Genomic DNA, 57,542 nt, shown 5'->3' on the forward strand with positions numbered 1-57,542 from the left:
TAATATCGGCTTCGTTATATTGCTTGGTTCTGGCGCCATCATCGTTATCAAGAGCGAAGTTGACTGAGTTTATGCGATCCTTGTAGCGGTCAGATTCAACAATTGCATGTGATTTTCCGACAGAATACGAAGATTTTGTAGCAAACTCGTTTTCCAATGGCTTGATAAAGGTAGAGAAAATATCAATTTTAAGTGTGTCACATGTATTCAATATTTGGCGAATTTCATCATTAACAATGGTGTCGATCAGAATGGGTCTTAAACCGTCGTTGACCCCGGCAGCAGTAATGCTTTGTACTGCCTCCAGCGCTTTTTCTTGAGTGTTGATATAAGGGAGTGTGATTTTTTCGAATTCGATCTCTTCAAACTGTGCAAGAAGGCTATCGCCTAATGCTTCTGCTGTAATGCCTGTTCCATCAGAAATAAAAAATACAGTACGTTTCATGAGACTCTCTGCGTGAATTAGTAAACCACTATAGCAAATATGTTTTTTCTCTACAGCTAGAAATGTTTACCTATGAAATTTGAGTAACTCTTCTCTTGTTAAAAGCGCAGTGATAGTGCCGTTGGTAATTATGATATTATTTGCTGGTTTGTAGTTAGCAATGTAAAAGGTAGTGTTTTACATGTGATTAGTCTTCTTTTTGTCGTTAGTTAAACCGCAGGTTGTCCATATATTAATGCATATAATTTTACTGACACATGAACGAGAACTGCTTAAAAAGACTAATACAGGACGCCTAGTAGAAGCGCTTGATGGGTTGAATGTGACGCGTATTACATGGCAAAGAACATGCCCAGATGCCTCGTTACTAGAATGGATAAAAGAAGGTGAAGTTGGCTTGCTATACCCTGACAAAGGGTCAGATAACAAAAATTGTAATACAGGTGAGTTGGCAGGCTCTGATGAAGAGGCTAAGCCAGCTTTACCGTTAAATAAGCAGAAAGTGGCCCTTCTTTCAAAATTTATATTGATAGATAGTACTTGGCAAGAGGCTCGAAAAATTTTTAATCGAAGCCCTTATCTTAAATTGTTGCCAAGGGTTTCGTTGGATCTAGTCGATGATTCTAAGTTTATATTACGTAGAAACCAGATTGATGGGGGGCTATGTACTGCGGAAAGTGTGATAGCTTTATTGCGGATGAATAAACAGAACCTGCTTGCAAATAAATTAGAAACGGATTTTCATGCATTCATTGGTCATGTTAATAATTCACCTAAATAGAATCATTTGAGCGTAGGTTAGGGTTTTCATTTTTTTCTGAAATTAACGTATGCTGTGCTGACGTGGTGCTGAACAATAATACAGATAAACAGTGTGTCGGCCGAATAGCAGGAGAGAAAAGCTTTGCATAATTACGTATTACGTCTTGATCAGGCGGGTATGGGCGATGTTGAAATAGTAGGTGGTAAAAACGCTTCATTAGGGGAGATGATAAGCCAGTTAAGCTCTGTCGGGGTAAATGTCCCTGGAGGATTTGCAACCACAGCAGATGCATTTCGTGAATTTTTAGTTTTTAGTGGTTTAAAAGATAAAATAAACAAAGCTTTACAGCGGTTAGATACCAATGATGTAGTTGCTCTTGCCTCTGTTGGAAGCGAAATCCGTCAATGGATTTTTGATGCTGAGTTACAACCCGAACTAGATAACGCTATAGAGTCCTCCTACGCTGAGCTATGTGCGGGTAATGCGGATATGGCTGTAGCTGTTCGCTCCTCAGCAACCGCCGAAGATCTACCTGATGCATCTTTTGCTGGCCAACAAGAAACCTTTTTAAATATTCGTGGGGTTGACCAGGTCAAGCAAGCGATCAAAGAGGTATTTGCTTCTCTTTATAATGATCGTGCTATTTCTTATCGCACACACCATAACTTTGAACACCATGATGTTGCTTTATCTGCGGGTGTTCAGCGTATGGTGCGTAGTGAAACGGGCTCATCGGGTGTTATGTTTTCGATGGACACAGAGTCTGGTTTTAATCATGTTGTTTTTATTACCGCGTCTTATGGCTTAGGTGAAACGATTGTTCAGGGGGCGGTTAACCCAGATGAGTTTTATGTATACAAGCCGACGTTAAAGCAAAAAATCCCCGCTATTTTAAGACGTACCTTAGGCCCAAAAGCTATCAAAATGGTCTATGCTGGCGATGGCTCCACAGCTAAGTCTGTGGCTACCGTTAATGTAGAGATGAGTGATCGAAATCGTTTTTGTATTAATGATGATGATACCCATGCATTAGCCGAAATTGCCGTCACCATCGAAAAACATTATGACAGGCCGATGGATATTGAATGGGCTAAAGATGGAGATGACGGGCAGATTTACGTGGTTCAGGCACGCCCTGAGACAGTGCGTAGCAAAGATAACGGTAACGTCATTGAGCGATATTTGTTAAAAGAGAAAGGTAGCGTGCTAGTAGAAGGGCGCTCCATTGGTCATCGTATTGGCTCTGGGCCTGTTCGACTAGTGTCAGATATCTCGCAAATGTCAAAAGTACAGCCCGGTGAAGTGCTTGTTACTGATATGACGGATCCTGACTGGGAGCCTGTCATGAAGCGAGCGGCGGGTATTGTTACCAACCGTGGTGGGCGTACATGTCATGCTGCGATTATTGCGCGTGAGTTAGGTATCCCAGCTATTGTTGGTTGTGGTGATGCGACCGACAGGTTGCGTGATGGACAAGTCGTCACTGTATCGTGTGCAGAAGGGGATACCGGTCGTGCTTATGAAGGCCGTTTAAGTTTCGAACATCAAACAAACAGTGTTGAATCTATGCCTGTGTTGCCATTTGATGTGATGATGAATGTAGGTAACCCTGATCGTGCATTTGATTTTCAGTCACTTCCCAATGCGGGTGTTGGGTTGGCGCGACTTGAATTTATTATTAACCGTATGATTGGAGTTCACCCTAAAGCATTGCTTAATATGGATGAGCAGCCGTATGAAGTGCGCCAGGTAATTGAAAGACGTATTGCTGGGTATGATGATCCGATTGATTTTTATATCAGTAAGCTCGTAGAAGGTATCGCGACCCTAGGGGCTGCTTTTTACCCTAAAAAAGTCATTGTTAGGATGTCCGACTTTAAATCTAATGAGTATGGACATCTGATAGGAGGCGATCAATATGAGCCGAGTGAAGAAAACCCAATGCTTGGTTTTAGAGGCGCAGCTCGATATATATCTGACTCTTTCCGTGATTGTTTTGAGCTTGAATGTCGGGCCTTGAAAAAGGTGCGCGATGAAATGCGCCTGACAAATATTGAGATAATGATTCCTTTTGTACGTACCGTAGGTGAAGCGAAACAGGTTGTGGAGCTGCTGGCTGAAAATGGTTTAAGGCGTGGGGAAAATGGATTACGCCTGATTATGATGTGTGAGATTCCTTCAAACGCTTTGTTAGCGGATGAGTTTTTAGAGTACTTTGATGGTTTTTCCATTGGCTCTAATGATCTGACGCAGCTTACATTAGGGCTGGATAGGGATTCGGGTGTTATAGCCCATCTTTTTGATGAGCGTAATGATGCCGTTAAAAAGCTTTTAAGTATGGCAATCGATGCCTGTAAAGCTAAGGGTAAATACATTGGAATCTGTGGGCAAGGGCCGTCAGATCATCCTGATCTGGCTAAGTGGTTGATGGAGCAAGGCATTACGAGTGTTTCGCTTAATCCAGATTCAGTCTTGGATACATGGTTTTTCTTGGCTAATCGCCCGCATTAATCCCGCTTATGTTTTATCAAATAAAGGGGCTTAGGCCCCTTTATTACGTTAGAGGAAATGATGAACCAGCTTGAAATATGGCAGTATATTTTTATTGGACTTTTGTTTGTTTGGAGTGGTTTTGTTCGCTCGGGTTTAGGTTTTGGTGGTGCCGTGTTGACGCTTCCATTTCTTTTACTGGTACATAATGCTCCGTTGGTGTTTTTGCCGATTATTGCTGTTCATCTATTAGTCTTTTCGAGTTTTATCGCAATAACGAGTCACCAAAAAAGTCTCAAAAATAATCATTTAGTACCTCATCAATCCAGTATCGATTGGGCATATTTAAAGTCCTCATTAAAAGTCATGACCATTCCAAAGCTTATCGGCGTGTTTGGTTTATTGACGCTTCCAGCCGAGCTCATGAGTAGCATTATTTTTACGATAGTTATGGTGTATGCAGTTGGGTATGTGCTTAACAAGCCGTTTACTAGCAATAGCAAAACGCTGGATGCTGGCTTTCTTATATTAGGTGGGTATATCAGTGGTACTTCGTTGATTGGTGCTCCTTTGATTGTGGCTGTTTATGCTTCTCATGTCGCTAAACACCAATTAAGAGATACGCTGTTTGTTCTATGGTTTATTTTGGTATTGATCAAGTGTTTCGCGTTCATTTGGGCGGGTATTGATTTTCAGCTGGTTCATCATTTGTGGCTACTTCCGTGTGCTGCTCTTGGGCATGTGATTGGTATGCACTTTCACGAAAAAATTGTTAATGCAGAGACGCCAGTATTTTTTCGCCTAGTAGGTGCTGCCCTTATTGTGATTAGCCTAATGGGGCTTTGGAAAGCATGGAGTTAAGTGAATGTTCTGTAAAGGATAAAATATAGACTTAGCTGTATATGTGAAAAACGGTTAAATCTTGCTAAATACAAGCAATCAAAGGTGCTTCTCTATTTGTTAAGTTGCGACTCAGTGTCTACATTATATGCATGGATGTGATGTTTAAGCATTACTCTACCCAGATAATGGCTAAGCTATGAGAAGGACTAAATGAATGAGTTTTGTTAGTAATGCAGGGGTTGTCATACTCACGCTCAGTTGTTTAAGTTCAGCAATTGGCGCCGTGAATAGCAGTGCTAATGACGTTGCTGCTTATTTTGAAGATGCTAACAAGCTGTATTATCAAGATGAACTGACATCAGCTGTATTGCAGCTAAAAAATGCATTGCAGGTTGATGCTCGCCATCTGCCTTCTTTGGTGCTTTCTGGCGAAATATATTTACAGCAAGGTGATGCCAAAGCCGCTGAGCATGTTTTACGCCAAGCGCTTCTATTTGGTGCTGATTCATCATTGGTTGTGTTGAATCTTGCAAAGGCTTATTTGCAGCTAGGTGATTATCAAAGAATTATTACTGACTTACCTATTGATGGTTTAGCTTCACGCATACAGGTTGACCTCTTGGGTTACCGGGCTGAAGCTTACACTCTGTTAGGGCAATTAAAAGATGCCCGCTATGCAATAGACTTTGCGCTTAATATCGATAGTGGAGCGCTATTACCTCGTTTAGCCAATGTTATTTTGCAAATCCGGGAAGGCGCTTATGACGGGGCTTTAGAAAGTGCGCAGCAATTAATAGTGGACTGGCCCAATGATGCTCGTTCTTGGAATAGTCATGCTTCTGTTGTGCATGCACTAGGTAACTTAGAAGCGGCGATAAGCAGCTATGATAAAGCACTTGTCATACAGCCCAACCATGTTGATGCGAGGGTTGCTAAAGTTGGCGCATTAATTGATTTGGATCGCTTAGATGAAGCTGATGTTGACCTTGCTTTTTTAGAGAACGAATCACCATACGAGCCACGTGCTGCTTACTTTAGAGGGTTGTTGTTATCAAAGTCCGGTAAGGCTGAAGAAGCGCGCTTAGAGTATGTGAAATGCACTGAGGTTGTTGCTGTACTTCCTAAAGCAAAAGTAGCTTCTGATCCACAATTATTAATGGCTGCAGCGCTAGCGCATCATGCATTAAAGCAATGGGAGTCGGTGCGCACTTATCTTGAAATGTATCTTAAGAAAATCCCTACGGATGTTGGCGCTCATAAGCTTTTAGCTGATGTACTACTTGGGCAAGGCGAGCCAGAAAAAGCGATTAAGTTATTAAATAACGCTCGTGTACTGGCTGAAACAGACGCTGGTCTGCTTGCGATGCTTGCAGCAGCGTACAGCCAAACAGGCAGGCACGACAGGGCGACTAATCTGCTGGAAGAAGCCGTTAGTAAAGGTGACAGCCTCTATATTGAGACGCAGCTTGCTAAGAGCTTGCTAAAGTCTGGTGATGTTGATCGAGGAATGCTAACACTTGAAAAAGTCTTTTCTAAGAAGCCTACACAGCAAACGGCTTTTCTATTAACGGTTTCATATATTCAGCAAAAGCTATTTACTAAAGCCAAAGATGCGGCGCGTTGGCTGGTTGAGTTTTCGCCTGATAATGTCACTTATAGGAATTTGCTGGGTATAGCTCTCTTCTCTAAAGGAGAAATGACTGAGGCTAGAGAGCAGTTCGCGATTATTTTGGAGAAAGATCCTAGTTTTTCTGCTTCAAAACTAAATCTCGTTAAAATAGAAATAGCTGAGAAAAATTTGCAAACAGCTAGAGCTTTAGCTGATGAGTTGATAGCTGAGTTCCCTGAGAATACCAAGGTTATGCTTGAAATGTCGCGCTTGGAATCGGCGTTAGGGAATTCTAATGGGTCTCTTAAGTGGGCTGAAAAAGCAGCTGCCTTAGATGGGCTCTCATTAGAGCCTGCTCTTTACCTCGCGGGTTTATATACTGAGTTAGGAAAGCTGGAACTCGCTGAGAGTGTCGCTATAAAAGGTGTTCGAAACCATGCAGAAGATCTGTCTATACTTTCAGCGTTAGGACAAATACAAATATTGAAAAACGAGCCTAAAGCAGCACAAGTCACCTTTAAAAAGATGGTTAAAATTGCGGGTTATGATGCCGAGGCTCTATATAAAATAGCACTACTGCAATTGCGTGTTAATGAGATTTCAGACGCACGTTATTCACTGACAAAAGTCTTACAAGCTCAGCCGGATTACTATCCTGCTGAAGTGTTGCAAGTTGAGTTGAGCACAAAGCTAGGGATGCTTGATAATGCAGCAAGAGCCGCGCAGCAGCTGCAGGAAAAATATCCAAACAACCCTGTAGGTTCTCAGCTACTAGGAGATGTTTTTATGGCGCGTGAGCAATATAAGAAAGCGGATACCCAATATTTGCAGGGGCTTATGCTTAAACCTGTCAGTGCTTTGGTGAGTAGTCGTTATAAGGCGTTGCAAGCCCAAGAGAAAAAAACGGAATCCGGTAGAGTTTTAGCGCAATGGCTACAATCCAACCCTCAAGATTCAAGCATCAAGCTGGCATATTCTGAATACTTAATCGCTTCTCAAGACTATAAGCAAGCGGCTATCTCTCTGGTGCAGTTGCTAGATAGTTTCCCCGAAGATGCCTTGCTGTTAAATAATATGGCATATGTGCTTTACAAGTTGGATCAGCCTGAAGCGTTGAGTTATGCCAAGCGCGCTTATGAAAAGGCCGCTAATGTTCCGCAAATTGCAGACACGCTAGGTTGGTTGCTAGTGGAGTCTGGAAGCGCAGAAGAAGGTTTGAAGTTTCTCAGAGAGGCAAGTTCACGTGAGTCTAACTCCCCCGAAATTCTTTATCATTTATCGGTAGCGCTTAATGTCATTGGTAGAGATAAAGAGGCTGCCATATACCTAGATAGAGCTTTGTTGTTAGGTGAGGAGTTTGAAGGAAAGGATAGGGCAGTATTGCTAAAACAAGAAATAAAAATGAACACTAAATAAATTAATGTTTGAAATCTTATAAAAAACGAGCGTTTTGATTCATTAACCTGTTGATATTTAAATATAAAAACATTTATCAAAATAATTACCTTGTTTAAATAATTCTATAGGAATAATATGTCTGTTATAGGCAACAGTAACCATGCAGGTGGCTTTATGAACCTTACAAATATTATGATTGGATTATGTGCGACATTGGCGCTCGGTAGTTTGAATGCCAATGCATCGGTAAGCTGGAACTTTAAAACCGCAAGTTCGGGTGATTACAGGGTGTCGAGTACAACGTCGGGGTCTTATGAGTTTGTGGGGAGTGGAGCTGGCGCAGTTACAACTTTATCTGCGTGGTCTGCACCAGTATCAGGATCTAGCCAAATCAGTAATGTTAACAGCCTGTTGGCACATAACGAGTATGGACTAGTTATTGATCAAGATGGTTACGGTGCTGACGGTTCTGGTTACGGCAACTCAGGCGGAGATAGTCACGCAATTGATAATGGCGGAAAATATGAATTTGTCATGTTTGATTTTGGCGATAAAAACTTTTCTTTAGATGCTTTTGATATTGGCTGGTATAGCGGTGATTCTGATGTGACAGTCATGGCTTATCATGGTGGCACGCCTGGTTCACAGCCAGCAGAGCATATTAATGGTGTGAACTTATCGGGGCTAGCTGCAAACGGCTGGAGCGTTATCAGTCATCATTCAAACCCTGGGACTGGTTCTGAATCAGTAAACAGCAACTTAGCGCCTGTGTACTCAAGTTATTGGATTATTGGTGCTTATATGTCTGCTGTTGGGGCCGGATCTGGCGATACGATTACTGATAGCAATTGGGACGGTATAAAGTTAGCCGGCATTACCGGAACTATAAGCTCTCCACCACCAACAAACTCTGTTCCAGAACCAAGCACATTACTTATGATGGCGTTGGGTTTAGCTGTGATCTCCCGTAAGACAATATTAGATAAAATCAAGAGAACCTGATTTCAAGCATATTGTTGTGGTTGTAAAAAAACCGAAGCATTTATGCTTCGGTTTTTGCTATTTAGGGCTTAAAGCTTAGTTTGTGGATCGGCTTTTTATTGGCCTTTGTACTGGCCCGGGCGCTTTTCAACGAAAGCGCTAACCGCCTCTAAATGATCTTCTGTGTTGTGGCACATGCCTTGAAAAACCGCGCACAAATCTAAGAAGTCAGCGAGTTCTTGGCGTTGTGCTGCTTTCATTAGGCGTTTAGTCAAACGTGTTGCTTGAGGAGGTTTAGCTGCTATTTGTTTAGCGAGCTTCATTGCACTAGGCATTAGCTCTTCAGGGTTAACAACATCCAGAAGTAGGCCCATTGTTTTCGCTTCATCAGCTTTGACTAGCCGGCCAGTAAAGGTCATATCGGCTGCTTTTTGGTAGCCGATAAGTCGTTGTAAGAACCACGCTCCTCCATCTCCTGGGATGATGCCGAGGTTAACAAAAGTCTCGCCGAGCAATGCCTCTGTGGATCCTATACGCATGTCACACATACAAGTAAGGTCGAATCCTGCACCAATCGCTGCACCGTTAATCGCAGCAATCACAGGCACTTCGCAGTTATATACAGCCAGCGGGATTTTTTGAATGCCGCGCCTATACTTGTCTTGTACCTCATAAACGTTACCGCTAAAGGCTCCATCACAATGCTCACCATCGCGCTCTAGCATCTCTTTTATATTACCACCTGCCGAGAATGCTTTACCGGCACCGGTAATAACGAGTACTGAGACATCATCGCTTTCATTGACCCATTGAATAGCTTTCAGTATGTCATCGATCAAGTGAGTCCCTGTTAACGCGTTTCGAACATCGTCACGATTTAATGTAAGAAGTGCGATACGGTTTTCGAGTTGTAATGTTGCATCTAAAAGCTGAGGAGTTTGCTTGGACATAATAAAGCCTCTATTTTTTATGTAAGAATACTTGAATAGAGCTTAAAAATTAAGGGATTTCCTTTATCTTTATTTATCGTCTCAAACAATCGTTTGATTGTTAAGTGCCATCATTTCACACATAATTATCATTATAAAAATAATAAGGCGTTGGTTATGAACGATACAATGAAAGGTATTTCAATACTGTCTGTAACCGCTATCGCTATTTTTGGAGTGTTGAATCAGGATAATCAAGGCTTTGATATTGCTTTCTTGGCAGGTATTGGAGCTGAGACTGAGCAGTCCGCTTCGTTACAACTGCAGCAATCTATTCTCGCGGGTGTTGACCCCACAGAAATTCAGGAACCTTCAGCCGCAGGCGTGACTGAGAGAGCGAGAGGTGTTGACTGTTATCGTGGTTGGATCTCTATTGATGACGATAATATGGCCCTTGATCAACAGGCTTACATCAGTGCAGCCAATGAAAAAACGATGTATGTACGTATAGTTGACAGAAAACTTATTATCGAAATTCCTAATAACAATAAAACGCTGGCCCGAAGAGCTGATAATGTTCCTGTAGAAATTGCAGTGGAGTTGGCTGATGTCGCTGTTATTAATAAACAGTGCACACGTAAAGATTTAATAATAACCGCATGGAAATGAAACGGGCGTTCAGAGAAGCTCCGCCCAAGCCAAACCGTTTTATTTCGACACTTTCCAGGCATCTAAATAGCGTATGATTTCTTCCTTTTAGGCAGGCTTAAATAGTAAAAACGAAGAGGTGTATCAACCTTTTGCAGTGCTGATTAACCAACAATTGACCCAAATAATGAGCCTCTTTACCTTTCAATAAGGAAATAAAGGGCTAAGTTATTGATCTTTAAAACTAACAAACTATGATTCTAAAATAGGGATTGAATGTATTGGGCAAAGGATTGACTCTTTTTTATAAAAATCACGTCTGTCTTAATCATCCCATCTCTTTGAATTACAATGAATTATTGATGTATTGGCCTATTTGCTGAGAGGCTTATGTTTGCCTTTCTTTTAAGGAAGAGGGCAGCGAGTTATAAAGCCCCGGCCTTTATCGTTAACTGTTAGCCAGTGAGTACGGATAAAAGGAACTATAAGTATGAGCGACTCTATTCATAATGTGATTTTTGATGGCGATATAGATCGAGTTAGGTCTATTTTGAATACCGGTATCAATATTGAGACGAATAAGAGTGATGGTGATACACCATTCCTAACTTGTTGTACTTAAGTGGCGAACCTTCTTCACCTTGTTTTCAGGTTCCCGAAACCTGTATCGTTAGCTCATTATTTGCAGGGTGTGGCTGTATGATAGCTCCAATGGTGCTTTGCCGCGTTTTTGTATGTGTCTTTTTACGCTGTAGGGTGATGAGAGCCGCTTGATTTTTTTGCATGCTGTTATTTTTTATTGGTCGTGTAAACGCTAGATCAATAAGGAATGTCAGCAGTGTATAAAGTGTGGTGCTAGGGAGAGGGTTTTAGTGGTTTATAATTTTGCGTTGTGGGTTGAAAACAACGCATAGGCTGATTAAATAACCCACCCACTACACATATCTAAGCATATGTATTAAATAGAAATATAAAAAATAAAATACAAATAGATATTTTCTCACATCATGGGTGCTTTCTAACCCAGTTTCTTAAGATGTTCACCTGCTTAGGCTTTAATAATCAATTAGTTATTTATTGGCACGTTTTTCGCGATACATTAAGTAATTAAGTTGAGATTTTATGTCAACTTAAAAAGCCTAATTAAGGCATAAGAGTATATTTAGTGTGAAAAAAGATGAAAAAAGTGGGTAGTAAGCCATTTAGATTATAAAGTACTTATAGGGTTTTATGATAGTAATTAATGAAGAATATCTCTCATTAAATATTATTAGATTATAAAAGAGGTGTCTAATGAAAACAAAAAAAATAATGATATATATTAAAATTATATTTTTTTCACTATTTATAAGTATGAGCTTCTCGAGCTCGGTTCAGGCTACACCGATTGTAGTAGCAGTCGATGATCAAGCTCAGAGTAGCCCTCTACTTGAATTCCTTAAAGAAATAATAGCTGATGATCCAAGTCCTTTTACGAATAATCTAGTATCTAAAGCATTAGAGGATATTTTAAAATCATTCGAATTTTTATCTAAATTTATAGATAATGCAGCAGCTAATGCAGAAGAAAAATTAAAAAACGAGGTTGAAGCAGAAACAAAAAAAATAGAAGAGGAGTTGGAAGAAGCAATTGATAAAATGATTGATGATGCTATTGAGGAGGCTTTAAAAGATGACCCTGAAATAGTAGATGATCTAGAAGTTGAGGTTGATATAGATTTTTCTATCCCTGATCCATTAGGTTTGCTAAACCAAATTTCCATAGGTTCATTCCCCCAAAAACTCTCTTTACTAACACCATTAGCATTAAGTAATGATACTTCAAATGATGTTGAATTTTCTCTTATAAATACGGTTACTTTAGGAGATAGCCGGAATGTTGATGTTCTCAGATTGAACAGCTCTAATATAAGGATATCTCAGATTCCTAACCCACCAATTATTCTATTATTCCTAGTTGGTTTCTTTGCGTATCTTGGGATGCGTATTAAGCAGTAATATGCACAATCTAGTGCATCACTTGACGCTTTATGCGTCAAGTGATGCAGATGTTATGTCTTTGCCTAGTTATTTAGCCTTCCGAAGCAAAGCTCTATTCCCAGTACACAGTATTCACTTTTAACTACTGGAGTGTTATCGGAGAGGGGTGCGATGCCGCCGTTATTGGTAATGATATAGATAAGCTCATTGCTCATTCGTAGTGCTTCAATATGCTATATTTTGGTATGCCCCGTTCCCATTTTGAAGACATTTTAGGGTTAACTTTTATAGTGCTGATAAGCTCAGATATACTGTGTTAATCATGATTGTGCTATATCAAATGAGTTTGTTGTATCGATTACGGTTAGCGCCTTAGATACGCCAATTTAGTGATGCTATTAGCGGCTACATCAAAAATTAAAATGAGATATTTACAATGCCTTTTATGCCGCTGCTGTTAGCAGAGTTACCAGTGAATCAGGTAACAGAGGTAATCCCATATACACGTACGGTCGATATTAAATCACCCGGTACGGGTGGTGTTGATGCTCACAGTGGGTCTGCTTACAGCCCTAATACTCAGAAGTTTATTGCGTTGTACGGGTCTGATTCACATAATGCAGCTAGAGCTGATAACGGCTACTTTGCTATTGATTTTAATCAATCACTGGCTTCGCTAGCCGCTCAAGATGTGAGTGAATGGAGCCCTCGTCCTGCTCAAACATGGGGCGATAACTCTCATTATCCAGTGGCAGTTTTTGAGGCAAGCACCAACGCTTTTAGATCTTATGCTGATGCAGGAAATGATAACCCTACTGATAAAACTATAGGGCCGTATAACCCACCCAGCCACTCATACCACTTGGATGAGCAGGTTATCCAAAACAACGTGGGGCAGGATGTTTTAATATCCACTTATAAGACAACAGCTCACATGTATCTGCCAATAAACAAGAGCTATGCTCCTCAGCCTAGTAACCGTTTTGATCCTGCTAACCTAGGTTATCGGGTTTTAATTGAGAATGGGGCGGCTAATAGACCTCAGATCCCAGTGATTAACTTGCATGATTATAGTGAAAGCTCTGCTATTGATGGTGCTCCGGGGATGCACGTGAATGCCAAGAACTACTTTGGCTCTAGAAGTTGGGCATGGATCAATGGCCGTGAGTTTTACGCTGTTGAAGCTAATAACGGTATGGTCTATAAGCTATCGTCAACATTGGTCGGTAATGATTTTACGATTACTGATAAATCCACAAATTTAACAATATTCAGTAAATGGCCATACCATGTTCACCAGAAGCTCATACTAGTAGGGGAGTATTTAACAGCTTTCTATGAAACTGCGTTCCAATTACATATAGCCCACACGGCAGATATGAAGGAGGAAGCACGCAACCTTACGATCAGCAAGGAGGCCTTGAATGCGAATGCTCCGGTCCTGTCAAAAGATGGCGTGACTTCTTTATGGGATATAGCGCCTAAAGCAAATTTCCCCGTTACTAAACTAAGCGATAGTGTAATCGGTATGATCATACACGATAAAAATGCACCCGCTGGGGAGCAAGGTCGGCTCATACTGTGGCGGGTACCAAATTTTGATGGCGCCACTTGGGATGGTATTGGTGATTTGGTAGATACCGGCTTAACCTTTGATTCACGTGGGAAAGGCTATAACTTTAACGTAGCGGCAATACGTGAGTATTCTGATGAAGGGAGCGTATTTCTCAACTATGTAAATCTTCACTCGAACAGCTGGAACCTACAGGTCGCTAAACTGAACTCGAATTTAGATTCTTACTTTCTGCCAGCTGATACGCTAGTGCCTGTCATTGCACCAAAAGGAGCTACACGGTGACGTTTGAAAAAATTACGGCGAGCAAAAAATGAGAAAATTTAATTACTTTATAATTTTGGCAACAATCCCTCTATTGTTTGGGTGTTCCGATAAGGTTAATTCCTTAGAGGTCACCGCTACAGCGTATACTTCAAGCCCCCAAGAAACAGACTCCACGCCTTCGCTTGCGGCATGGGGAAATACTCTTAAGTCTGGAATGAAATCAATCGCGGTTTCAAGAGACCTAATTAAAATGGGGCTCACCCATGGTGTTGAGGTTTCAATTGATGGGATGGCAGGAAAATATAAGGTACTTGATAAAATGAATAAGAGATGGAAACGAAAAATAGATATTTATATGGGTAAAGATATCAAAAAAGCTAAAGAGTGGGAAAAAGAAAGGTGACTATTCATTGGGTGAGCGAACCATTATAACAGGGTCCACTCACTCAGGCCGCTAATACTGCTGTGAGAGCTAAGCTTTTGCAGGCACCAGACGTTTCCAAAGTCGTCCATCAATGGCAGACAAGCCAAGTGCAATCAACCCCATTCCCACAAAATGAACAATGTCCAAAACTTCGTTAAGATATAGGGCCCCCAGTAAAATAGCTGAGACAGGGACTAAAAGTGTAACCAGTAGCAAGTTAGTAGCACCTGCTGACTCCAGTAATTTGAAGTAGATGACGTAAGCGACGGCCGTTGATAATACAGCAAGCGCAATGATCGACATCCAAGCTTCTGCACTTGGCCCAGCAATATCGAGAGGCCCGTCTATTGTCAGCGCAATAGGCGCTAACACAAGCGCTGATGCTGTTACTTGTCCTGCTGCCGTTACAATGGGGCTTACGGCCATTTTCTTAAATCGGCGTCCATAGACACCCGCAAAGGCGTAAGATAGCGCAGCTGCCATGATGGCTACTTGCGCAAGTGTGTTGTCACCTTCACTTATAGCGGGCATCCCGATCATCACAACCACACCCATAAAGCCGATCGCCACACCCGCAAGCTTCAAGGGTGTGGCACGCTCATCAGTCAGCAGCATACCCGCAACAACAACGGTGAATAAGGGGGTCGTAGCATTAAGAATGGATGCTAACCCAGATGCTATTTGAGTTTGACCCCAAACGATAAGAACAAAGGGAATAACATTATTTAATAACCCCATTCCTAAAAAGGCTGCCCAAACACCTATGCTTTTGGGTGGGCGTTGCCCTATGATCAATGCGATGCTCCATAACGCGATGGCTGCTATCCCGACTCTTAACGTTACAATCGTTAGCGTAGGCAGGTCTGCAACCGCAACACCAACGAAGAAAAACGATCCTCCCCATAGTATAGACAATGCGATAAGCATTACCCATTCGCGAGTGCCCATTGAGGTGTTTATAGATGATTCCATAGTGAGTTCCACACTTGTGCCTAAATGTTTTGAGTTAGCTTAGTGGGGTTCCTAAGTACAAACAATCTGATTCTTGCGGACTCACTCATCCGTGCAAATATAGCTTTTTGAAAATATTAATAAGGTAAGCTATTTATTAGCAAACCACTGCTCAAGAAATTCTATGCATTGGACAAGTTTTGAGGGTACAAAGTGTCGTGCAGGATATAAAGCGTAGAGCGTTAAATTAGGTTTTTTTGAATGCTCCAATACTTCAATAATTTCTCCCTTTTCAAGTGCCTCACGGCAAACAAAGTCTGGAATCAATCCAATACCTTGATTGCGTTTAATGGCTTCCATCATAAAAATCGTACTGTTAACCCGCAGTGTCCCGTTAATGGTGATACCGTCTTCAATGGGCCAAACATTCTTCCCTTGAAAATAGCTGTAAACAAAACAATTATGTTCTTTAAGGTCTCGTGGCAAGTGAATAGCAGGGTGGTTATTCAAATACTCAGGCCCTACACATACTCGATACTTGAAGCAGGTGAGAGGGCGGCCAACGTAATTTGTATCGATTGGCCGGCTGGATGCTCGAAAGCCTAAATCAAAACCCTGTTCAACCAGATCAACACTTTCATCCCCTAGGTGAATGTCTAGTTCAATGTCTGGGTAAGCCTGCATAAAATCTGCAAACAATGTTGATAGGTCGATGATGCCTAGCGCCATCGGAGCATTGATTTTTAATTTTCCACGTGGGTTCAGTTGAAGGTCTTGAACAAAATTGTCTGCTTCATCCAGTTTTTCTAGTATTTCCCTTGCTCGTTGCAAATACCCCACACCCACATGGGTCAGCTGAACATTACGTGTTGAGCGATGCAGTAAGCGAGCGCCCAATGCATCTTCAAGGCGGCTGATCTCCTTGCTGATCATGGATTTAGATGTGTTGGTTTGTTCGGCTACTCGAGTAAAACTTCCTAAGTCGGCCAGACGCACAAATAGTTGAAGCGCTCGTAGTTTATCCATAGAAGAGTTTTATCCAAGAAAAAAAATAAAGATAAGTCAAAAAACTGTTTCTACATAGGAAACGGTTGGTTCTCATTATAGCTATATATGTAGATAAACAAAAAGACCAAACTCTCCATGTCGTCGTTAGTTATCTTTCAAACGGCACACACTTAACTCAAGTATTTATCAATAATGAGGAAAAGACTATGTACACGTTATATTACTCTCCCGGCGCTTGCTCTCTGGCTACTCAAGTAGTTATTTATGAACTGGATCAAGCCGTTGAAATTATCGACAAGCAGCAAGTGAGTGATTTTAACGCTATTAACCCTGCTGGTATGGTTCCAGTACTCGTTGATAACGGAAAAACACTTCTGGAGGGCGCGGCTGTGATGCTATACCTGCTCAATAAACACCAAAACACTATGCTGCCCGCCATTGGTAGAGGTCGTGAGCAAGCCATTCAAAACATTATGTTTGCCAATGCCACCATGCACCCTGCGTATAATCGTTTATTTTTTATTGCTCAGAACATAACTAATGAAAAAGCCAAGCAATTAGCCTTTGATGCAGCTGCCCAAGCTATTACCGGTCTATGGGAAATTGTAGAGCAGCAGCTTGCCATGCAAGACTTTCTTGGCGGTGATCAACCTTGCGCTTCGGATATCATGTTGAGCGTGTACTCTCGATGGGGGGCAAGCTTTCCTGTAGAGATCTCGTTAGGAAAAAACACTAATAAAATGCTGAATGCAGTACAGGCAATGGCGAGCTTTAAGCGTGCCATTGATGCCGAACAGCGCCAATCAGCTGCTTAGAAGCTTACTCAGAACATCCACACAACATCATCTACGAAGAGGCAAATTTGCATGAAAAATGCTGGTTTTACCGGAGATTTTGGCGCGAATGAGTTTGAATCAGTGATGGCTCTTGTACGGGACTATTTTGATGGTTTGCACCATGGCGAGGTATCCAAATTAAGAGCTATTTTCCATCCGGATGCGTATCTCAAAGCGCCGGGTTTGCGGCGTGGCCTTGAGCAGTGGCTCGATGCGGTTGCGAGTCGGCCAGTGCCTAGCGAGCAAGGGCAGCCTTATGATTTTAAGTTATTGTCGATTGAAATTATAAAAGACCAAGCAATGGTGAAACTGGAATGCCCGTTATTCGATCACTTTTATGTTGATTTTCTGGGCCTTCTTAAAGAGAACGGGCACTGGTTAATCGTCAATAAAATGTACACAGATGTACGAGAAGAGCTGTGATGAAAACATTAAAGATAGAAATGATTCATGATGTGGTGTGCTCATGGTGCCCCATCGGATATGCAAATCTTAAACAGGCGCTGAGTAATCTGGATGTAGAAGATGAAATTCTTTTTTTACCTTATGAGCTTAACCCCGAGATGGGGGCAAAGGGCGAGAGTATAGACGCCCATCTCTCTCGGCGTTACCAATGGAATCAATCAACGCTGGGTGACTATCGCGAAAACTTACTAGCGGTGGCTAAGCAAGCGGGTGTTTGTATCGATTTTTCTAAGCGCAGCCATTATTACAACAGTAATAAAGCGCATCGATTGATACATTGGTGCGAAGGATATAACAAACAGCAGGCCATGAATAATCTGCTAATTGATGCTTATTTTAAACGCGGCTTAGATATCAGTAATACGCAAGTATTGTTGGATCTTGCTGAGCAACTAGGTTTGGATCGAGAGGAGGGGAGGCTGGCACTCAACGCGGATGATATAACTCAACAGCTGCAGTTGAAGAAGCAGCGTGTTCTGCAGCAGGAAGTAACCAGCGTGCCTGCTTATATTTTCAATGGAAGCAACCTGATCACTGGCTCAAACTCGGTTGAATATTTTGAGCAGGTAATAAGAGGGCTGACTACAAATAATCAGCCTAGTTTTGATGTTGCAAGTTAACCTAACTCACTAATAAAGAAGAAAACTATGCCATACGTTAATATTAAAGTAACCGATGAAAACGTCACTAAAGAACAGAAGCAGGCGCTCATCCAAGGTACCACTCAACTACTCGTTGATGTGCTTAACAAAAATCCAGCAACGACTTTTGTTGTGATAGATGAAGTGGATACTGATAATTGGGGGATAGGCTTTGATCAGGTAACGATGCTAAGACAATTAGCGTAAACATAGAAGGCTGTTGATAGACAATCTTTGCAGGGGAGTTCAGGCAAGTTGCTTCCAATCTAGGCAGTAACATATAGGATTAAGCCGTGCGATGCAGATGGGCGGAGGTAGGGATGCCTCCTCGTTGAAGTTGCCGCATGATGCAGAAAAACTGCACTCCAGCCATAAACGTTAAATATATATGAAGATATAACTATGAATAGTACTTTTTTTTACGCATCAATTATGTTCGTTGCAGGCCTGGGGATCCCGTTGATGGCAGCGTTAAATGGCGGCTTAGGCGCTAAGCTTCAAAGCCCTGCACTTGCGGCTACAATATTATTTTTAGTTGGGCTGGCCGTTTCAGTTACGTATCTTTTTACGGTGGAAGGGGCGTCTACGGGACTAACTAAAGCGAATATTCCATGGTACTTATACTTTGGCGGATTTTTTGTCATGTTTTACATTTTAAGTATTACGAGTGTCGCGCCTCATTTTGGTATTTCTAATGCAGTTTCATTTGTATTGCTTGGCCAGCTGGTGGCTATGAGTCTTATCGACCATTATGGGCTTGTTGGTGCTCTCCAATATTCTCTAAATTCCCAGCGACTGATTGGGTTGGCTCTAATGGCCGCAGGGGTATTTATGGTTGTTGGCCGCTCGACGAATATATAGCTATCGTATTTAAGGGGCTGTTAGCAGCTCCGCTTTAAATTCTTGTTAGGTAACATGGTAATAATAACCGAATTTAATTCACGCTTATCAAGCGGGCGGTTGTAATTACTCACAGAACCTAAGCACTATCAATTGCCATAGATGTCATAAGTCCATAGGCAGTAAATAAAATTATTATCCAAAAAATCAAACCTACAATGATGACTTTAAAGCCATCAGGGTCAATATCTTTATTGAACGGGCGATAAATTAAATAACCTAAACCTTTTATAAGTATCTCGACGATTACTTCAATAAAGATTCTAAATATGAATTTGAAAATTCCAGAAAATAATTCTCCAACAATTTCTCCTGACATGACCGCTATTCCTTATTTGTTCGAATGTTACTTTAATCATTAAGCACCTCGAAAACATAAAAATACTCCGGTAACTAGCCAAAGAATGCTTGTAGTATAACGAGTAAAACAGGACCAAATATCTGTTCAGAAAGCATAGTTAAGCCGCATATATCACGGCAACACGCACCGCTTTCTGGGAGATCTTCGCACCAATAAAGTGCAATAAATCAACGAAAGTGAACATGTACTGTTGTAGAGACTCGGCTCTATATTATGCATAACTTACAGTAACACAAAGGCGTAATAGCTTAGCTAAAACGCCTTTTCTTAGTCGGATATTTATTAGGTAGTAAATTGTTTTACTTGGCTTTGTAATGAGCGCGACAGGCTAGCAAGTTGTTCGCTATTGTCGGCGGTTAATCGTGCGCCTCCATGTGTTTGGTCTGCAATGATAGAAATATTGTTTAGGTTGTGACTCATCTCATTGGCAACTGTGTTTTGTTGGTGAGCAGAAGAGGCAACAAGGTTATTCATCTCTAAAATTTCTTGTACGTGCTCTACTATGCTAACCAAATGTTGGCCGGCATTAGAGGCGCTTTTTATACACTTTTGTGCTTCCTCATGACTCTCAGACATCATGTTGACAGCATTCTTGCAAGCTAGCTTTAATTGCGAATTTAGGGTGTTAATTTGGTCGGTAGACTCTTGGGTTCGCTTGGCAAGCGCTCGGACTTCATCGGCAACAACAGCAAAGCCTCTGCCTTGTTCGCCAGCGCGAGCCGCCTCAATTGCAGCATTTAAAGCGAGGAGGTTGGTTTGGTCTGAAATGTCTCTAATAATGGACAAGAAGCTTTCGACATTATTCATATCTTCTTCTAGTTTTATAATATTACTAGCCTGATTTTCTAACTGTTCAGCGAGCCCATTAATTGAATTAATGGTTTCAAGAACAATAGTTTTGCCATCTTGTGCGGCGGCTTCGGCATTTGTTGTAATGTTGGCGGTTTGTTGGCTATTTTCAGCAACATGCTGGGCGGTTTCTGACATTTTATTCATGGACGCAGCGAGTACTTGCGTTTCTTCGCTTTGCTGCATAACACCTGCGGATGTTTGCTCGGCCGTTGCCGCCATTTGTTCAGCAGAGTCCAGCATTTGATCGCTGGAGTGTCTCATTTTTTTAATAAGATCTTGTTGGATATCTAACGTAGAATTTATTATGCGGCCCAGATCTCCAAGCTCATCTTGGCTAGAAGCATCGATACGTTTTGAGAGGTTGCCTTTGGCAACTTCTTTCATTGTATTACTCATGTTCAGAAGAGGGTGCGTTATTGAGCGTAAAACAGAGATGGTAAGCCAGGCAATTAGGGGAGTGATCAGAGCTATAAAAACCAAAGATTCAAATAGTTTGTTCATAAACGTTTCGTTGATGTCATCAATATAGACGCCAGTGCCAACGACCCAGCCCCAAGGCTTGAAGAGCGTGTATTTTGAAAGTTTTTCGGCAGGGATACTTTCGCCTGGTTTGGGCCACATATAATACTCAAACCCAGCTCCATTAAGCTTGGCTCCTCGGACAATATCGATGAATAGGGGCTTTTTATCACTGTCTGTGAAACTAGAGAGATCTTTTCCATCTAACTTGGAGTTAGTGGGGTGCATAAGCATGCGCGGTTGTAGGTCGTTAACCCACATATAATTACCATTGTCATAGCGCATCTCTTTTACCAAAGCTAAGGCACTGCTTTGAGCCTCATCTTGGTTTAATAAGCCTTGTTGTTGTTGCTTTTGGTAGTGAGAAATAATATTAAATGCCATGTCTACGGCATTGCTTGATTGTAATTTTCGTTCTGCAATGAGGCCTAGCTTTAGCTGCCATAAATCGTAGGCTTTAATTGATATGCATAAAGAAGAAAAAACCAAAATTATAAATATGAGCTTTGATTTAACAGTCATTTTGCGTACAAACATTTAAGTCGACTCCACGCTGAAAGTTGTTGCTATATGAGTAATAACGTAACCAAGAATTTTATTGTAATTTTTAATTTACAGTGTGTTTTGAAGAAGTGTAGCAAAGCTTTATTTAATATGTTTTCAAATGCTGCTTTTAATTGTATCCAATTGTATCAAATGGGTTTTTGTCTTAAATATAAGACGAAAAGATTTTCTAACTAAGGTTCCATGATTAATTTGTAAATAAAAAGATACAGATAGATAGGCTGTTTATAAGAACTTCATATGCTGCTCTGTCTACGTGTTGCAGAAAAATCAGCAAGATTTGCTAAATGCCCAAGTGCTAAAGTTACTTTTATCACATTAATATCGTTGAAAGAGATGCAACTATGACAAATGAAGAACGGTTTTATCATCAACGTTTTGAACGTGTAATTGACTATATCTATGAAAATTTGGATAAACCGCTAGATCTTTATGTATTGGCTGACATTGCTTGTTTATCGCCTTATCACTGGCATCGAGTCTATAAAGCGATGTATGGAGAAACGCTAGCTGGGACAGTAAAAAGGTTACGGTTACACAAAGCGGCAGGGTGGTTGGTCAATACTCAAAACAGCGTACAAGATATTGCTAAATCTTCTGGTTATAGCAGTGTTCAGTCTTTCAATCGAGCATTCAGTGATAGTCTCGGTTTGCCTCCTGCTCGTTATCGCATAGAGGGAAACCATCAAGTATTTAAACTTTCTAAAGATAGAGAATCTGTCTCTATTAAAGGTGCTGAAATGTTACAAGTCGAAATAAAAGAGGTTGAGGAATTACATTTGGTCGGTATTGAGCACACAGGTTCTTATATGGATATTGGTGGCTCGTTTGAAAAGTTATTTGCTTGGTTAGGTAGGAAGCAACTTATCTCTGAGCAAACGCGATCGTTCGGGGTTTACTTTGATGACCCAGATGCTACGCCAGAACAGGAGCTGCGCTCAGCGGCATGTGCTACTTTGCAGGGCTATAAAGCGAAAAGTTTAGACCCTGTCACTGTTCATACGATAAGCCGTTGTGAGTGTGCGGTACTTAGATATGTTGGCCCTTATGCAAATATGCATGCTGCTTACCAATGGCTATTTGGCGAATGGCTACCTAATTCAGGCAGGGAGTCTGAAAATGTCCCTGTATTTGAAGAGTATGTAAATGATCCTAGGACAGTATCGCCAAGCGAGCTGATTACTGATATTTACTTGCCTCTTAAGCGGGTGTGATTATCAGCAGCTGATAAAAAAGGACGCTGAGGCGTCCTTTTCTAATGCTTTAGCTCTGAGCACTATATTTGTAATTTATCTTCTGAAAATATCGTTAGTCAGCTATTACATTGAGGCAAGAAGCACTAATGTTTTCATTAAAATATGCCATGCCTAGTGTGCTTAGGTATTCCATACGATCGGCCTTCATCAGATCTATTTCCGGTGCGCCGAAACCATTCTCCTGATAAATACCGGCTAGGTAAGCCATGAAATTCTCACCCTCTTTGACGAGCAATAAGCTAGCCGCGCCTACATCAGGCTTTACTTGGGCGTTTTGTGCCTCTGGGAGTGTTACTGCAAAAACGACGGGTTGCTCATCGCCTTCAACCCGAACACTGCGGTCTCTTACGGTTTGCTCAGCCCAGTAAAAAGCAAGCTCTTTACTTTGCGTCAAAAAAATTGGTTCAATTGATTCTGTGTAGTTATTTCCGATAGTTGCCATGGTTTTTTTGGCGGCATCTTTCAATGCTCTATCACCAGAGCGTATCAAACCCTGCTCTTGGATTGAATCGACCAGTGCCGATGAAGTGCCGTGATACCAGGTATCGCTCGTAGTAAACCCTTGCTCGGTTAACAAGTTTTTAGCATCTTTAAGAAAAGTAGGTATGTCAGCCATATTCAAAATCACTTAATCAGTTCGTGGTAGGGAGCAGGTTAGGATTCTAACGTAAAAAATCATTTGGTTCTTGCGTAGGGTGAGTTAGAAGTCATCTTATTAGAAACAATCCTACCCATAAAAAAAGCGACACCTTAATAAGGGGTCGCCTTCATGTCCAGTGATGGACTGCACTCTGATAATGCAAGAGCAATTACCAGAGTACGTTGTTCTAAACTATTTCAGCTTAGCTGAACTGGTTAGAAGTGTTTTTCGCGCCGCCAGCTTTTAGAGCGTTTTCACCAGCAAAGTATTCTTTGTGGTCGTCGCCCATGTCTGAACCAGACATGTTTTGATGCTTAACACATGCGATACCTTGACGGATCTCTTTACGCTGTACGCCAGCAACATAACCCAGCATACCTGCTTCACCGAAGTACTCTTTAGCCAAGTTGTCAGTAGACAATGCAGCAGTGTGGTAAGTCGGTAGAGTGATCAAGTGGTGGAAGATGTTTGCTTCACGAGCAGTATCGGCCTGGAACGTACGGATCTTATCATCAGCGCGTGCAGACAGTTCAGTTTCGTCGTATTCAGCGCTCATCAGAGCAGCACGGTCGTAAGCAGAAACGTCTTCACCTGCTGCAACCATTGCATCGAAAGCCTGTTGACGGAAGTTAAGAGTCCAGTTGAAAGAAGGTGAGTTGTTGTAAACCAACTTCGCATCAGGGATTTCTTTACGTACTTCGTTCATCATGTCTGCGATGTCTTGAACGTTTGGTGTTGCAGTTTCGATCCAAAGTAGATCTGCACCTGCTTTGATAGCTTCGATGCTGTCAAATACGCAACGCTCTTCACCAGTACCCTGGCGGAACTGGTACAAACCAGAAGGCAAACGCTTAGGACGAACTAGCTTGCCATCACGGTTGAAGCATACATCGCCTTCAGCCATGTCAGCTACGTCGATCTCTTCAACATCTAGGAAAGAGTTGTAACGATCGCCTTGATCGCCAGGCTCTTTAACAACAGCGATTTCTTTAGTTAAACCAGCACCTTCAGAGTCAGTACGTGAAACGATAATACCGTTGTCGATACCTAGCTCAAGGAAAGCGTAACGCAATGCACGAATCTTAGAATGGAAGTCAGCATGAGGAACAGTTACTTTACCGTCCTGGTGACCACATTGCTTTTCATCAGCAACTTGGTTTTCGATCTGTAGTGCACAAGCACCTGCTTCGATCATCTGCTTAGCCATGATGTAAGTGGCTTCAGCGTTACCGAAACCAGCATCGATATCAGCAATAATTGGCACTACGTGAGTTACGTGGTTGTCAATTTGGTCTTGGATAGTCGATTGTGCAGCAGTATCGCCAGCTTCACGAGCTGCATCTAGTCCACGGAATAAACCGCCTAGTTCACGAGCATCAGCTTGACGTAGGAATGTGTACAGTTCTTCAACCAAGCTAGCAACGGTTGTTTTTTCATGCATAGACTGGTCAGGTAGAGGACCGAAGTCAGAACGAAGAGCAGCAACCATCCAGCCAGACAGGTACAAGTAACGACGATCAGTTTGGCCGTTGAAGTGTTTCTTAATAGAAATCATCTTCTGTTGACCAATGAAACCGTGCCAGCAACCTAGAGACTGAGTGTACTTAGTCTTGTCAGCATCGAACGCCGCCATGTCAGAGCGCATTAAGTCAGCAGTGTATTTAGCTATATCTAAACCAGTTTTGAATTTGTTCTGAGCACGCATACGAGCAACAGATTCAGGGTTGATCGTGTTCCAAGAAGAGCCGTTCGCTTCACGAAGCGTAGCAACTGCATCGATATCTTTTGTGTAATTTGACATGGTTAGTCCTGCTTGGTTTAAGGTAGTCACAAACTGCCTTGGTTAACTTTGAAATAATTATATAGAAGGATTTAATATAATTGAAATAAATGTCAGTTATTTCTATCATTCATAATATGAATATTGATCTTGGTTAATTTAAGTACATAAATGTAGGTAATAAAGATGAATATTGACCACATTGACCTCAACTTGCTGGTTTATTTGGATGTGTTGTTACGTGAACGTAACGTGACGCGTTCTGCTAGCTTGCTGGGTATTACGCAACCGGCGATGAGTAACAGTTTGCGGCGTTTGCGAGAAGCCTTTGGCGATCCGTTATTGGTGAGAACCAGTGATGGAATGATGCCTACTGAAAGGGCGTTGGCTATGCAGCCTGAAATACGCGGGATACTTGCCAGTATAGAGAAGGTGGTTGAGCCGAGCATTGAATTTGATGCAGCGTCTAGTGACCGCGTGTTTCGCATTATGACTAGTGATTATGGTGAGTCGACATTAATACCTCGTGTTTTGGAGGGGTTGGCTGTTCAAGCTCCGGGTGTTATTTTGGATATTCTGACACCTAGTGATATGAGCTTTTTAGAAGTAGAGCAGGGGCAAGTGGACTTAGTTATTAACCGCTTTGATAGTATGCCGCAAACTTTTCATCAGGTGACGTTATGGCACGATACTTTTTCTTGTCTTTTTAGTATCGACAATCCAGTGGCTCAAGATTTTACGTTACAAAGTTATCTTGAATCGAACCATGTTTGGGTGAGTAAAACGGGTATGGGAGCTGGGATGGGAATTACTCCCAAAGATACCACGCGATTAGGATGGGTGGATGAGGCGTTATTACGTATCGGTCATAAGCGTCATATATCTGTTTTTACGCGCCATTACCAATCAGCCACTTTATTGGCAGAACAAAAAGAGCTGATTGTAACCATACCGACACGTGCCGCAATGGCACAAAAAGATAACCCAAGGCTGGTGCTACAAGCTCCGCCTTTTGATGTTCCATCTTTTGAGTTGAAAATGGCATGGAGTCCATTATTACAGCACAATCAGGCACATCAATGGTTGCGGCGATTGATTATTGAAGCGGCGAGGGTCGTAACGCTTCAATAATCAAGTAGTTAGCCGTAACCGATAAGGTTACTCCTCTGTGTAGACGGCTTCCATATTATATAACTCAGTGAGTACTTCCTGCGCTTCAGCATTGTTAGCATGTTCAGCGCTGATGGCGGGGAGGTCACAAAGATCGCGAGCAAAGCTAGCAGATTCTTGGCTGATTTCGCAGGCCTCACCATTGACGAACAGAACGGCTGATCCGTCGGTTCTTTCTCGGTATGCAAAGCGGCTTCCTTCAGCACGATACATCAATCCGCCATCTTGTAAATACTCGGTAAGCTCTTCTACTGAGTAGTGCTCGTTCTCTTCAGGTGTATCTGCTTGGTCAGCGTACTTTTGTTCAGTCATGTATTGGCCGAACCAGTTTTCCAATAGCTCAGGCTCATTCAGATAGTTGGTCATGATAGACCTGACTTTTTCCATATCTGATTGGCGAATCAGTCCAGGACTTTTTTGTAGCGTTAGTTCAGGATCGCTATAGCGCGTTTCGCTTTTAAGCTGATCGCCTACAAAATCGGTGAATTGTCTCAAGACATCAGCATGTGATGGTGCACGAAAACCAACTGAGTAGGTCATGCAGTCATCAGATTCAGCTGTGCCGTTATGCCCGATACGTGGTGGGATATAGAGCATATCACCAGGGTTTAGGAGGTAAGTTTGTTCGGCGTCCCATTCCGGTAAAATCATTACCGGTGTGTCATCACGACGTGGCGAATCTTCGCCATAGATACCGCCTACTTCCCAACGTCGTTGGCCTGTGGCTTGAATAAGAAAGACGTCATAGTTGTCATAATGAGGGCCTACGCCGCCACCTTTGGTGGCATAGCTAACCATTAGATCATCAATGCGCCAGCTAGGAATAAAACGAAACTGTTTTAGTAATGCGTTGGCCTCAGGTGCCCAGTGATCGACTGCCTGAACCAGTAAGGTCCAATGGCTATCTTTAAGGCTAGCAAAACGCTCACCTGAGAATGGCCCATTTTCTAATTCCCATTGTTCCCCTGTGGCATTTTGAATAACCAGTCGTGACTCTACTTCTTCTTCGCAAGCCAGTCCTGCAAGCTCATCAGCGCTAACGGGCGGCTCAAATTCAGGAAAAGCATTACGAATCAGTAGAGGCTTTTTTTGCCAGTAGTCGCGCAGAAATGTTTCTACGGACATGTCTCCGAGGGGAAAGTTAGGAATCATCTTTTTAGTAACTCAACTAGCTCGATTGCGGCGCCTTCAAGCTCATCCATAATTTTGCGTTTATCTTTGGCTGCAACAGCTGCAATGCGGTTGTTACCGATCACTTTTGCGCACTTTTGGATTTTTAATGCACAAGCTTGTATGCCGCCCAAGTTAGTTTCATAAGCGCTCATTTCTGCAGCGACGGCTTCGATGCCAGCTTGTAAGCGGCGTGCATCTTCTTGAAGGTTAGTTAGGTCTGTGTGCATTACGTTAATCCTTTTTTTCTGTAGACGATAGATTTTCAATGGTTTCCTGCACCGAAGCTAGGATTCCTCGTAACATGCCAAGTTCAGCTTTCTCCGGGCGTGTCCGGTTGAAGTAGCGCTTTAGTTTAGTCATGGCGCGTCCTTCGTGCTGAGGGATAATAAAGTTGGTGGCTCTAATCACCGTTTCTAAATGGGTATAGAACAGTTCCATCTCTTTTTGGCGAGGGTATTCAGATTCTGATCTTTCTTTTACAGGCGTCTGTGCTGCCATCCAAATTTCGTAGCTCAATAGTTGAATTGCTTGAGCGACGTTTAGAACCGGATATTCTGGATTTGCCGGAATATAAACATGAAAGTTACACAACTGCAGTTCTTCGTTCAATAAGCCCATAGTTTCACGACCAAAAACGAGTGCTACTTCGCCTTGTGTGGCTTCTGAAGTGATTTTTTCTGCACAGTTCCTAGCATCTAAAATGGGCAAATCAAATGTGCGGTTGCGAGCGCTGGTGCCGATGACTAATTGGCAATCAGCGATGGCTTCTTTTAATGTGCCGACGACCGTTGCATTGTCCAAAACATCTTTAGCGCCAGCCGCTCTAGAGTCTGCTTCTTCGCTGGGGTGTTCGCGCGGGTCTACTAGCCATAGTTGTGAAAGCCCCATGTTTTTCATGGCGCGTGCAGCCGCACCAATATTGCCAGGGTGAAATGTATTAATCAGTACAATGCGCACATTGTTAAGCTGGGTATTGGGAATCATAGAAACCAGACCATTAAAATTTGGTTGCTATTATAGAGGACAGACCTGCTGTCACAAAGCGTCTATAAAGCGATTCAGATCATAAATAAATCGTTCTTTATGCCAAAGGTGCGGCGAATGGTCCGATTCAGGGTATATCAGCAGCTCAGAGTCTAAAATTGTATTAGTAACCCACTTTTGTAAATCACGGCTGTAGAACTGGCTTTCATCACCATAGATTAGCAAAGTAGGGCAGTTAATTTTTGGAAGCACTTCGCGGTAATCCTGCTGGGTAATGCTGATCCAGCACTGGGTTAAGAGATTTGCAGGTAGTTTTTGTAGGTGTTCTCGCATGTGTTGAAAACCACGTGAATTATTATCGTAGTTTTCGCGAGAACGACGATTATTACCAAACGCAATAAGCTCTAAAACACCTTCTGCAAAGTCTGTATTAAATCTTTCTATTAAATGATTGTTTTTTGTTTCGTTTAACGACCCGTAAACACCGTATTGCCATTCTTCGTCAGTCACCAGCTTAGGTGACTGATCAACAATACAAAGGCCATTTAAGCGATTTTGGCCATGACGACGAATGTATTCCCAAGCGGTGAGTGCGCCCATTGAGTGACCGATAAGTATGGCATCATGGACATCTAGTTGGCAAAGGAGTTCGTCCAAATCATCTGCCATGCGGGGGAGTGTCATATTGGTTTTTTCGTCATGGAGGTGATCACCATGACCTCGTGCATCCCAGCAGATAACGCGATGGTTTTCTGCCAATTCAGAGGCAAACGGCAGCCACTCACGCACACTGGCAGTCCAACCGTGTAAAAATACTAAAGTAATATCCCCAGAACCAAGTGAGATATAGTGAATGTTAGTATTATCAGAAGTTTGCAGTGTTTCCATTTTGCCCGTAACCATAGAGAAAAAACGAAAGCCTACCCTAACCGCTGAAGGCCGCTTTGGCTATTGTAATAAAGTGATATATTTTTTATTAATCGCAAGTTTAGCGCTTTTTATCAAACCATATAATGTAGATATATGGGGTCTCGGTAATGATCGACTGGCTTTTTGATGGGGTATGAGGAGTAAGCAATGTTAGAACTTAAGTCAAACTGTGAGCCTAGCCCATCAGCCTGTTTCTTTAAAGTGTGTGACTACTAGCTTTAGTTGAGAAGAGATACTTGGTTTCTATAATAGGGTTAAATCAATTAGAGGCATGTATCATATTTAATTTGCGCCCCAGTATTTCGGTGTCTTTTAGCGCAAAGCGTGTGACTTGGTGAACGGTGGGTTCATCGTCGACTATAAGTATGGTCCAGCAGCTTTTAACTTTTTCAACTTGGATTTTTTCTTCGCTAAAAACTATCACTGCATTCTCCCGGATGTCATTTCAGGCTGCGATGTGCCGCTACGGGTTCCATCCGAAATTAATGCTAGTCCCTTCTTAATAAGAGTGGTCATAAAATGAACTATAGTTTAAAAATTCAAGGCTGGTAGTAAATCGATAATTCATTTTGCGTTTGCATTTTGATTGGCTACCGGTATCACAGAGGTAAATTAATGGTGAGTATCAGTAGATCGATAGCATGGATTAAATATTAGTTAGTGAATCGCTACTGAAGTAAAAATAACGTAAAATGCCGGCAACGTTATGTAATGTCGGGGCTGCTGGTTCGGCAACCCATTTTTAGGATAAACATGAAAAAAACATTTGTACTGTCGCACCCAAAAATTAAATATGCTCGTTTGATCGAATCAGCTAAGAGTGATGCAAAGAAGTATGTGAGAAGAGAGAGAAATAAACAGTTACCAAACGGTGCTGATTATTGGGATTTCGATTGCAAATATGGCAATACAGAGCAGGAAGCAAAAGTCATTCATCTGTCTGAAATCAACAAGTGCATTGATGAAGCAGAAAAGCTGCAGTTAGAATCATTTTATCTAGAAATTTTAGTTAAAGCTGCTACGCGTGAACGAAGTGAAGATTCAGACTCTGATTGGGATATGTAAGCTATCTATTACTAGAGAAACAAAGTGCTTGAGTTAAAAACCTTATTTCTCTTTTTGATAACGGCTGTTGCAGAAATTCTAGGTTGCTACTTACCTTATCTTTGGCTAAAAAAAGATAAAACTATTTGGTTGCTGATACCTGCAGCGGCTAGTCTTGCGCTTTTTGCATGGCTCTTGTCGTTACACCCTGCGGCCGCAGGTCGTGTGTACGCGGCATATGGTGGCGTTTATATCTTTGTTGCTATTATGTGGCTGTGGCTAGTCGATGGTATTAGACCCACAGCATGGGATGTTGTGGGTTCTATTGTCGCTTTAGCTGGAATGGCTATTATTATGTTCGCTCCACGTCATAGCTGAGTTAAGGCTTAGTATCAGTAATTGAGTTCAGCTGGCTTTGCCGATCTGCCATAAAAGGTTTCTTGGGCGAACTCTGATAATGCAATGCCTGGTTGGGAGTTGTAGGCCAGCACAACAAGCATACGTGTTGTATCACCTTTCACTGGCGTCACGCGATGTAAAGAGTCTCTGCCGCGAAATAACACAAGCGCACCAGGTTCCATTGTTAATGTGGTTCCTTTAATTTCACCCTCTAGTATTGATTTAACCAGCGGGTAATTCATATCTCCTTGGCTTGAATTTCTGGCATCCTTAACATACTCAAAAGCACCTCCTGCTTCAGGCTTTTGCACCAGCAAGGTGATGGCAAATGACGAGTTATCAAAGTGCCAGCCAAGCTCTTCATCAGCACGAGCATAGTGCAAGTTAATGGAGGATAGGGGGTCTGCATATTCGTATAAAGACTCTTCATTTAGCACGTAACAAAGAAACTGGCGAAAGTCTTCAGCATCGTAAACGCAGCGTAGTGGGGAGTCTTGCGCTATTTGATCGTCAGTAATACAGCCTTTACTTGAAAGTACTTGGTGATTCTGTGGGTGTTGTGTAGGAAAGTTATCATCAGGCGGAGTTAGATAAGCGCTGTGTGACTGTTGGCAGAAGTAAGCCAGGTGTTGGCTTGCTTCGCCCTCTAGTTTGATTTGTTGTATAGCGCTTGGAGTTAGAAAGTTATCCAGTACTAATACACCTTGCTGATCAAGCGTGATCTTACAGCGTTCTCTAAAAGTACTCTCGTTGAGGTTATAGTGTTCAGTATTAACCATCTCTTCTAGATTGCTCATGAAAATATTCCTTGTAAGTATCTGCTCAAATCAGCCTGAACCTCTTCAAGCATAATGCCTTTATTTTGTGAAAAACGCACTATTCTTGTGCAAATGGGTTAGGGCAGGTTTTATTAAGCGTTGTCTGTAAACTGATGCCTAAGAGCTTTATTGGTTTAGCTAAAGAGCCAATTTCATCGTTGCGATCTAGCGCGGTTATTTTGGTGTCGAATTTCCCTTTACTAATGTTGGTAGCGGTGCTGGAAAGCTGGTGATGGGCTTAAGAATAAAGTGCTCAAGAATAATGGATAGAACGAGCGAAGAAAGGATGGTGCTGATTATTGCACCTAATAATGCATATAAGTTGAGTGTGCATATATCTTTGAGTGCTTTCTCTTTATTAAGCACCCACCGATAAGTCAATTGTTGTAGGTAAAGTGTAGTAAAAAAACGGGGCACATGCATTAACATGGCCCCGTTTTGTATGTCTTTTCAGATGTAGATAGACAAAAAATACTTAGATCTTTTTAGCTTGCTCTACAGCATTACCGATGTAGTTATGCGGTGTTAGCTGCTTGAGTGAGGTTTTAACATCTTCTGGCAGTTCGAGGGTGTCGATAAATGCCTGAATAGTGTCTTTGTTCATCGCTTGGCCACGTGTTAGTGCTTTAAGCTTTTCGTACGGCTCTTCAATAGCGTAACGACGCATCACTGTTTGAATCGGCTCAGCCAGAACTTCCCAAGCGTTTTCAAGATCAAGATCTAAACGCACAGAGTTGAGCTCTAACTTGCTGATGCCTTTAAGTGTAGATTGATAAGCAATCATGCTGTAACCAAAACCAACTCCCATATTACGTAATACAGTAGAGTCGGTTAGGTCACGCTGCCAGCGAGAGATTGGCAGCTTAGCGGCCAAGTGCTGCATGATAGCGTTAGCAATACCCAAATTGCCTTCTGAGTTTTCAAAGTCAATCGGGTTAACTTTATGCGGCATCGTTGATGAGCCAACTTCACCAGCGATAGTGCGCTGCTTGAAGTAACCTTGAGATACATAGCCCCAAATATCACGATCAAAATCGATCAGGATAGTATTGAAGCGACATACAGCATCAAATAGCTCAGCAATATAGTCGTGTGGCTCGATTTGAGTTGTGTACGGGTTCCACGTCAAACCAAGTGTGTTGATCATGGTTTGTGCATGTTCTTCCCAGTCGATGTCTGGGTAGGCAGAGATGTGAGCGTTGTAGTTACCTACAGCACCGTTAATCTTGCCTAAAAACTCAACCTGAGCGAGTTGCTTAATTTGGCGCTGTAAACGGTGAGCAACGTTTGCCATCTCTTTACCAACAGTCGTTGGTGAAGCTGTTTGGCCGTGAGTACGAGACAGCATAGGCTGGCCTGCAAAGTCGCGTCCCATTTTAGCGATTTCATCAGCGGTTTGCTGCATCATCGGTAAAACAGTGCTCAAACCATCTTTCAGCATTAAGGCATGTGAAAGGTTATTGATATCTTCTGAGGTGCAAGCAAAATGTACAAATTCGTTGATAGCAGCCAGCTCGGCATTATCTTTGAATTTTTCTTTGATCAGGTACTCAACAGCTTTAACGTCGTGGTTGGTCGTACGCTCGATCTCTTTAACACGCTCAGCGTCAACTTCATTAAAGTCGTCAACAATGCTGTTGAGTAAGGTATTTGCTGTCTCACTCAGTGCAGGGACTTCAGGAATCTGAGGATGAGCAGCCAGTTGTTGTAACCAACGGATCTCAACCAGAACACGGTTACGAATAAGTCCAAATTCACTGAAGATAGGGCGCAGGTCAGCAGTTTTGCTGCCGTAGCGTCCATCTACCGGAGATACGGCAGTGAGGGCAGAAAGCTCCATGTATCGTCTCGCTGTAGCTAAAGGGTTAAAAATGAGGCGCGATTATAGCGGATAAAAGACAAAAAATCTGTAATTAGCCGGATAGAACGCCTACTTCATGATTTTACGCAGAGAAGGGCGCAAACGAGAACGGAAAAACAGCAAGTGCCAGCGTTTCCCGCCTACTTGGCGCCACAACATAGCGGCGCGAATGCCTGCCAGTAATAAGGCACGGATTCGTGCTGCGTTTTCAGCATTTTGTAAGTGACGTGGGTCGCCGGCCACTTGAATGCGAAAACTGAATGAACTGATGGTGTCTTGGTACAAGCTTGCAACGTTGGCAACCACATTAGAGTGCGTAAAAGAGGAAGGGTTATCTAAAGGATTTTCTTCTTCGGGGTTAAAGTAGCGTGCCTTTTCTTTAGTTTCGTCAATCCGTTTGCCCATCGTATTCAGCATATCTTGGTTTTTAGATAGCTTTTTTTCCAGCATAATCATACTGAGAACATAATTAGTGATGTTGTTGTTCTTAGTATCATTTTTCTTTTCAACCACATCATTGAGCGCTTTTAAGCCCATGCCGAGGTTAAATGGCAAGTCGTGAACACCGCCAAAAATATCCTCAGAAATTTTTGGGTTAGTTACAAACAGGCTATAAATACTGGTTTCAAGGCTATTTTGCGGAACCATGCCGCGGTTAGCGATTTGATCAACGAGGGATGCTGCCTGAAACATAGCAGCTAATGCGACGGTTTGTTCATCATTCGCTCTGGACATCTTTGATTAAGCCTCTTTCTTACCCGTTGAGTCGATGGGACCGCCACCTAAACAAATATCATTATTATAAAATACGACAGATTGCCCCGGTGTTACGGCGCGTTGTGCCTCGTCGAAATGTACGATATATGTCCCATCATCGTGTTTTTCAAGCGTACAGTCTTGATCCGCCTGACGATAACGTACTTTAGCTTTGCAGCGATAGGGTGTTTCTGGAGGCGTACCATTGATCCAGAAAATATCACTGCTGGTTAGCCAGTCTGTAAATAACAGATCGTTTTGTATGCCTTGTACAGCAATCAATACATTACGATCCAGATCTTTACCCGCTACAAACCACGGCTCTTCTGGGTAGTTTTTCAAACCACCAATGTGCAACCCTTGGCGTTGGCCGATGGTGTAATACATTAAACCGGTATGTTCACCAATAACATCACCCGTATCGGTCTCAATTTTACCGGGCTGGGCAGGTAGGTACTGTTGCAAGAAATCTTTAAAGCGACGTTCGCCGATAAAGCAAATACCGGTGCTGTCTTTTTTGTTGTGCGTAATGAGGTCATGTTCTTCAGCTATTTTGCGCACTTCTGGCTTTTCTAACTCGCCCACAGGGAAGAGTGTTTTCTGAATCTCTTGTGAGCCTACTTGGTGCAAAAAATAGCTTTGGTCTTTGTTGTTATCAAGCCCTTTGAGTAGGCTAGTTTGGCCGTCACGTTCACCACGGCGCACGTAATGGCCGGTAGCAATGTAATCAGCGCCTAATTCAATCGCGTATTCTAAGAAGGCTTTAAACTTGATCTCCCGATTACATAAAATGTCCGGGTTTGGCGTACGTCCTGCTTTATATTCAGCAAGAAAATATTCAAATACATTATCCCAGTACTCTGCAGCGAAGTTGGCTTTGTGCAGCACGATATTGAGCTTATCGCATACTGCTTGTGCATCGGCGAGATCATCCATCGCTGTGCAATACTCAGAACCATCATCCTCTTCCCAGTTTTTCATGAAAAGCCCTTCTACCTGATACCCTTGTTGGATCAGTAGAACAGCAGAAACAGAAGAGTCTACGCCGCCGGACATGCCGACAATTACTTTTTGTGGGGTTGTATTACTCATGACTCACTCAACACGTAAAACAAAAACATCAGACTATAGCTGACGAACAAAATTTAAAGGAAAACGTCGATTATCCAGATAATCATCGATGCAAGCCAGTACCATCTCACTGCGTAGTGATTCTTTTTGTGCCAATAGCTCATCACGGCTAAACCAGTGAGTGCTAATGATATCACTGTCTAACACGTAGGCGGCATCATGTGAGACGATTTCAGCGATATAACAGAGGCGGTGATAGGTCACATCATTGGTCTTACCCTTGATGGTATACAAGCCTAATAAACCCGTAAGGGATATATGGCGGCCGGTTTCTTCGAGGGTTTCTCTAATAGCGGCGGCTTCAAACGTTTCGCCTTGTTCGACATGGCCTGCGGGCTGGTTAAACACACGCGTCCCGTCTGAGTACTCTTCGACCATTAAGAAGCGGCCGTTTTCCTCAATAATAGTGGCAACGGTAGCGTGAGGTGTCCAGCTCATTTTACTCTCCCAAATCGGCTTTATTAAGGCGCACACCATAGCATTAATGTTATGATTTTTCTCACGATAACGAGGTGTTGTGATGTCAGACCAAGCAGCTAAAAATTTAATTGAAGTACAAACAGAAGATTTTTCGATAGGCGAACTCTACGATTGGCTTAAATCAGATGATGCCAGTAGTGGTGCCGTGGTGACATTTACCGGCATAGTACGCGAACATGTTGAAACCCAGATGCAAGAGATGTTTCTGGAGCATTACCCCGGCATGACGGAACGTGCATTAGAACAAATAGTAGAACAAGCCCGTCAGCGTTGGCAGCTCGGTAATGTTGTTGTTATCCATAGAGTAGGGCGGCTGTCCCTGAATGATAATATTGTATTTGTCGGGGTTGCCAGTGGCCATCGTGTTAATGCTTTTGCCGCCGCGCAGTTCATCATGGATTATTTAAAGAAAGATGCGCCATTTTGGAAAAAAGAGATAAATGCAGAATCCGAAGCCTGGGTAGAGCAAAAGACTTCTGATCTAGATGCCGCAAACCAGTGGTGATGTGATTGTGAATTTCCCACGAGCATTTTGAAATACTGCTTGTTTATACGGTATGCTCGTGGGTTAAATATCCGGCAGGTAGTCAGATTGCTGAAGCGATATTATCTGTTGATATGTTTTTCAATAGTACCACGCATGGCTGCTATCGACCCCAAGCTGCCGCTCAGTGGTTGATATCTCTACGTATAAGCAGGCTTTGTTTTATGAGTATGTATCAGTGTCTTTTTGCTAGTTCAGAAATCGCGCTCTTTTTACCACTACGAACTCCTCATTGTGCGCAGTTTATTCTAGAATTTTTGAAAAAAACCCTGCATTATCTGTAAAGGTGCTGGTGAGGCGCTGGCCAAGTTAAAAATGCTGAGTATTAAAAATGTTATTTTCCTCAGTTCGGTGTTAATGCCTTCGTGTAATCTCTCTTCAAAAAATTATAACTATGAAAAGGATAACGTAGTGTTTATTAGTAATCTTTGTGTAACGAACTATCGTTCCATTAAAAACTTTTCTATTGCTTTAAAGCCGAAAACACTAATAATCGGTGAAAATAACATCGGGAAGACCAATCTCTTAAGTGCTTTAGCACTTTTGCTGAATAATGAGATTGGAGGTTATAGAAAAAGATCACTAAGTCTTGAAGATTTCAATTATGATGTTTTGCAAGAATTCAAGGAAAATGTCGCAGATATAACTATAAAGTCTGAAGATTTAATCTTTCCTACCATCACTATCAACGCTACATTTTCTGATTTTAAAAATGAAGATGAAGAGGCTATTGTCAGTGAATGGTATGATAATGATACACATTCAACTGCCAGTTTAAAATATTCATTTTATTGTTCGATTTCCAATAAAACAAAATGGGTTGAATCTGTAAGAGAAAAACTCATTACTATACCTGCTGGGCTGCCTCCCGAAGATATTGAAAAAGAACAACGTTCAAGAATAGATGGAGTAGACTTCCCTATCTCCGACTATAAATACAAAATAGAAGCCGGCCGTGGAAATATAAAACCTGACAGCTTTCAATTAGAACCGTTAAAAATTGATTTTCTAGATGCACTAAGAGATGCAAAAACAGAGCTTTCGGCATCCCGAGAAAACAGATTACTTTATCGTATTTTAAACAATAGAGATAATGCAAAATATGATGACATTAAGGCGAGTGCAGACGCCTTAAATAAATCCATAAGTGAAGGCGATGGTGAACTATATGATATTAAAAATGATATCTCAGAACTTCTGGAAATGCTTTCACTTGAAACTGAATCCAGTAAAAACAATATAAACTTTAGCTTTTCTGGGCTCGGAGTCACTGAACTTTTAAAGAAAATTAGCTTGGAGTATGGTGATAAGCCTATTGCTGTGGAGAATAATGGGCTAGGTAGAAATAATCTATTATATATGGCTTTAGTTTTGTCGCATATTCAAGAGAAGTCTGGTGTGCCAGACTTTCGTTTAGTAGCAATAGAAGAACCTGAATCGCATATAAGTCCAGTTCTCCAAAAACACTTTGCGGAAAACATAGAAAATAGCGAATTCTTTAACGAAAGTTCAAACAGGCAAGTGATCCTTACTAGTCATTCTACTCATATATCATCATATCTTAACCTGGAAAATACTGTAGTCATGTATAGTGATTCAGGCAATTTTAGGTCACATTATATATTGGATGGTATTGAAGATAATGCTGCTGGAAAGAAAACTAAAAATTATTTAAATAAGTGGTTATGTGCGACTAACTCGGTCATGTTTTTTAGCCGTAGATTGATTTTTGTTGAAGGTATTGCTGAAAAAATAATCTTACCTAAACTATTTGAGTTGCACTTTGGGACTACGCTAGAAAAGAAAAACTGTCAGATAATAAATGTAAATGGAGTGGCTTTCCGCAACTTCCTAGAAGTTGTTAATAATGGATACTATATAAAATCAGCTGTATTAACTGATAGTGATGCAAACACCAAGACTGGAACCCGAGCTCCGGGACTCAAGAAAGATTACGACAGCGATAATATTCTTGTAAGTATTAGCGAACAAACGACATTTGAAAAAGAGTTGATTTCAAATAATTCCACTGGCCAAGGAAGGACCAAGCTGAAAAATACTATAAAATCTACTAGGCCTTTAAAATTCAAAGAAATTGAAAATGATTTCACAAGTAAGCTAAAGGTTGATGATATTTTTTCAGTAATTGAGGGTTATAAATCTGAATTTGCTTTTGATCTTTTGGGCGAACTAGGTAAACCAGGTGACTTTATAATTCCTAAGTACATTGTTGATGCTTTTGATTTTGTGTGTGGGGATGAAAAATGATTTCACTGACCTATGCTGGAGCTGGAGGCGGTAAAACAACTAGCATGGTTGACTCTGTCTGTAGGAAGATTCCATATTTGAACTCAAACAGGTTTTTATGTGTCATTACATATACTAATGACTCTGCTAGAGATATTAAGGAACGCTTGTCAAATAAAATCGATGTACCAAATAATGTATTTATTGGAACTATACATAGTTTTATATATCGTTTTGTAATCAAACCTCATATGGATGAAGGAGCTAATTTTTCTATCGTTAGTGAACTGGCAAGTAAGCATGAAGTGATGGTTGATTTAATTAAATGGGCAAAGGGTAAAATAGATGATCCCAGAAAAAGAGGTTATGTCGTAAACGCTAAGTGGGAAATTAAAAAAGCTGAGATGTATAAGCGATTGTTAGAATCACAGCTTATGACATATGACCAGTTAGTAAAAATATCTAAGGATCTTGTTTCAAAATCAAAAATCCGAAAGGCAATTTCTAGTAAGCTTCAGTACCTATTTATTGATGAGTATCAAGATACTTATAAATGGCAACACGATATTTTTCTTAAAATATACAGCGCTAAAAGAACAGAATTATTTATTGTTGGAGATCCTAATCAGTCCATTTACGGTTTTGCATATGGAGCCTCTGAAAATAATGCAGTAAAACCAAAGAAGTATGAAGACTTTCCGATTTGTCAGGTAAAAAACTCATGCGATTCCTATACCGAAAAAACTGTTAATTACAGATCATCAGAAGAGATAGTTAATTTAGCCAATACGTTTAATCAGGCTTTTCAACAGACTTCAGCTAAGGGATGTTTTACACCTGTAAGAGCAATAGAGTCGTCATGTTCACAGGATATATATGATTCATTTAATGCTACAAGGGAAGCTTTAGGCCTGGTAGGCACAGTGTTCTATTTATCTATGAATAAGAGCAATCTTTTGCCCTATGAGGCTAAGATCGATTCTTATAGCGGTTCTGTCTGTATTCGATTTATTGAGGCTAGTGTTTCACAATGTATTGGTATGAGTATAAAAAAACTGTGTGAAGCCAATATGATAAGCCGAATACAATTTAGAACTTTGTCTGTGTTGGTTGGGAAGGAAGAGTGTATAGACCTTACAGCAGTCAAAAGGGTCTTTTTAAGTAAGTTTGGTCGAGATTTATACTATTTAAAGCAAGAACTAGGGAATATTACACCTTCTACTGTCAATACAGTGGATGGTAACAGAGCTCTTACGATTCATAAAAGTAAAGGTCTAGAGGCTGAGTCTGTCCTACTTATTTTAAATTCAAACAATCATCTAAACAAACTCCTTAAAAAGAAGTCTTTAATGAAATCGACTACTGACGATGATCTGAGGCTTGGCTATGTCGCACTTACACGAGCTGAGAAATTACTAGTGATTGCGTGTAAAGAGACAATTAGCCCCAGTAACAGGATTGCTTTAGAAAAGCTCGATGTAGCTTTCCTATAATTTGTTTAGCTATTTCATATATTTGATTTAAATTATGTTCCTTTAATAAAACGGTAACTTACAAAGTGGATTGTGATTGCAGAACCACATAATAAGCGCGTCCTTAAGCTCTGTTGCTACGCAGCCCTGCCTAAGATGTAAACGTTACCTCATCCTGTTAGTGCTGTTAGGGGTCTAACCCCTACGTAACTATAGATGACCGCTTCTGGCACTAAGAAGAAGTCAATAAGTGACTCATCACACTTGTTATTAACCCACAATATTGCGTGTTATTACTGCAAACATGAGTGGTAATTAAAGGGTGGTTTTGTCTTATAAAGACTCAGTAGTTTCATGTGCTTTCTAAGAAAATAGCGGGCTTAATATCAGCAAGTGAGTGTTGTTTAGATAGTCCAACCCTTTAACCAAAATACCTTCATATTCGTTTTATCACGTTCAGATTTTTATGTTAATAATGCTTGATCGGAATTTCCTACCCTATAGATGATTAGAATACTTTGCCCTTCGCTAAGGCCTTCTAGTTCACTCAGATACTCTGTATTTAAGCTGAGCTTACAGATAGGTCCATTAATGCTGCTCGCCCATCGTTTAGCAACTCTTATTGGAATGAATGAGAAGCCGAACGACAAGCAGGTTGAGGAGTATGCGAAAGAGGCTACCACTTTCTTACTGTCTGCCATCTCTTAGTTTTGACGAGGTAAGCTAAGCTAAGCGAGTCTCTTTTGTTGCTCCATTTAGCTAGTTAAATGTTCATAGCTATCAACGAAACGTTTGTACTTATGTTGCCCGCAAGTATAAGTGGGGTATTTGGCAGGGTTATCATCATTTTGGCATGTCGGCACTACGCTCACTTTTGCATCAAAATCCAGATCGATAAAAAAGGGCACAGAATAACGTTCTTTACCGCTGGTATTAATGACTCGGTGGGTGGTTGATATGTAGCGATCGTTGGTAAATGTTTGCACAAGATCACCAATGTTAACGATAAAAGTATCTTCTACGGGCGGTGCGCTAACCCATTCTCCATCACGGTTTTGTACTTGTAAACCGCCTACCGAATCCTGAGACAGGATGGTCAGAAACCCATAATCGGTGTGAGCGCCTATGCCTATTTCTTCTAGAGAAATGTTACCTTCTTGCGGTGGATAATGAAGCAGGCGCTGGATGGTTATAGGCTTTTGTTGCAGCTTCTCAAAGTAGTTCGCTGGAAGTTCTAGGCTAAGAGCGATAGCGCTGATGAGTTTACGGGATAAAGTCATCATTGCATCATGGTATTGCTCAAAGGTTTTTTTAAAGCCAGCAGGGCTTTGTGGCATTTGGTTTGGCCCAAAGAAGGGCGAGACAGTGGTTTCATTGAGACCAAAATCAAAACATTCTTTAAAGTCACGGGTGTTTTCTGGATCAACATTTTCGCTATACATTGGAATATAGCCGCGCAACGTTTGTCCAGAGTTAACAATATTCAGCTGCTGCTTTTGTTCAACCGGTAGCTTGAAAAACGCCTCGGCCAGTGCGTAAGCATCTTTTATCAGTTGCGGATCTACACCGTGATTCTTTATATAAAGAAACCCTATATTTTCACAAACGTAGCCAATCTCATCGGCCACTTTCATTGGGTCGCTGCCATCGATTAGCGAAGCAATATCGATAATAGGGATTTCACTGAATGTGGTTGATTTGCTTTCAAGGCGAGAGTCAATCTGGTTGGAGGAGGCTATAGACACTGTGTAATACCTGCAATTTGTTGTTTTTATATGTGCTTAGTTTCACTGAAGTAGTGGTTGCACATATATAACAAAAGCGAAAAACAGTATTACTGAAACGATGAATGTGTAAGGCGTAATTCGGAAGGGCGTTGGTTGAATTGTTCACGAAAACATTTACTAAAGTGGCTCTGTGAACTAAACCCCGTTGCCTGCGAAATATTGGCAATACTTAAGTGCGTTTCTTCAATCATTTTTCGTGCGTGCTGGAGGCGCAGATGAAGATAATATCGACCAGGGCTGGTGTGCTCGTGTTTCTGAAAAGCCGTTTCTAGATTTCGTTGAGTTGTACCTATTTTGTTGGCAACTGTCGAGATTGGGTAGGGGGCACTGATGTGCTTTTCCATTAACTCCACGGCTGCACCCAAACAGGGAGATTTCATGCGAAGGGTTAGGTAGCGGCGGGTCGTTTGCATCTCTTCGCGACTTCGAATTCGTTCCTGTAAAAACTGTTGGGACACATGCTGGGCAAAATCACGACCATGATCTTGGCCAATTAAGTAAAGTAACATATCTAATGTGGCAGTCCCGCCAGCGCTGGTTAGCAGATTATCCGTGATGGTATATAGGTTCTCTTGTAGCATAATGCTGGGATAAAGCTCGGCAAAGGTATTACAGTATTCAGGTACGAGCGTGCAGCTTTTGTCTTGTAATAATCCCGCCTTAGCTAAAATGAAGCTACCGCAGCTTAGTGCAGCTATACGGCCTTTACGACGGGCGATATTTCGCAGTAATGTAAAAAAGCGTGGATTATTGTAATCAGCAACATTTCTGTAACCACAGATAAAAATTAGATCACTCTGTTGGCATGAGTCTATGTCACCATTTGTTTCTATAGGCACGTTATTCGAGCTTTTTATGGCGCTGCCGATATTAAACGGTTCGACTTGGCATATTTGGTATTGATAGAGATCAGAGCCGTTAAGTACGTTTGCAACGCTCAGTGCTTCGATGGCTAACGCAAAGGAGGTGAGGGCAAATCCGGGTAGTAGGACAAAGCTAACCTGTATGACCTTTTTTTCTGCGGTATGCTGTGTGGTGTTCGCGGTCATGTTTTTAACTCTTTAGTTATGTTTAATACAGTTTTATTGAGTTCGATTTTAGTGATGCCGCATGACTTTATTGATTGGTTTGCTGTCGGGCGATGCTGGGTGAAAACCCATAATACTTCTTAAAACAATGGCTGAAATGGCTTGTGCTCAGAAAGCCACAGGCTACTGAAACCGCTATAATGGAATAACTGCTTTGTTCTAGTAATCGCTTAGCGTAGGTTAAGCGTAACTCAAGATAGTAGCGGTACGGTGTGGTGTCTAAATATGTCTGAAACATTCTTTCTATTTGTCGGCGGGACATGCTCACAAAAGATGCCAATTCATCTAAATGTATAGGCTCTTCAAGGTTAGAGCGCATGAGTTCCAGTACGCTTCGCAAAGCATTAGGAAACGCTGGGTTATCACCAGGCTGAGCCAGCACAAGTTCACCATCTTCGGCGATACGGTCACAGCTTAGGATATCTCTAATAGCAAGCACAAGGTCGCTGCCTTGTGTTTTTTCTATCAGTTTTAACATCATTTGCAGAGCGCTAGATGGCGTGGCGCAGCTGATACGTTTATCTTCGATAATTAATGCACTTGTGGAGAGCGTTACTTGGCTGAAGTGCTCCTGTATAAAAGCATGACTATCTGGGTGAACGGCACAATCGCAATTATTAAGCAGGCCTGCATGGGCTAGGTGAACGGCACCATTCCAAATGCCACCAAGCGTGATTCCTTTTTTGTTAGCGACTTTTAGGAACGCCGATAGCCGCGTGTTTTCGTGCAGCGGTGACCTAAAACCGCCGCAAATAATTAAAATATCTAGAGCGCCTTTACCTTCCATAGGTATCTGCTCTAATGTCAGCTGAGCAGATACTTCGATTCCGAGATCGCTAATGACAGAATAGTTATTGGCATCGGCACTAATAGTCTGGTGCGAATACAGTTCATTTACGTTAACAAGGTTGGCAGTGACTAATGTGTCGGCTGCAGCGGTGAATGCTAGCATCGAAAAGTTGTCTGCTAAAATAAAGCCAACGCTAAGGGGGTTATGCATTCGCTCACGAGTTGGTAATGCAACATGTTTTGAGTCCGTAGTAGGGGAGATCAAAAGATGTTTTTGTTGTGTGATAATCATCTTTTTACCTCCTGTCGGTTGAGTTACTTGTCACGGTGTTGGTCATGATTATTTTATGGGTAGATGTGTTATCAGTAGTTATTAGGTACTCATCAGCAGATCAAACAATTGGCTACAGTCATCAGCTTTTTCTAGAAGATCCACAGCAGTGATAATCTTTGCAATTCTTTGCTCACTGAAATTAACTGAAGCCAGTAATCGGAATTTAGCTCTGAGCTCAGCTTGAGTCATTGCTGTATCAGGGTCCCCTTTTGCCTGTGTCACCGGGCTGGTCAGGCTAGAACCGTCTTTTAACTGGATCGTTACTCTAGATAGGATTTCTTGTGGGAATCGTGCTGATAGATCTTGCGCTTCAGTAATTTCAACCAGGCGACTAATCTGAAGAATATCCTCTGCCTGAATCGCATCCCCGGTAACCTCATTCGGGCCAACTTGGCCACGGCTGATTAATGCCGCCAATGGAAATGCTAGGCCATATTGTGCTTCGTCAGCATTTGCTGGGAAGTGCCCTTGTAATCGCATCGATTCATGAAAGGTTTCTACATTTATCGCTTCAATATTGGTTGCTATTATCTCTGGATACTGTGCCATCATCCCAGTAACCGCTGTTAGTGATGGTTGTGCCCAGCGACATACCGGCCAAGGCTTAAAGTACTGTGCGTCTATCTCCCAGCGTTCTCCCAAATCGTTCCAGCAATGACTTATCTTATTATCGGCTACTGTTTCTGCCGGCGCACCCGTAATACCCGCCTGAGCCATCAGCAATGCGTTTATTCCTGCATAGGCGCCAGCACCGTGGGCATCACGTAGCATGGAAGGGGAGTCGACCAAACGCATCATAGGGCAACGTGGTCCAAAGTATTCTGCGATGCCTAGCGCGTGCTGAAATTGCTCCTCATTCATACCTAATAGTCGGGCCCCACCACACACGACTCCTAAGCCTGAAAAAGCACCAGAGGCATGGTATTCAGCGGCTGTATCCATTAATGCAACGCCGGCTCGCAGCCCTGTTTCATAAGCGATAGTGACAGCACTGAGAAACTCCTCACCACTGATATCCCGACCTTGATCACGACAAGCATCTGCGAGTGCTAATAGGGCAGGGACAACCGTAGCTCCGGCGTGTCCTTTGGAGGTGAAGTGACCTTCATGGGCATCTAGGCTGTCGGCACTGAAGCCTCCGGCCCATGCGGCTCCTAGAGGATTAACTTTTCGATCATCAAATAATAGTCGGCAACTCAGCTTTGTCGCAGGGTAATTGTCGGCAGCATAGTTACAGATGTTGATAGTCGTTTGGTTGCTTTTGGCACCGGCAATAACACCGATAATATCCAATAAAGAAGTACTGACCAGATAACGAGTATGTTGTGGGACTTCTCTAAAATGTAAGTTTTGTACAAAGTTATATAGAGACATCGTATGTTCCGATATATCAGAAGAAAATACAGAGGAAAAAAAGGCACCTCAAGGTGCCTTTTTACTGTCAATAATTTGCAGGGCAGATGGACTTATTTAACTGCGCGAGCAGCAGCTAACCAGCTGTCATAACTATCTTGATGAGCCGCAATCCATTCTTGTGCGTGGCGCTTAATGTCTTTCATGGATTTTTCACCATTTTGCATTTTTAGGTTCTGTGCACTTTCATCGCTGGCACTGATCTGCACTAAAGATAAGAATTTAGTCGCTGCAGGATTTTCTTCAGCAAACTCTTTGTTCAGAACTGACTGGATTTGATCGACAGCGAAGCCCAGATTTTTACCATTGAAGCTGGTATTGGCGTCGTTGTTGCCATCTGGTAGGTCTGTATGTGGTACTTCAAGCCAAACCACGTCTTTATTTTCAACCAGCACGCCAGCAATCCACTGTGGTACCCATGTGTAATAAAGAATTGATTGCCCTTCCTTGTAACGAGTAATGGTATCTGCCATCAGTGCGAAGTAAGATCCACGGTTATGGCTAACAGTGTCTTCTAAACCATAAGCTTTCATATGATGATCGATCACTAGCTCACAACCCCAGCCTGGATTACAACCGGTTAGATCTGCTTTGCCGTCGTTATCCGCATCAAATAGCTTGGCAATCTCAGGCTTTTTCAGGTCGGTAATTTGAGTGATGTTGTACTTATCAGCGGTTTTCTTATCGATTAAGTAACCCTGCAATACTCCCGGGATAACGTCACCTGCTTTAACCAGAGTCTCGTCGCCGCCAGCTTTTTTATAGAAGGTTTTATGAAGCTCTTCCCACGCGTGAACACTGAAATCGGCATCTCCATAAGAAAGTGCCAACATCATGGTGGCATATTCAGTTTCTTTAGGCTCTTCAACTTCGTAGCCTAGCGCTTCCAAACCTGCGATCGCAATCTCGCCGCGAAAACGTTCTTCAGCAATGGTCGGGAAAATAGGCGTGATTTCTACGCCTTTACCCGGCATTGCTTCAGCAGAAGCGGTGCTTGTCATGGTTAGGGCTGTTATAGATGCCGCCGCAGTTAGTTTAAAAATAGTCTTAGACAGTTCTTTTAAGCGTGATTGCATCATCGCTAGTTCCTCATTGTGTTTATTTTTAGTGAGTGTTTTAAAGTGCTACTTTTTATCTATTCAATTGCCTTACTTATTTAGATTGCATGGTGCGATAGCTGCGTACTAAAAACCCAACCGGACCTGTTTCGTACCAATGAAGTGTGTTGCTCACACCTGCACGCTCGCCCATGGCTTGAGTCAGACGGTCAAGAAATATTGCCAACAGCACTAGGCCAACGCCACCTACCGTCGCAAGCCCCATGTCTAAGCGCCCGATACCGCGTAATACCATCTGTCCTAAACCACCCACAGCGATCATTGACGCAATGACAACCATCGATAGTGAAAGCATAAGAGTTTGGTTTACACCGGCCATAATGGTGGGTGTTGCCAGCGGTAATTGAACCTTAAGCAGCATCTGACGAGGGGTGCAGCCAAAAGCCCGTGCCGCTTCGATTTTGTCTGCGGGCACTTGGCGAATCCCTAAATTGGTTAGCCGTACAAGGGGTGGCAGGGCGAAAATAATGGTGACCAGAACGCCAGGAACGTTACCGATTCCAAACAGCATAACGACAGGCACTAGATAGACGAATGCAGGCAGTGTCTGCATGGCATCTAGAACCGGGCGAACGACCCGTTCTATTCGATCGCTACGAGCGGAAAGAATACCCAAAGGGATGCCAAATACGACACAGAAAAACAGTGCAGTCAGAACAAGAGACAGTGTTGTCATCGATTCAGACCAGACTCCAATTAAGCCGAGGAAGGTCAGTGTGATGAAACAGAAAACTCCCATTTTCTTACCTGCTAACTGCCAGCCCATTAACGATGATAGGATGATGCCGATAGAGGGAGGAATTGATTGCAGGACTGTTTCTGACAGGTCTAGTACTTGGTCGATTGGCCAGCGGATTGCACGGAAGAAGCCGCGGAAGTTCTGCACCAAGTAATTAAGTATGCTTTCTACCCATTCTCCCAGTGGAATGCTGAGATACTGAAAAGGATCTAACAGGCTAAATTCAGACATTATAATTTACCTTAGTATTATTATTCTTTAACTCAGTTATGGCTTAGCGTTTTCAGCATCAATTCTTTGGATATAACACCGCAAAAGGTGCCATTGCGTTCTATGACAGGGACTGGGTATTCAGAGCTAGCAACTTGCTTTACAACATCGCTAATCATGTCGTCACTGTAAACTGAATGATGCTGGTCGAATTGTTGCTCTATTAATGAGCTGGCGCTTGCTTGTGCATCAATAGAGACAAGCGGAACCACACCTTGCAGCTTATCGCTGTTATCCAGCAGGTAGCCAAATTGGTTGTTTGTCGGGTCAAAAGGTTGAACTGAACCGTTAATGCGAATTTTGCAGGCGCTTTTCTCGCAAGCAATATCACCAGCTTTAAGGATCTTGCTGACATCAACGCCTTTAAAGAAAGTTTCGACATACTCATCGGCAGGGTTGAGCATAATCTCTTTTGGTGTGCCAATCTGAACAACACGTCCGCCCTCCATAATGGCAATACGGTCGCCAATACGAATCGCTTCATCTAAATCGTGTGAGATAAAGACAATAGTGCGAGCCTGCTCCTGCTGTAGGCGAATCAGCTCTCCCTGCATCTCATGGCGGATTAAAGGATCGAGAGCTGAGAAGGCTTCATCCATTAGCAAGATAGTTGGGTCGTTGGTGAGCGCTCTAGCTAGCCCGACGCGTTGCTGCATTCCGCCGGATAGCTGGTGAGGATAACTGTCGCCATGCTCTCCCAATCCCACTTGTTGTAGCGCCTCTTGTGCTCTTAAGTTACGTTCTTTCTTTTCGACGCCGGATACTTCTAAGCCGAATGCTGCGTTTTCTATAACTGACATATGTGGCATGAGAGCAAAGGACTGAAACACCATGCTCATCTCTTTACGGCGTACATCCAGCAGTTCAGCATCCCCAAGTACGGTAATGTCTTTGCCATTGAGTTCGATGCTGCCAGCAGTTGGCTCTATAAGACGGTTCAGCAGGCGAACCATCGTGGATTTTCCAGAGCCGGATAGCCCCATGATAACGAAAATTTCACCTTTCTTAACAGTAAAACTGGCATCAAAAACACCGACGGTCTGACCGGTTCTTTCAAAGATTTCATCTTTATTTGCGCCGTTTCGCAACATCTTCATCGCAGTCTCTGGCTGTTCGCCAAATACTTTGTAGACGTTTTTAATCGACAGAATATCTGTGCTGTCTGTCATGCTACCCTCTGCATTTTTATGATTATTATTGAAGTCTATCGTGGTGACAGTCGTGCCATATCACAACAATATAAGTTTTCTCATGACTGTTGGTATGCCTATTAAGTTAAGTTCTTTGCTCGAAAGCGTCCAACGACATATTTAGCGTAAAAACCATAACTTGTGGTTATTATTAATATGGCTGCGCAACCTACATCTCTCTTTAATAACCTCGGATGCTCATGAAATTGGTTTAGGGCGAATGATTAGCGCAGTTCCTAGAAAGCACAAAAGCAGCGATCAGGACCATCACTCCCCCTAAATAGGCTGATAAATTGAGCTGTTCCCCAATAAGAGATACTGCAATGAGAACCGCCACTATCGGTTCTAGAGTAGAAAGCGTTGATGCACTAGCAGCGCCAATGAGTGGCGAGCCGCTAATAAAAGTAGCGATGGGAAGAATGGTGGCAAACAATGCCAGCCCCAATGTAGCACTCCAGCCGCTTATCGACTGTGGCAGGTGAATGTGCTCGAGTAGACTGGCTATACTTAATGTTAGGACGCATCCGAACAATATTGAGCATGCTGAAGCTAACGGGTTTTCAGGCTTTGCGTTGTGAGAACCATAAATAATAGCGGCGCCATAGCTGATGGCGGCAAAAAGAGCCCAGAGGATACCATTCAAGTCGCCTCTAAACTCAATGCCTGCAGCCAGCATCACACCTGACATTGCTAATGTCATGCTTATCAGTCGTCCTGCTGTGGCGCTCTCTTTGAGAAATAATATTGAGTAGAGAGTGACAAAGGCAGGGAAAGAAAACATCAGAATCACTGCTAAGCTAACAGACGTTGAATGGCTAGCGTTGTAATACCCCAATGCGGCACAGGCATAACCAACACCAATTAACATGCTTTGCAGGAATGGTTTTTTTCTTGGCAAGCGAATTTTCTTAATTTTCAACCAACCCAGTATTAAAAGTGCCGCGATTAAAAAACGCGATATGAGCAACCCTACGGGGTTGGCACCATCGTTGTAGGCGAAGTGAGAGAAGAGTGGTTGCAGGCCGTAACTAATGGCGGCAATCATCACTAAAATAAAACCCTTGCGATAGTCACGCAGATAGCATTGTTTCTGCATTGAATGGTCCTGATAATAGGAGGAAGTGCACAAAAAAGCCTCTGCATGCAGGGCAGGCAGAGGCTTAAGAGAGGAAAGCTTTAGTCGTTAAGCTTTTGTTTCATGGTATCGCAGTACCAGTCTACAAACTGACATACACCGTTCTCAGCGATATCAGAAAATGGCCCTGGAATATATGAGGGCGAGCTGACCCCGCGGAATGTTTCTTCAACCAGTCTCTTGTCTTGGTCGTTAGTTGCTAGCCAAACTTTAGTGAGATTGTCTAGATCATAGTCGACACCTTCAATCGCATCTTTGGGCACTAGCCATTTAGTTGTTACGAGTGTTTGTCCCGAGTTGAGAGGCAGTACGCGAAAGCTCAGGGCAAAGTCACCAAGGAAGTGGTTCCAAGTGGATGGGTAGTTGAAATAAAGAAGGGCGCCAATGTCTTTAACATCGGTATTATCGAGTCGGCCGTTAACAGCGGGCTGCCCATCCATTGTATAGCTGACCGCTTTAGCAGACAGCGGGATCCGTGTCATACGGTACTGGCCATTTGTATCCATTACTAAACGGCTCGGTAATCCTGCTGCTTCGCATTTATCCCAATGTGCTACCAGTTCTGGATCATCATCGCCTCCAACGCCGGCAACCGAGAGATTTTCGACAAATGAATTGAGCAGTTCAGGATGATTGGCGTCGCAGTGGTAGCACTCACGGTTGTTTTCAAAAACCAGTTTCCAGTTTCCGTCTTCTACTAAATTTGCTTCATGAGCTACTTTGCTGTTTTCAAGGTTATGCGGAGCGATAAACGGGCTTACATCTTTGCGGAATTGCTCAAAATCTGGCGCCTGCTCAGCGACACAAATGTATATGTAGCTATTAACGACTTCGCAATGTACGGGCATCAATCCATGGGCATCGTTGTTGAACTTCTCACCCATGTTACCAGCGAACAATAGTTTGCCGTCTAGGCCAAAAGTCCATTTATGGTACGGGCAAACCAGTTTGGCTGTTTTCCCTTTAGCTTCTGAGCAAACGCGAGAGCCGCGGTGACGGCAAGCGTTATGAAATGCTCTGACATTACCGGCGTCATCGCAAACGATAACTACGGGATAGTCACCCACTTGAATCGTCATGTATTGGCCGGCTTTTTCTATCTCGATAGTATGGCCGGCAAAAATCCACTCTTTGTGCCAGATCTGTTCCAGGTCTTGTTGGTACACATCTTCGTCGCGATAAATTTCCCGTGTCAGGGCGTGGCGCGGTTTACGCTGATTGATCAGCTCCAGAGTTTTAATTTTGCTGGTCATTGTGGTGCTCCCAAAACGCTACGCTGCTGTAGTCGCTGTTATTGTTATGCTTATACTGGTCTCGGCAGGTATATTGGCACTATAGTGTTTTCTCACAGTGCAGTGTGTAACTAAAATACCTGCTGACGTTGTTAGTCATTGTTGTGTCGTTGTCAGTGGCGCCAACACAGCATGTAAGGGTATAACTTACAAAATGTAGGCCTACCCAGATTTGAAATTTAGTGTATGGCTGGGGTTGAAACCGGTAAAGCGACTTTTTATTTAGAGAATTGAATACCTGAAGTTATGGTTAAACATGTAGAGCCTGATCAGATCTTAGTAAAAATGCCTTCACTCCGAGCGGTGAAGTCTTTTGTTGCAGCGGCAAAGTATCAAAATTTCACTCGTGCAGCAGAAGCTCTTTGTGTTACGCAAGCGGCTATTAGTCGCCAAATTAGAGAGCTTGAAGCGTCTTTAGGTGTTTCATTGTTTAAACGAGCTGGGCGCGCCGTTGAACTGACAGAGGCGGGTACCATCTTTTATGATGCCGCCTATTTGTCTTTCGTTAACATAGCGCAGGCTGCACAGCGAATTCAGAACAGTGATAAGCGCAAGCAAGAGTTAACTATCTGCTGTTCACCCGCATTCTCAGCTTTTTGGCTTTCGGCACGCTTACCCGGTTTTTTTGCTGCCAATCCGGACATTGATGTTAGTGTTGTGACGACGAATAACTTTCTTCAGATGGAGCCAGGAGTACACCCTGATATTTTCATTAATAAGGTGAGTGATCCCAGAGAAGGGTATCATTCAATTCCGCTATTTTATGATCTTATCTATCCGGTTTGCTCGCCGCTTTATTTAAAGCAAAACCCAGAGATTAATGATCTAGAAGTGTTGCAAAATCAAACCCTGCTTAACCTCAGTCCTTATGGGCGTTCACAAATTGCGGAGCATGTAGATTGGGGCGTTTGGTTTAGCTCCCAAGGGATCGATATTGATATCGGCCTAGGTGGGGATCGTCATGTGTTCAATGCTAATGATTACAATATGCTGATTCAGATGGTGCTTAACCATCAAGGTGTGTGCCTAGGGTGGCATCAACTAGTATCTCCTATGATCGAACAAGGCTGGCTAGTACGTATTGGTGAAGCTGAGGCCGTTTATCGGGAGAAGTCGCACTACCTTACTTATTCTGAAAGTCGCCAAGATAACGAGGCATTTCGTACGTTTAAGGAATGGTTCCTTGGCTGTATTGCTGATGAGCAAACCTCTGTCGTTCCGCTAGAAAAAATAGCTAAAGCAAGCAATTAGACCCTTTGAAATAAATTTCGGCTGTTCTTCTTTGCTTGCTTTCTCGTGGCTAGTTGTTAGGCCAATACTACCGTTCATAATTAGCCGAAACTCATCAGTGCAGTCTCGGTTGTGTTGATGTGTGGTTCTATCCCAAGACCAAAACCGCTCGGCAAACTCAGTTGCCCCTGTTTCACCGAAAGGCCATTGTCCGGATCATAATGGCCGTCGATATAGGGCGCAGCAACCCAGACCCCATCACATAGCTGAGGCTGTATTGTTGCACCAAGCTGCAAGCAGGCGGAAGCAACCAGATCACCCCCCCAGCTGTCATCTGATGTTATGGGTAAACCGGCAACGTGGCATACATCACGGATAGTTCTCATTTTACTGATACCACCCACTCTGCTTTGCTTCATACCAAAGCCATCGGCGGCGTTGTCTGAAATAGCTCGTAACAGTGTGTTTAGATCTTCAATCACTTCATCCAGATAGAGCGGGCGGGCTATGTGCTGGCGAACCGCTAGGCATTGTTCGTATGTCTGACAGGGTTGCTCCATGACAAAGGCCAGCTCTTTACATGCAAGAGACAAGTTAATAGCATCACGCGGTAGTAGCCCACGGTTAGCATCGACGGCCAATGTGCTGCCTGTTGCTAAAACTTCTGAAACCTTATGTACTGCGGCTATATCTTCTTGAAGCTCTCTGCCACCAACCTTGAGTTGAAGTCTGCGAAAGCCTTGTGCTTGTTTTTCTTTGGCAATCTCTGCTGCTTCATCCGGTGAGGTCAGTCCGATTGCATAATAGGAAGGTACCTTTTCCCGAATCGCTCCGCCTAATAAATCACAAATACGCACACCATAGGTTTTCCCGGCAATATCCCAGAGAGCCATATCAATGGCTGACTTTGCGTAGAGGCTACCGCACAGTGCTTGATTCATCACATCATACACACGGTCAATCAATAGAGGATTCATACCGATTAGGTGAGGGCAGATCTCTTGCAGCGCAGCGCGGCCTCCCAACATATGTTGTGGTTGGTAGGCAGGCCCAAGTGGGCAGAACTCGCCATAGCCAATCAAACCGCTATCAGTGGTTATTCTAACGATAGTTGAATCAAGCGTTGTTAACTCTTGAAGGGCCATTTTATAGGGCTTACCCTTAATAGGTAATGGCCGATGAAAGACAGAGATCTCAACGATTTTCATGCATATTCTCCTTAGGCGGTAGTAAGACCAGCTTGCCAATAAATTTCTTAGCCATAAAGTCTTGCTGAGCCTCTGTGATTTTTTGCAGTGGGTATTCATGTGCAACGAGAGGTTTTAATTCATCACGTTCAATATATTGGATCAAATTTTCGAAAACTGACCGGGGTTGGTAAGTACAGCCAAAAAAGCTTAAATCTTTAAGGTATAACGTTCTTACATCTAACTCGACTATTGGGCCTGCTATTGCGCCTGCTACCGTATAGCGTCCACCTCTGCGTAACAGGTCGAGTAGTTCCGCCCACTGATCTCCAGCGACGAGGTCAATCACGACATCCACTGAGTGATGCCCCAGAACATCCGTCATGCTTTCTCCTCGAGGGATGACTATGTCGGCGCCTAGTGCTTTAAGCTGTTCTACCTTTTCTGCGCCACAGATAGCAATGACTTTAGCATGACGCCGTTTAACCAGTTGTACTGCAGCTGATCCAACACCACCCGATGCACCCGTAATGAGTACCGTTTCATTAGCTTTAACGCCAACTCTATCGATCATGTTTTCGGCAGTAGAGTAAGCGCATGGGAATGATGCTAGTTCAGCGTCAGTCAATGAGCTTTGTACCGCAAATGCCTCGCTTGCAGGGGTTTTGGTATATTGTGCAAACCCACCATCACACTCAGACCCATAGGTAATGCAGCTGAACTCACCTTGTGAGGCTGCTGATTGAAGGTTACGTAACAGTACTCTTTCACCGATTCGACCAGGGTTTACTTGCTCACCAACAGCAACAATCTCGCCACAGCAATCAGCTCCTTGAATTCTTGGAAACTCAAGTGGGATACCAGACCAACTAGCGTCATCATCATCGGCTGTTTCAAATCCTTGTGCGGCGCCTGCATTGGTTTGTCCCGTTACGCCTTTTGAGTACCAGCCAATACGGGTATTGATATCAGTATTATTTACCGCGCTGGCGCCTACTCTGATCAGTACTTCTCCTTTATCTGGAGTTGGTACCGCTAAGTCAGTGCGGTATAGCAGTTTTTCAAGACCGCCGTGCCCTGTTAGAACAACGCCTGTCATTTGATCCGGAATTTTATGGGTTGTCATATTACTTACCACGTCTTTATTGAGCGACGATCGCTCGTATGAATGATGAGACCCTAACTTGTGTTCATTTAACAGCGCGTATCAGGTCGTTACATTGGATATGTTGCCTATTACCCTAAAAAAAATGCATACTTCAAGCAAACTAAAAATAGTTAATCAGCAGTTTAGATTTATTGAATAACTAACGATGAGTTTACTTTTATAGACTCGCTAATTATCTGAGAAGGGTAGGCAATGGATCCGTTACTTGATCTTGAGTTATTACGTACATTTGTCATGGTGGTTCGCACCGGAGAACTGAAGAAAGCAGCCAAAGCTATCTACCGTTCACATGCGGCGGTTAGCATGCAGATGAAACGTTTGGAAGAGCAGCTAGGTACTAGTTTGATGGAACGCAGCAACCAAGGCATCCGGTTAACAGAAGCGGGAAAAACCCTACTCAGTTATAGCGAGCAATTTTTAAAATTGAATAATGCGACCTTGTCAGCACTAGCCGAAAAGGACCTTTCAGGACAACTTAGTTTTGGCATCCCAACAGACTATGCTCAGGACTTTCTTAACTTTTTTATGCCGGTACTCACGCAAGAACTGCCCAACCTTGAAGCTAAAATAATCTGCGATCGTAGCCGAAACTTGAGAAAGAAACTGGATGCGGGGGAGCTGGATATTGCCATTGTTGCAGGCGAGGATGAATACCCGGATGAGATGTTACTGTGGAGTGAACGCTTGATATGGTCTGGACCGGCCTGTGCAAGGCTGGAAGAGAAGGAGGAGGTGCCGGTCGCGATACATGAAGATAACTGTATTGTTCGTGATCTATGCTTGGAAGGGCTGAAAAAAGCTAATATTCCATACAAGCAAGTGTTTGGTAGCCCGGTTCTTGAGAACGTTGCAACAGCTGTTCATGCAGGCTTTGCTATATCTCTGTTACCGGAATCATTGCTGATTCTAGATAAAACCAGAATGTTACCCGCGAATATTTTGAACAGTAACCTAGTGCTGAAAATGAATATGATTTACTCATCATCGGTTGATGCACAGGTATTAAAACGAATCTCAGAATGCTTGTTGATCGCCTCTGGTATCCAGAAAAAAACACATTTAACCGACTAAGTCGTTATGTAATCGGTATAGCCGGTAAGCCTGTCCCCATTTATCTTATTAAACCCTCGCTTTGTAATCCTGTATATGCGGAGGTTGCGCTCCCATTTTTTGTGGGTTATCTGGCTCTCATAACCTGAAGTTATGTTTTCTGTGAATAAAAGGTTGATTGTGGAGTCCTGCCCCCCCTCGTTACCATTTTATCAAGCTGTTTTATAAACCAGATGAGTCTCTCTAAGATTTTCTAGTCTCTTAAAACGACCATCAATAACAATGATAACGAAGGTGAGTTAAATGCACTTCGAAGGGATTTATACTCCAGTAATCACACCGTTTAAGGAAGATTACTCTATCGACTATGATGCTTACACAGCTCATGTTCAGTACTTACAGGCGTCTGGCGTTCACGGCTTGATGATCGGCGGTACGACCGGTGAATACTATGTCGAGACTCATGAAGAACGAGTTGCGCTGTTAAAGATCGCTCGTGAGATTTGTGGCGATAGTCTGCAGATTATCTTTGGTACTGGTTCGGTCAATCCAGATGCGTCGTTAAAGTTGGCTGAAGATGCCGCTAAGTATCAGGCGGATGTGATTTTGGTGGCAACTCCGCCTTATTCTTTACCAACACAACGTGAGCTGGCGCTGCATGCGCTAGCCGTGGATCGCGCCGCTGATCTGCCCATAATGTTGTACAACTACCCGGATCGTATGGGCGTCAATATGGAAGAGGAGTTTCTCGACCGTGTGGGGCGTTCTAACAATTTCTGCGGTATCAAAGAAAGCTCCGGTGATATCAATCGCTTGCACATGCTGGCACGTGACTATCCGCATATACAGGTTGCCTGCGGTATGGATGATCAGGCCTTAGAGTTTTTCGCCTGGGGAGCTAAAAGCTGGGTGTGTGCGGGGTCTAACTTCCTGCCGACAGAGCATCTGGCACTGTATAACGCCTGTGTTGTTGAAAATGATTTCAACAAGGGACGTCGCATTATGTCAGCCATGATGCCACTCATGCGGGTATTAGAGCAGGGCGGTAAATTTATTCAGAGCGTTAAGCATGGCGTAACACTGGATGGCCGTGTTTCCGGTCAAGTGCGTAAGCCATTGCGCGGCCTGAATAAGGATGAAAAACAAGCAATGGCTCAAGTAGTCAAAACGCTGAAAACAACCATTGCCGGTATCGCCGCTGAAACGCCAGAAGACACATTTGTGAAGACTATCAAAGCCAACATCAGCAAAACAAAAGCTGAAGTTGCCAGCACACAGGCGGGGGAATAACGCATGTCAGACCTGTTAACTTTGGAAGAATACAAAGCGATTGCTGCAGAGCTGAATCCGCCTGCCATGAGCTTTATCAATGGTGGTTTTCGCCCAGCGCTATCGGGCAATACATTTGAAACTATCAACCCGGCGACCGGTGAGCTACTCGCTAATGTGGCTGCCTGTAATGCTGATGATGTTGATTTTGCTGTTAGCAAAGCGCGTGAAGCCTTTGAAGATGGCCGCTGGAGTAAGCTTCATCCGGTGGCACGTAAAGAAGTACTGATTAAACTCTGCAAGCTGGTAAAAGAGAACAGCCGTGAACTGGCGGTATTGGAAAGCTTGGAC

57 protein-coding genes (2 of these 57 only partly in view) are annotated in these 57,542 nt (G+C 42.7%); 26 read left to right on the top strand and 31 right to left on the bottom strand.

The genetic code is table 11. From position 1 onward, the window contains the following. A protein-coding gene (gene ppsR, locus G511_RS0106070) for a posphoenolpyruvate synthetase regulatory kinase/phosphorylase PpsR (RefSeq protein WP_028468850.1) crosses the window boundary here: on the bottom strand, positions 1 to 445 show its 5' portion. It extends 377 nt beyond the left edge of the window; 445 of the gene's 822 nt are visible here — the first part of the coding sequence; its start codon is at positions 443 to 445; the stop codon falls past the left edge of the window. Positions 446 to 680: 235 nt separating this feature from the next. Between ppsR and G511_RS0106075 the strand changes: the two genes are divergently transcribed. The 5 genes from G511_RS0106075 to xdp1 all read left to right on the top strand — a co-directional run bounded on the left by G511_RS0106075 (position 681) and on the right by xdp1 (position 8,550). Then, complete coding sequence (locus tag G511_RS0106075; RefSeq protein ID WP_028468851.1) at positions 681 to 1,226, top strand: DTW domain-containing protein; 546 nt, start codon at positions 681 to 683, stop codon at positions 1,224 to 1,226. Positions 1,227 to 1,349: 123 nt separating this feature from the next. Continuing rightward, the gene (gene ppsA / locus G511_RS0106080; protein WP_028468852.1) at positions 1,350 to 3,719 is read left to right on the top strand and encodes a phosphoenolpyruvate synthase; all 2,370 of its coding nucleotides are present in this window, start codon (positions 1,350 to 1,352) and stop codon (positions 3,717 to 3,719) included. Positions 3,720 to 3,779: 60 nt separating this feature from the next. Beyond that, on the top strand, positions 3,780 to 4,559 hold the full coding sequence (locus tag G511_RS0106085; protein ID WP_028468853.1) for a TSUP family transporter: 780 nt from the start codon (positions 3,780 to 3,782) through the stop codon (positions 4,557 to 4,559). Between the two features lie 196 nt (positions 4,560 to 4,755). After that, positions 4,756 to 7,566, top strand: coding sequence for an XrtA/PEP-CTERM system TPR-repeat protein PrsT (prsT, locus tag G511_RS0106090; RefSeq protein ID WP_028468854.1), 2,811 nt, complete (start codon positions 4,756 to 4,758; stop codon positions 7,564 to 7,566). 156 nt (positions 7,567 to 7,722) lie between these two features. Further along, entirely contained in the window at positions 7,723 to 8,550 is an 828-nt protein-coding gene (gene xdp1 / locus G511_RS0106095) for an exosortase-dependent surface protein XDP1 (RefSeq protein ID WP_169565723.1), read from the top strand. A gap of 95 nt (positions 8,551 to 8,645) precedes the next feature. On the opposite strand, the gene G511_RS0106100 is transcribed toward xdp1, so the two are convergent. Next, positions 8,646 to 9,479 (bottom strand): enoyl-CoA hydratase-related protein, encoded by an 834-nt coding sequence (locus tag G511_RS0106100; protein ID WP_028468856.1) that lies wholly within the window; start codon positions 9,477 to 9,479, stop codon positions 8,646 to 8,648. 156 nt (positions 9,480 to 9,635) lie between these two features. Between G511_RS0106100 and G511_RS0106105 the strand changes: the two genes are divergently transcribed. From G511_RS0106105 to G511_RS21960, 5 genes are all read left to right on the top strand, one after another. Continuing rightward, the gene (locus G511_RS0106105) at positions 9,636 to 10,127 is read left to right on the top strand and encodes a hypothetical protein (protein ID WP_028468857.1); all 492 of its coding nucleotides are present in this window, start codon (positions 9,636 to 9,638) and stop codon (positions 10,125 to 10,127) included. Positions 10,128 to 10,596: 469 nt separating this feature from the next. Then, a complete protein-coding gene (locus G511_RS24810; protein ID WP_281170402.1) occupies positions 10,597 to 10,728 on the top strand; it encodes a hypothetical protein in 132 nt (43 codons plus the stop codon). Positions 10,729 to 11,399: 671 nt separating this feature from the next. Further along, entirely contained in the window at positions 11,400 to 12,104 is a 705-nt protein-coding gene (locus tag G511_RS0106110) for a hypothetical protein (protein WP_028468858.1), read from the top strand. Between the two features lie 418 nt (positions 12,105 to 12,522). Beyond that, entirely contained in the window at positions 12,523 to 13,944 is a 1,422-nt protein-coding gene (locus G511_RS0106115; RefSeq protein ID WP_028468859.1) for a hypothetical protein, read from the top strand. Between the two features lie 28 nt (positions 13,945 to 13,972). Beyond that, positions 13,973 to 14,329: an RlpA-like double-psi beta-barrel domain-containing protein gene (locus tag G511_RS21960; protein WP_156905158.1), complete on the top strand. Its 357-nt coding sequence runs from the start codon at positions 13,973 to 13,975 to the stop codon at positions 14,327 to 14,329. A gap of 69 nt (positions 14,330 to 14,398) precedes the next feature. On the opposite strand, the gene G511_RS0106125 is transcribed toward G511_RS21960, so the two are convergent. After that, complete coding sequence (locus tag G511_RS0106125; protein WP_028468860.1) at positions 14,399 to 15,322, bottom strand: DMT family transporter; 924 nt, start codon at positions 15,320 to 15,322, stop codon at positions 14,399 to 14,401. A gap of 129 nt (positions 15,323 to 15,451) precedes the next feature. Next, positions 15,452 to 16,327 (bottom strand): LysR family transcriptional regulator, encoded by an 876-nt coding sequence (locus G511_RS0106130; protein WP_028468861.1) that lies wholly within the window; start codon positions 16,325 to 16,327, stop codon positions 15,452 to 15,454. A gap of 188 nt (positions 16,328 to 16,515) precedes the next feature. Here G511_RS0106130 and G511_RS0106135 point away from each other — a divergent pair, with 188 nt between their 5' ends. The 5 genes from G511_RS0106135 to G511_RS0106155 all read left to right on the top strand — a co-directional run bounded on the left by G511_RS0106135 (position 16,516) and on the right by G511_RS0106155 (position 19,112). Then, positions 16,516 to 17,124 (top strand): glutathione S-transferase family protein, encoded by a 609-nt coding sequence (locus G511_RS0106135; protein WP_028468862.1) that lies wholly within the window; start codon positions 16,516 to 16,518, stop codon positions 17,122 to 17,124. Between the two features lie 51 nt (positions 17,125 to 17,175). Then, entirely contained in the window at positions 17,176 to 17,568 is a 393-nt protein-coding gene (locus G511_RS0106140) for a nuclear transport factor 2 family protein (protein ID WP_036551444.1), read from the top strand. Further along, positions 17,568 to 18,230 (top strand): DsbA family oxidoreductase, encoded by a 663-nt coding sequence (locus G511_RS0106145; protein WP_028468864.1) that lies wholly within the window; start codon positions 17,568 to 17,570, stop codon positions 18,228 to 18,230. Before G511_RS0106140 ends, G511_RS0106145 begins: the two co-directional genes overlap by 1 nt. Positions 18,231 to 18,257: 27 nt before the next feature. Continuing rightward, positions 18,258 to 18,458, top strand: a complete 201-nt coding sequence (locus tag G511_RS0106150; protein ID WP_028468865.1) for a tautomerase family protein — start codon at positions 18,258 to 18,260, stop codon at positions 18,456 to 18,458. Between the two features lie 195 nt (positions 18,459 to 18,653). Continuing rightward, positions 18,654 to 19,112 (top strand): DMT family transporter, encoded by a 459-nt coding sequence (locus G511_RS0106155; RefSeq protein ID WP_028468866.1) that lies wholly within the window; start codon positions 18,654 to 18,656, stop codon positions 19,110 to 19,112. A gap of 118 nt (positions 19,113 to 19,230) precedes the next feature. On the opposite strand, the gene G511_RS21965 is transcribed toward G511_RS0106155, so the two are convergent. Beyond that, positions 19,231 to 19,470: a hypothetical protein gene (locus G511_RS21965; RefSeq protein ID WP_051221618.1), complete on the bottom strand. Its 240-nt coding sequence runs from the start codon at positions 19,468 to 19,470 to the stop codon at positions 19,231 to 19,233. Between the two features lie 324 nt (positions 19,471 to 19,794). Further along, positions 19,795 to 21,420 carry a methyl-accepting chemotaxis protein gene (locus tag G511_RS0106165; RefSeq protein ID WP_028468867.1) on the bottom strand — a complete coding sequence of 542 codons (1,626 nt, stop codon included), beginning with the start codon at positions 21,418 to 21,420 and terminating at the stop codon, positions 19,795 to 19,797. A 371-nt stretch (positions 21,421 to 21,791) separates the two neighbouring features. Here G511_RS0106165 and G511_RS0106170 point away from each other — a divergent pair, with 371 nt between their 5' ends. Beyond that, positions 21,792 to 22,661, top strand: coding sequence for an AraC family transcriptional regulator (locus G511_RS0106170; protein WP_028468868.1), 870 nt, complete (start codon positions 21,792 to 21,794; stop codon positions 22,659 to 22,661). A 94-nt stretch (positions 22,662 to 22,755) separates the two neighbouring features. Here the strand turns inward: G511_RS0106170 and G511_RS0106175 are convergent, their stop codons facing one another. Further along, positions 22,756 to 23,319, bottom strand: a complete 564-nt coding sequence (locus tag G511_RS0106175; protein ID WP_028468869.1) for a hypothetical protein — start codon at positions 23,317 to 23,319, stop codon at positions 22,756 to 22,758. Between the two features lie 226 nt (positions 23,320 to 23,545). Beyond that, the gene (locus G511_RS0106180; protein WP_028468870.1) at positions 23,546 to 25,144 is read right to left on the bottom strand and encodes an isocitrate lyase; all 1,599 of its coding nucleotides are present in this window, start codon (positions 25,142 to 25,144) and stop codon (positions 23,546 to 23,548) included. 165 nt (positions 25,145 to 25,309) lie between these two features. Between G511_RS0106180 and G511_RS0106185 the strand changes: the two genes are divergently transcribed. Beyond that, on the top strand, positions 25,310 to 26,254 hold the full coding sequence (locus G511_RS0106185) for a LysR family transcriptional regulator (protein WP_028468871.1): 945 nt from the start codon (positions 25,310 to 25,312) through the stop codon (positions 26,252 to 26,254). A gap of 27 nt (positions 26,255 to 26,281) precedes the next feature. Here G511_RS0106185 and G511_RS0106190 read toward each other — a convergent pair whose 3' ends face one another. The 5 genes from G511_RS0106190 to G511_RS24310 form a co-directional block, all read right to left on the bottom strand. Then, positions 26,282 to 27,418 (bottom strand): ribosomal protein uL16 3-hydroxylase, encoded by a 1,137-nt coding sequence (locus G511_RS0106190; protein WP_245573827.1) that lies wholly within the window; start codon positions 27,416 to 27,418, stop codon positions 26,282 to 26,284. A 23-nt stretch (positions 27,419 to 27,441) separates the two neighbouring features. Continuing rightward, positions 27,442 to 27,693, bottom strand: a complete 252-nt coding sequence (locus G511_RS0106195; RefSeq protein WP_028468873.1) for a hypothetical protein — start codon at positions 27,691 to 27,693, stop codon at positions 27,442 to 27,444. A gap of 4 nt (positions 27,694 to 27,697) precedes the next feature. Continuing rightward, positions 27,698 to 28,450, bottom strand: coding sequence for a tRNA (cytosine(32)/uridine(32)-2'-O)-methyltransferase TrmJ (gene trmJ / locus G511_RS0106200; RefSeq protein WP_036551446.1), 753 nt, complete (start codon positions 28,448 to 28,450; stop codon positions 27,698 to 27,700). Between the two features lie 51 nt (positions 28,451 to 28,501). Then, complete coding sequence (locus G511_RS0106205) at positions 28,502 to 29,338, bottom strand: alpha/beta fold hydrolase (RefSeq protein WP_028468875.1); 837 nt, start codon at positions 29,336 to 29,338, stop codon at positions 28,502 to 28,504. 301 nt (positions 29,339 to 29,639) lie between these two features. After that, positions 29,640 to 29,804, bottom strand: a complete 165-nt coding sequence (locus G511_RS24310; protein WP_156905159.1) for a hypothetical protein — start codon at positions 29,802 to 29,804, stop codon at positions 29,640 to 29,642. Between the two features lie 329 nt (positions 29,805 to 30,133). Between G511_RS24310 and G511_RS0106215 the strand changes: the two genes are divergently transcribed. Both G511_RS0106215 and G511_RS0106220 read left to right on the top strand, forming a co-directional pair. After that, complete coding sequence (locus tag G511_RS0106215; RefSeq protein ID WP_028468876.1) at positions 30,134 to 30,445, top strand: DUF6172 family protein; 312 nt, start codon at positions 30,134 to 30,136, stop codon at positions 30,443 to 30,445. Between the two features lie 24 nt (positions 30,446 to 30,469). Next, on the top strand, positions 30,470 to 30,802 hold the full coding sequence (locus G511_RS0106220) for a YnfA family protein (protein ID WP_028468877.1): 333 nt from the start codon (positions 30,470 to 30,472) through the stop codon (positions 30,800 to 30,802). A gap of 14 nt (positions 30,803 to 30,816) precedes the next feature. On the opposite strand, the gene G511_RS0106225 is transcribed toward G511_RS0106220, so the two are convergent. The 7 genes from G511_RS0106225 to G511_RS0106245 form a co-directional block, all read right to left on the bottom strand. After that, positions 30,817 to 31,620 (bottom strand): HalD/BesD family halogenase, encoded by an 804-nt coding sequence (locus G511_RS0106225; RefSeq protein ID WP_028468878.1) that lies wholly within the window; start codon positions 31,618 to 31,620, stop codon positions 30,817 to 30,819. Positions 31,621 to 31,699: 79 nt separating this feature from the next. Then, positions 31,700 to 31,846, bottom strand: a complete 147-nt coding sequence (locus G511_RS24920; protein WP_169565725.1) for a hypothetical protein — start codon at positions 31,844 to 31,846, stop codon at positions 31,700 to 31,702. After that, positions 31,816 to 32,064 (bottom strand): hypothetical protein, encoded by a 249-nt coding sequence (locus G511_RS24315; RefSeq protein WP_156905160.1) that lies wholly within the window; start codon positions 32,062 to 32,064, stop codon positions 31,816 to 31,818. Before G511_RS24315 ends, G511_RS24920 begins: the two co-directional genes overlap by 31 nt. Before the next feature lie 52 nt (positions 32,065 to 32,116). Then, a complete protein-coding gene (gene purB / locus G511_RS0106230; RefSeq protein WP_028468879.1) occupies positions 32,117 to 33,481 on the bottom strand; it encodes an adenylosuccinate lyase in 1,365 nt (454 codons plus the stop codon). Between the two features lie 90 nt (positions 33,482 to 33,571). Further along, entirely contained in the window at positions 33,572 to 34,237 is a 666-nt protein-coding gene (gene hflD / locus G511_RS0106235; RefSeq protein WP_028468880.1) for a high frequency lysogenization protein HflD, read from the bottom strand. A 6-nt stretch (positions 34,238 to 34,243) separates the two neighbouring features. After that, a complete protein-coding gene (gene mnmA, locus G511_RS0106240) occupies positions 34,244 to 35,350 on the bottom strand; it encodes a tRNA 2-thiouridine(34) synthase MnmA (RefSeq protein WP_028468881.1) in 1,107 nt (368 codons plus the stop codon). A gap of 33 nt (positions 35,351 to 35,383) precedes the next feature. After that, entirely contained in the window at positions 35,384 to 35,827 is a 444-nt protein-coding gene (locus G511_RS0106245) for an NUDIX hydrolase (RefSeq protein WP_028468882.1), read from the bottom strand. Positions 35,828 to 35,909: 82 nt separating this feature from the next. On the opposite strand from G511_RS0106245, the gene moaE reads away from it, so the two are divergent. The 3 genes from moaE (at position 35,910) to G511_RS0106260 (ending at position 40,153) form a co-directional block, all read left to right on the top strand. Further along, positions 35,910 to 36,374, top strand: coding sequence for a molybdopterin synthase catalytic subunit MoaE (moaE, locus tag G511_RS0106250; RefSeq protein WP_036551449.1), 465 nt, complete (start codon positions 35,910 to 35,912; stop codon positions 36,372 to 36,374). 450 nt (positions 36,375 to 36,824) lie between these two features. After that, on the top strand, positions 36,825 to 38,681 hold the full coding sequence (locus G511_RS0106255; RefSeq protein ID WP_028468884.1) for an AAA family ATPase: 1,857 nt from the start codon (positions 36,825 to 36,827) through the stop codon (positions 38,679 to 38,681). Next, positions 38,678 to 40,153 (top strand): DEAD/DEAH box helicase, encoded by a 1,476-nt coding sequence (locus tag G511_RS0106260; protein ID WP_028468885.1) that lies wholly within the window; start codon positions 38,678 to 38,680, stop codon positions 40,151 to 40,153. Before G511_RS0106255 ends, G511_RS0106260 begins: the two co-directional genes overlap by 4 nt. A 734-nt stretch (positions 40,154 to 40,887) precedes the next feature. On the opposite strand, the gene G511_RS0106270 is transcribed toward G511_RS0106260, so the two are convergent. The 9 genes from G511_RS0106270 to G511_RS0106310 form a co-directional block, all read right to left on the bottom strand. Beyond that, positions 40,888 to 41,877 (bottom strand): isopenicillin N synthase family dioxygenase, encoded by a 990-nt coding sequence (locus G511_RS0106270; protein ID WP_028468886.1) that lies wholly within the window; start codon positions 41,875 to 41,877, stop codon positions 40,888 to 40,890. Positions 41,878 to 41,966: 89 nt separating this feature from the next. Continuing rightward, on the bottom strand, positions 41,967 to 42,968 hold the full coding sequence (locus tag G511_RS0106275) for a GlxA family transcriptional regulator (protein WP_036551452.1): 1,002 nt from the start codon (positions 42,966 to 42,968) through the stop codon (positions 41,967 to 41,969). 67 nt (positions 42,969 to 43,035) lie between these two features. Further along, on the bottom strand, positions 43,036 to 44,088 hold the full coding sequence (locus tag G511_RS21970; RefSeq protein ID WP_051221622.1) for a GlxA family transcriptional regulator: 1,053 nt from the start codon (positions 44,086 to 44,088) through the stop codon (positions 43,036 to 43,038). 81 nt (positions 44,089 to 44,169) lie between these two features. Continuing rightward, positions 44,170 to 45,504, bottom strand: coding sequence for an MmgE/PrpD family protein (locus G511_RS0106285; protein ID WP_028468888.1), 1,335 nt, complete (start codon positions 45,502 to 45,504; stop codon positions 44,170 to 44,172). A gap of 92 nt (positions 45,505 to 45,596) precedes the next feature. Then, positions 45,597 to 46,622 carry a glycine betaine/L-proline ABC transporter substrate-binding protein ProX gene (proX, locus tag G511_RS0106290; protein WP_028468889.1) on the bottom strand — a complete coding sequence of 342 codons (1,026 nt, stop codon included), beginning with the start codon at positions 46,620 to 46,622 and terminating at the stop codon, positions 45,597 to 45,599. Between the two features lie 73 nt (positions 46,623 to 46,695). Continuing rightward, positions 46,696 to 47,631: a glycine betaine/L-proline ABC transporter permease ProW gene (gene proW / locus G511_RS0106295; RefSeq protein WP_028468890.1), complete on the bottom strand. Its 936-nt coding sequence runs from the start codon at positions 47,629 to 47,631 to the stop codon at positions 46,696 to 46,698. A 32-nt stretch (positions 47,632 to 47,663) separates the two neighbouring features. Then, on the bottom strand, positions 47,664 to 48,839 hold the full coding sequence (proV, locus tag G511_RS0106300) for a glycine betaine/L-proline ABC transporter ATP-binding protein ProV (protein WP_028468891.1): 1,176 nt from the start codon (positions 48,837 to 48,839) through the stop codon (positions 47,664 to 47,666). Positions 48,840 to 49,071: 232 nt separating this feature from the next. Then, positions 49,072 to 49,956: a DMT family transporter gene (locus G511_RS0106305; RefSeq protein ID WP_051221624.1), complete on the bottom strand. Its 885-nt coding sequence runs from the start codon at positions 49,954 to 49,956 to the stop codon at positions 49,072 to 49,074. 80 nt (positions 49,957 to 50,036) lie between these two features. Next, positions 50,037 to 51,248, bottom strand: a complete 1,212-nt coding sequence (locus tag G511_RS0106310) for an aromatic ring-hydroxylating oxygenase subunit alpha (protein ID WP_028468893.1) — start codon at positions 51,246 to 51,248, stop codon at positions 50,037 to 50,039. 324 nt (positions 51,249 to 51,572) lie between these two features. On the opposite strand from G511_RS0106310, the gene G511_RS21975 reads away from it, so the two are divergent. Then, positions 51,573 to 52,538 (top strand): LysR substrate-binding domain-containing protein, encoded by a 966-nt coding sequence (locus G511_RS21975; protein ID WP_245573828.1) that lies wholly within the window; start codon positions 51,573 to 51,575, stop codon positions 52,536 to 52,538. Positions 52,539 to 52,618: 80 nt separating this feature from the next. On the opposite strand, the gene G511_RS21980 is transcribed toward G511_RS21975, so the two are convergent. Then, positions 52,619 to 53,725 carry a mandelate racemase/muconate lactonizing enzyme family protein gene (locus tag G511_RS21980; protein ID WP_036551455.1) on the bottom strand — a complete coding sequence of 369 codons (1,107 nt, stop codon included), beginning with the start codon at positions 53,723 to 53,725 and terminating at the stop codon, positions 52,619 to 52,621. After that, positions 53,712 to 54,830, bottom strand: a complete 1,119-nt coding sequence (locus G511_RS0106325; protein WP_028468894.1) for an alcohol dehydrogenase family protein — start codon at positions 54,828 to 54,830, stop codon at positions 53,712 to 53,714. Before G511_RS0106325 ends, G511_RS21980 begins: the two co-directional genes overlap by 14 nt. 234 nt (positions 54,831 to 55,064) lie before the next feature. Between G511_RS0106325 and G511_RS0106330 the strand changes: the two genes are divergently transcribed. The 3 genes from G511_RS0106330 to G511_RS0106340 form a co-directional block, all read left to right on the top strand. Next, a complete protein-coding gene (locus G511_RS0106330) occupies positions 55,065 to 55,943 on the top strand; it encodes a LysR family transcriptional regulator (protein ID WP_028468895.1) in 879 nt (292 codons plus the stop codon). 282 nt (positions 55,944 to 56,225) lie between these two features. Beyond that, positions 56,226 to 57,212: a dihydrodipicolinate synthase family protein gene (locus G511_RS0106335; RefSeq protein ID WP_028468896.1), complete on the top strand. Its 987-nt coding sequence runs from the start codon at positions 56,226 to 56,228 to the stop codon at positions 57,210 to 57,212. 3 nt (positions 57,213 to 57,215) lie between these two features. Continuing rightward, positions 57,216 to 57,542, top strand: partial view of an aldehyde dehydrogenase gene (locus G511_RS0106340; RefSeq protein WP_028468897.1) — the 5' end (the start) only. It continues 1,191 nt past the right edge of the window; the window shows 327 of its 1,518 coding nt (coding positions 1–327); its start codon is at positions 57,216 to 57,218; its stop codon lies off the right edge, out of view.

This window comes from Neptunomonas japonica DSM 18939 (assembly GCF_000422765.1).
GTDB classification, from domain to species: domain Bacteria; phylum Pseudomonadota; class Gammaproteobacteria; order Pseudomonadales; family Balneatricaceae; genus Neptunomonas; species Neptunomonas japonica.

What these genes read in the sequence shown, in the direction of transcription:
- G511_RS0106075 (WP_028468851.1), top strand. Translation starts at nt 681, where the DNA reads ATGCATATAATTTTACTGACACATGAACGAGAACTGCTTAAAAAGACT.
- G511_RS0106085 (WP_028468853.1), top strand. Translation starts at nt 3,780, where the DNA reads ATGAACCAGCTTGAAATATGGCAGTATATTTTTATTGGACTTTTGTTT.
- prsT (WP_028468854.1), top strand. Translation starts at nt 4,756, where the DNA reads ATGAGTTTTGTTAGTAATGCAGGGGTTGTCATACTCACGCTCAGTTGT.
- xdp1 (WP_169565723.1), top strand. Translation starts at nt 7,723, where the DNA reads ATGAACCTTACAAATATTATGATTGGATTATGTGCGACATTGGCGCTC.
- G511_RS0106100 (WP_028468856.1), bottom strand. Translation starts at nt 9,479, where the DNA reads ATGTCCAAGCAAACTCCTCAGCTTTTAGATGCAACATTACAACTCGAA.
- G511_RS0106105 (WP_028468857.1), top strand. Translation starts at nt 9,636, where the DNA reads ATGAACGATACAATGAAAGGTATTTCAATACTGTCTGTAACCGCTATC.
- G511_RS24810 (WP_281170402.1), top strand. Translation starts at nt 10,597, where the DNA reads ATGAGCGACTCTATTCATAATGTGATTTTTGATGGCGATATAGATCGA.
- G511_RS0106110 (WP_028468858.1), top strand. Translation starts at nt 11,400, where the DNA reads ATGAAAACAAAAAAAATAATGATATATATTAAAATTATATTTTTTTCA.
- G511_RS0106115 (WP_028468859.1), top strand. Translation starts at nt 12,523, where the DNA reads ATGCCTTTTATGCCGCTGCTGTTAGCAGAGTTACCAGTGAATCAGGTA.
- G511_RS21960 (WP_156905158.1), top strand. Translation starts at nt 13,973, where the DNA reads ATGAGAAAATTTAATTACTTTATAATTTTGGCAACAATCCCTCTATTG.
- G511_RS0106125 (WP_028468860.1), bottom strand. Translation starts at nt 15,322, where the DNA reads ATGGAATCATCTATAAACACCTCAATGGGCACTCGCGAATGGGTAATG.
- G511_RS0106130 (WP_028468861.1), bottom strand. Translation starts at nt 16,327, where the DNA reads ATGGATAAACTACGAGCGCTTCAACTATTTGTGCGTCTGGCCGACTTA.
- G511_RS0106135 (WP_028468862.1), top strand. Translation starts at nt 16,516, where the DNA reads ATGTACACGTTATATTACTCTCCCGGCGCTTGCTCTCTGGCTACTCAA.
- G511_RS0106140 (WP_036551444.1), top strand. Translation starts at nt 17,176, where the DNA reads ATGAAAAATGCTGGTTTTACCGGAGATTTTGGCGCGAATGAGTTTGAA.
- G511_RS0106145 (WP_028468864.1), top strand. Translation starts at nt 17,568, where the DNA reads ATGAAAACATTAAAGATAGAAATGATTCATGATGTGGTGTGCTCATGG.
- G511_RS0106150 (WP_028468865.1), top strand. Translation starts at nt 18,258, where the DNA reads ATGCCATACGTTAATATTAAAGTAACCGATGAAAACGTCACTAAAGAA.
- G511_RS0106155 (WP_028468866.1), top strand. Translation starts at nt 18,654, where the DNA reads ATGAATAGTACTTTTTTTTACGCATCAATTATGTTCGTTGCAGGCCTG.
- G511_RS21965 (WP_051221618.1), bottom strand. Translation starts at nt 19,470, where the DNA reads ATGTCAGGAGAAATTGTTGGAGAATTATTTTCTGGAATTTTCAAATTC.
- G511_RS0106165 (WP_028468867.1), bottom strand. Translation starts at nt 21,420, where the DNA reads ATGTTTGTACGCAAAATGACTGTTAAATCAAAGCTCATATTTATAATT.
- G511_RS0106170 (WP_028468868.1), top strand. Translation starts at nt 21,792, where the DNA reads ATGACAAATGAAGAACGGTTTTATCATCAACGTTTTGAACGTGTAATT.
- G511_RS0106175 (WP_028468869.1), bottom strand. Translation starts at nt 23,319, where the DNA reads ATGGCTGACATACCTACTTTTCTTAAAGATGCTAAAAACTTGTTAACC.
- G511_RS0106180 (WP_028468870.1), bottom strand. Translation starts at nt 25,144, where the DNA reads ATGTCAAATTACACAAAAGATATCGATGCAGTTGCTACGCTTCGTGAA.
- G511_RS0106185 (WP_028468871.1), top strand. Translation starts at nt 25,310, where the DNA reads ATGAATATTGACCACATTGACCTCAACTTGCTGGTTTATTTGGATGTG.
- G511_RS0106190 (WP_245573827.1), bottom strand. Translation starts at nt 27,418, where the DNA reads ATGTCCGTAGAAACATTTCTGCGCGACTACTGGCAAAAAAAGCCTCTA.
- G511_RS0106195 (WP_028468873.1), bottom strand. Translation starts at nt 27,693, where the DNA reads ATGCACACAGACCTAACTAACCTTCAAGAAGATGCACGCCGCTTACAA.
- trmJ (WP_036551446.1), bottom strand. Translation starts at nt 28,450, where the DNA reads ATGATTCCCAATACCCAGCTTAACAATGTGCGCATTGTACTGATTAAT.
- G511_RS0106205 (WP_028468875.1), bottom strand. Translation starts at nt 29,338, where the DNA reads ATGGAAACACTGCAAACTTCTGATAATACTAACATTCACTATATCTCA.
- G511_RS0106215 (WP_028468876.1), top strand. Translation starts at nt 30,134, where the DNA reads ATGAAAAAAACATTTGTACTGTCGCACCCAAAAATTAAATATGCTCGT.
- G511_RS0106225 (WP_028468878.1), bottom strand. Translation starts at nt 31,620, where the DNA reads ATGAGCAATCTAGAAGAGATGGTTAATACTGAACACTATAACCTCAAC.
- G511_RS24315 (WP_156905160.1), bottom strand. Translation starts at nt 32,064, where the DNA reads ATGCATGTGCCCCGTTTTTTTACTACACTTTACCTACAACAATTGACT.
- purB (WP_028468879.1), bottom strand. Translation starts at nt 33,481, where the DNA reads ATGGAGCTTTCTGCCCTCACTGCCGTATCTCCGGTAGATGGACGCTAC.
- hflD (WP_028468880.1), bottom strand. Translation starts at nt 34,237, where the DNA reads ATGTCCAGAGCGAATGATGAACAAACCGTCGCATTAGCTGCTATGTTT.
- mnmA (WP_028468881.1), bottom strand. Translation starts at nt 35,350, where the DNA reads ATGAGTAATACAACCCCACAAAAAGTAATTGTCGGCATGTCCGGCGGC.
- G511_RS0106245 (WP_028468882.1), bottom strand. Translation starts at nt 35,827, where the DNA reads ATGAGCTGGACACCTCACGCTACCGTTGCCACTATTATTGAGGAAAAC.
- moaE (WP_036551449.1), top strand. Translation starts at nt 35,910, where the DNA reads ATGTCAGACCAAGCAGCTAAAAATTTAATTGAAGTACAAACAGAAGAT.
- G511_RS0106260 (WP_028468885.1), top strand. Translation starts at nt 38,678, where the DNA reads ATGATTTCACTGACCTATGCTGGAGCTGGAGGCGGTAAAACAACTAGC.
- G511_RS0106275 (WP_036551452.1), bottom strand. Translation starts at nt 42,968, where the DNA reads ATGACCGCGAACACCACACAGCATACCGCAGAAAAAAAGGTCATACAG.
- G511_RS21970 (WP_051221622.1), bottom strand. Translation starts at nt 44,088, where the DNA reads ATGATTATCACACAACAAAAACATCTTTTGATCTCCCCTACTACGGAC.
- G511_RS0106285 (WP_028468888.1), bottom strand. Translation starts at nt 45,504, where the DNA reads ATGTCTCTATATAACTTTGTACAAAACTTACATTTTAGAGAAGTCCCA.
- proX (WP_028468889.1), bottom strand. Translation starts at nt 46,622, where the DNA reads ATGATGCAATCACGCTTAAAAGAACTGTCTAAGACTATTTTTAAACTA.
- proW (WP_028468890.1), bottom strand. Translation starts at nt 47,631, where the DNA reads ATGTCTGAATTTAGCCTGTTAGATCCTTTTCAGTATCTCAGCATTCCA.
- proV (WP_028468891.1), bottom strand. Translation starts at nt 48,839, where the DNA reads ATGACAGACAGCACAGATATTCTGTCGATTAAAAACGTCTACAAAGTA.
- G511_RS0106305 (WP_051221624.1), bottom strand. Translation starts at nt 49,956, where the DNA reads ATGCAGAAACAATGCTATCTGCGTGACTATCGCAAGGGTTTTATTTTA.
- G511_RS0106310 (WP_028468893.1), bottom strand. Translation starts at nt 51,248, where the DNA reads ATGACCAGCAAAATTAAAACTCTGGAGCTGATCAATCAGCGTAAACCG.
- G511_RS21975 (WP_245573828.1), top strand. Translation starts at nt 51,573, where the DNA reads ATGCCTTCACTCCGAGCGGTGAAGTCTTTTGTTGCAGCGGCAAAGTAT.
- G511_RS21980 (WP_036551455.1), bottom strand. Translation starts at nt 53,725, where the DNA reads ATGAAAATCGTTGAGATCTCTGTCTTTCATCGGCCATTACCTATTAAG.
- G511_RS0106325 (WP_028468894.1), bottom strand. Translation starts at nt 54,830, where the DNA reads ATGACAACCCATAAAATTCCGGATCAAATGACAGGCGTTGTTCTAACA.
- G511_RS0106330 (WP_028468895.1), top strand. Translation starts at nt 55,065, where the DNA reads ATGGATCCGTTACTTGATCTTGAGTTATTACGTACATTTGTCATGGTG.
- G511_RS0106335 (WP_028468896.1), top strand. Translation starts at nt 56,226, where the DNA reads ATGCACTTCGAAGGGATTTATACTCCAGTAATCACACCGTTTAAGGAA.